Genomic DNA, 57,671 nt, shown 5'->3' on the forward strand with positions numbered 1-57,671 from the left:
GAAGAATAGATGCTTTTTTTATTTTCAGGATACGCAGAGTGGAGCGCTTCCATTGAGCTTGAAGCCATTGTGGTGTACACTGTCCAGAACAGGTGTAAATTGGAACGTCAGGAAGGCTGAACGGTTACAAGGAGGGAAAGAAACAGATGTATGCTCGTTTAAGATCGTTGAATTATCCAGTCAAACTTTATGCTTTTTTAGCACTGGCCGTATGCTCTGTAATCAGTACATTATGGATCATTAACGTGCGACTGCCCTCAGGGGGCCGCCCTTATCTTTTTATATGGTGGAATATGATGCTGGCCTGGATTCCTATGTTGCTGACACTTCTGCTTGATGTCATGTATTGCTCGTGGAGACGGGGGGCAAGGACATTTTTGCTCTGGGTCATAGGGGCTGGATGGCTTTCCTTTTATCCCAATACCCCTTATTTGATCACAGATTTGCTGCATGTATTTGCCAGATATCCATTTTTAGGAGAGCAGCGTTTTTGGGGCAATCCGTACTTTTGGAATCATACATTAGGGATGCTGCTAGTAGCTGTCCTTGGTCTTACCATGGGGTTTGTATCGCTCGAATCCGTACGACAGTTGGTGCGGCGTGCACGGGGCGGGCTAGTCAGCTGGTTGTTTATGCTGGCGGTACTCCTGCTAAGTAGCCTGGGGATTTATATTGGTCGTTTCTTTCGGGGAAACACGTGGGATATTATTTCTGCGCCTTCCCAGTTGTACACGCAAGTATCTTCCATATGGGCGGATTCCTTGCAACGCACGCATTTTGTGGAGTTTAGCGGGATGGTATTCGTAATTTTGCTTGTTAGCTATATATCCACGATGTGCGTGGTCTGGATGGGAAACAGCCGCCAGGACGAATGGCATCGCTGGTAATACGATGGGGCTGAGTGGCTGAATATCATCATAAGATAAAATGTAAATACAAAGGAGGAATAGCTACAATGAACGGACAGAACCGATCCGATATCCGCGCTGGTCTTCAGGTGGATATTGTGCTTAAAAAGGATCAGCCTACGGGTAAGCTGACGCGAGGAACGGTGAAGGATATTTTAACCAATTCCCCGCGTCATCCGCATGGAATCAAAGTGCGTTTGGCAGACGGACAGGTGGGGCGTGTCAAACATATTGTAATAAATGAAGGATAGAGATTTGGACATAGGAGGAGTGATGTATGAATCAGGCAACGGCATGGTCTAAAAATGATCGCTATCCGCTTGTATTACTTGTACTGCTGGTGCTTGCTCTCGTTTGGTCCTTTATTCGCCCGGCTGATTATTTCACATGGATACTGGAAGTTCTTCCGGCGGTTTTGGGAGCCGTACTGTTGACGGCTATTTATCGTCGATTTCGTTTCACTAACCTGGTATACACCCTAATCTGGCTACATGCATTGATCCTCATTGTCGGCGGGCACTATACCTATGCCGAAATGCCGCTGTTCAACTGGATTCGGGATACGTTTGGACTGGAGCGCAATTATTATGATCGACTTGGGCATTTTGCGCAAGGCTTTGTGCCTGCACTCATTGTTAGGGAAGTGCTGCTGCGTAAGACAGCGTTAGGTAGCGGGAGCTGGCTCACTTTTCTAACGGTTAGTGTGTGTCTCGCGATCAGTGCTGTATACGAACTGATTGAGTTTGCCGTAGCCAAGGCGACCGGTACAGCGGCAGAAGCCTTTTTGGGGACACAGGGAGATATATGGGATACTCAATGGGATATGCTCCTTGCGTTCATCGGTGCCCTGACCGCGGTGATTTTGCTAAGCGGGGTACATAACAAGCTGCTCAAACAGCTAAAGGTGTAGCGGTGTTCCTATATAGACACTATTTATAACCACAGTTTTGGTAATCTATTGATTTGAGATTATATTCGCGTCATGGGGCGGCTGTCGAGATGCAGGGTCGCTGCATCCATATAGCTGTCCAGCAGTCGCTCAAAAATACGGTCCCACGTCTGCTCCAAGCTGTATGCTCTACCGGTTCTGGACAGAAATTCGCGAAGTGAAACATCCTCGTACAACCGTTGTACAGCTTTGGCAAAGGCAGTGGTGTCCCCAGCAGGACACAGTAGCCCCGTTTTCCCATCGATTATATTGTCTTTGACCCCGCCTTCATTCGCGCCGATCACGGGTGTGCCGCTGGCCATAGCCTCCAAAACGACGTTGCCGAAGGTTTCTGTAGTGGAGGGAAATAGAAATACATCGGCTGCAGCGTAGAGTTCAGCTAATTCCGGTCCCTTCACAAAACCAAGCCAGTGGACTGCGTGCTCCGGTACTCCAATGTCTGCAGCAGTTTGGAACTTAAACAATGGACCATCTCCTGCAATGACCAGCACGGAGGCTGCGCGGATGTCGTCGGGTAACTGGAGATAGGAATCCAGTAACGTGTCTATCCCCTTTTCCGGTGCAAGTCTGCCCACATACAAAATCACAAATGCGTCCGCACGAACGCCCCATTTTTCCCATATCGCTTCGCGATTCACTGTGGGCTGGAAGCGATCGGTATCAATGCCTCTACCCCAGATTTCGAGCTGTCCCATTCCTTTATTGCGCAACAATTCCATGGTTGACCGAGAGGGAACATATATCCTTTCGCAATGTCTGTGAAACCAAAGCATGTATTTCCATAACGCAGGTTCAAGCCAGCGAAGCTTGTAATATTCAAGGTACTTATCAAAGTGGGTGTGATAGGAGGCGACGAGTGGAATATGGTGTTTGGCAGCGTAGCTTGTTCCGTAGAGGCCTAGGTTAAACGGTGTAGCGACATGAATTAGATGGGGGGAAAAGGCTGATAGGCGCTCGTTGATTTGTTTGGCATTAGGGATTGCAAGTCTGCATTCCCGATACAATAAAAAGGGAATACTTCGAAATCGCTCCACGCCCGGTCCAGAGGACAGATGATGGTCTGCCTCCGGTGCGAAGACAAGCGTAGATACCCCGTGTGTCTCCAAATAGCCAATCCATCGTTCCAGTGTCAGAGCAGCGCCATTGACATCAGGCGTATACGTGTCTGTAAATAATGCAACTCGAAGCATGCCTTCATTCCTCCTCCGCCATTCTCATTTATCCTATGACGTTCCAGGGGAGTCCGCTTGGAGGCTCCGGCTTTTATTGTGTCATGATTTTGTTTGTGGGCTTGCTGGGTTTTGTAAAAGTTAGCCTGCGGACAGGCGTTCTTCTCACATTTTATTAATCGATGGTACGATCAGTTTCTCTTGTGACGTTGATGCATATAGGTTAATTCTGTTGATATGTATCCTAGCAGGAACTATACATTTCATAAATATTCCTGATCTCCGATAGTTTTGGGTAATAATAAAACATGGACTTTGTCTCGAAATTTCATTATAGTAATTCGGTATGAATAAATTTGAAGGGTAAGCAGGAGGGATGGCTTTGGCTTTTGGAGCACGGGTGTTAAAGACGGGAATCGCAGTGACGCTCGCCCTTTTTCTGAGCACGCTTTTGAACACCCATTCGCCTGTGGGGGCAGCGATAGCCGCTATTTTTGCCATGCAACCGTCGATATATAGGTCGTGGCGTTATTTTCTGGATCAACTCCAAACAAGCACATTAGGTGCAGTCATGGCGTTGCTGGGCGGAATGGTATTTTCGAATGAGCCGATTGCGGTCGGACTAGTATGTGTACTGGTACTTATGATATGTCTGAAAATAAACATGGCTGATACGGTTGGATTGACACTTGTGACCGTGGTTTCTGTTATGGAGGCTTCAGGAGACTGGAAATTTGCGGTAACCCGCTTTGCACTGACTTTAATCGGAATTGTGTCTGCTTTTGTCATCAATATTACTGTTTTTCCTCCCAAACCGAAAAGGCAGTTTATCAATCAGATTCAAAATGTATTTAACAGCATGTCGTTGCTGCTGCGAACGGCCATTTCCGATGAGATTAAGGAATCTGTGTTTAGAGAGGAAAAAGGAAATTTAGAGGGAGCTATTAAATCGCTATCGGACAAATATCATTTGTTTGAGGAGGAGCAAAAAAAGCTCAAGCGCACCAAGTTCAGTCAGACGAGACAAATGGTCGTATACAAGCAAATGCTTGAAAGTTTGCACAAAGGATATGAGGTATTGGATGCGGTGGAAAAGCACTACTTCCAGTCTTTACGGCCAAAGGGAACAGATGCGTTTTTTGACGACCATCTGGAGTTGCTGATTCGTTTCCACGAGCACGCTCTGCTGAAATTCGAGAATAAACTGAAACCAAATGAGGAAGAAAGTAAATTGTTCGAGCAGGCCAATGGTGAATTTATGAAGCATGCCATTACACGTTTTGACCATTGTGAGGAGGGAATGTTGCGGCTGTCCATTGTAGCTGCGACGATGTACGATTATGGTCATCAGTTGGAGCGATTGAGCAGACTGGCCGATCATATACATCCTGTAGAAGAGAGTCGATAGGCGATTTTCAAAAAAAGAAAAAGCGACCGTATTCATCAATCAGATGAACGGTCGCTTTTTTATGTAATGAATTCAAGGATGTAGAACAGGCTAATAGAAGGTTGCCAGAAAGCACAAAAAAAGCCCACTGGTTGCGAACAGGGACTGAACTTGCTACAATAGAGGATGCTATGTTTTATAGTAAAACCGTATTGCATAAGTTGTTATTTACACTTCTTGTTACATTATAGCATGCTTCAAAGGATTAGTCAATTTTCCCGGATCAGGGGGATGCAATGAGTATCCCCAGGTTCATAATAGAGCATAGTTTGTACGCAAGGGAGCCCTGCGCGGAGCAGGAGGAAACGGAACAGGAGCGATGTCAGTGACTACTGAGCAGCAATGGAATGAGGAACAACGAAGAGTAGAAGATGTGACCGCAGTAATTGGCGGACGTATTCGGAAGCTGGAGACAGAGGTTGGTTCTGTGCGCGGCGATGTCGTCGATATGCGTAAAGACTTCTGGGATGAGGTAACGATCAATTTCAGTGAAGCGGATGATGTGGGCGAGACATCCACCAGTTTGCGTCAGCAGTCTGAGATTTTATCTGAGCGGGAACGAAGACACAAGCATTCCACTGAGGCGTTAGGCCGTTTGAAAAAGTTGCTTGATTCACCATATTTTGCACGTATTGATTTTGCTGAGGAAGGGCAGACTGCGGAGCGTATTTATCTGGGGATTGCCTCGCTGCTGGATAATCAGGATGAGGAATTTCTGATCTACGACTGGCGTGCGCCTATTTCGAATCTTTATTACGATAACATGCCAGGCCCCGCTTCTTATAAGACTCCGGCAGGGGAGATGGAAGGAGAACTGACGCTCAAACGCCAATTCTCGATCCGTGATGGGCAGATCCGCTTTATGTTCGATACAGGGGTGACCATCGGAGACGAACTTCTTCAAGCCGTATTAAGCCGGAGCTCGGATGCTCAAATGAAAAGTATTGTCGCTACCATTCAAAAGGAGCAGAATCGCATCATCCGTGATGATCGAAGCCGTATGCTTATTGTTCAGGGGGCGGCAGGAAGCGGCAAAACCTCTGCTGCGCTTCAGAGAGTGGCGTATTTGCTATATAAGTACCGGGATCGCTTGCGAGCGGATCAGGTCGTGTTATTTTCGCCAAACCCCATGTTCAACAGTTATGTTTCGACAGTATTGCCTGAATTGGGTGAGGAAAATATGCTTCAGGCCACGTTTCAGGAATATTTGGAACGGCGTTTGGGCCGGGAGTTTCAATTGGAAGATCCGTTTGAGCAGCTTGAATATGTGCTATCAGCGTCATCACAGCCTGGGTATGAAGCTAGAATAGAAGGTATCCGCTTTAAGTCGTCCAAGACGTTTTTACATGTGATTACAGGCTACAAGGCGCACCTGGAAAAGGAGGGAATGCGATTTAAGCCTGTCCGGTTTCAGGGACGTGAGGTGATTTCAGTAGAGCAAATGGCAAGCAAGTTTTATGAATTTGACTCGGCTGTACGCCTGGCCAATCGATTGGAGTTGCTGCGCGATTGGATGCTCAAGGAGCTGGCCCGCTTTGGCAAGGAAGAATGCGCCGCACCTTGGGTGGACCAGCAGATGGATCTGATGGAGCCAGAGGATTATCAGCGTGCATATAATCGCATGCGCCGTAAATCCAAAAATAAAGGCGATACCTTCGACGATTTTACACGTGAAAGAGAAATATTGGCGCGTATGGTGGTCAGTGACCGCTTAAAGCCCCTGCGCAAGTGGATTAAGGCGCTTCGCTTTGTGGACACCACCCGCTTATACAGCGAGCTGTTTATGAATGAGACGCTATTAAGTCAGTTGTCTAATCATGCAGAGCTGCCTGTCCACTGGAGTGAAATTAGTCGGCAAACCCTAAAACGCATTCAGGCTGGAGAATTAGCATATGAGGATGTGACGCCCTTTTTATACTTGCGTGAGCTGATGCTGGGCTTCCGTTCCAATAGCAACATCCGTCATGTGTTTATTGATGAGGCACAGGACTATTCACCCTTCCAGCTTGCCTTCTTCAAACGATTATTTCCACAGGCTAAAATGACGGCACTGGGTGATTTTAATCAGGCCATCTATGCTCATGCTTCGGTGCTTCAGGATGCGGAACCGTTGTATGACCTGTATGGAGCAGAACAGACCGAGATGATCTCCCTGACACGCAGCTATCGCTCAACACAAGAGATTGTAGAGTTTACCCGGGGAATGGTAGCAGGAGGGGAGCATATTGTTCCGTTTAACCGTAAGGGGGAGAAGCCACTTGTAACCGAGGTGAACTCGCGTGACAAGCTGCATCAACTGATTGCAGAGAATGTCACCAAATTGCTGGCAGAAGGCTACGAATCCATCGCGGTGATCTGTAAAAATGCTGGTGAAAGCGCGGCAGCCTACGAAGCACTGGAAGGCCATTTGCCAGTAAAGCCGAAATTAATTAAGAAAACAACCCCTGCTTTTGAAAAGGGGATTCACATTATTCCGGCCTATCTGGCGAAAGGCGTGGAGTTTGATGCGGTTCTCATTTATGACGGATCGGCTCAAGAGTATCAGCGTGAGAGTGAGCGTAAATTGTTTTACACCGCTTGTACGCGAGCAATGCATTTGCTGCATATATATAGCATAGGGGAGATTACGCCCTTCGTGAGTACACAGGAATCAGATACGTATACCCGTAAAGTGGAGGAAAGTGACCGTGTTCTCTAGCGGCGGCTGGCATTATTGAGCGTATTCCAGTAACATAAGCAAATAGCCAAACAGGTTAGAAGCATAAACGGAGGTTACAAACGTAATGGACATGAAGAGAGTATTTCAACGCCCGCCGCTGGCGGACTGTGTACCCGATCTGATAGCTACAGCTAGAGGGGAGCGCAAGGCATCGCTGGTGATCCGCGGAGGAACGCTGGTCAATGTGGTATCGGGCGAATTGTTACCAGGCATGTCTATTGCTGTGCAAGGCTCGCGTATCGCGTACGTCGGTAGAGACGTTAGCCATACGATTGGAGAAGATACCGTAATCATTGAAGCGGAAGACCGTTATATGGCACCCGGTTTACTGGACGGGCATTGCCATATCGAAAGCACGCAGCTCACCGTAACGGAGTTTGCAAAGGCTGTACTGCCGTTGGGAGTGACGGGCGGTTTTTTTGACCCCCATGAAATTTCCAATGTGCTGGGTCTAAAAGGACTTCGTCTGATGCTGGACGAAGCTCGCACGACACCGCTGGCAGCTTACATGCAGGTAGCTTCATGCGTGCCTTCCACAGGCCCGGACCTGGAAACGACCGGCGCCTCTTTCGGTCCGGCGGAAGTCGCAGAGGCTCTAAGCTGGGGACCGGATATGATCGGGCTGGGCGAAGTTATGAATTTCCCTGGCGTCGTCTATGGCGACGATGTGATGATCGGGGAAATTCAGGCTACGCTTCGCACTGGCAAGGTGGCGGATGGCCATTTTACATGGGCCTCCGATGATTGGCGGCTGCCGGTCTATGCAGCCGCGGGAATTACGGGCGATCACGAATGTGTCACGCCCGAGGATGTAGCCGAGCGTATCCGGCTCGGCATGTATGCCAAGATGCGGCAGGGCTCCGCATGGCATGATGTGGCCGAGACGATCCGTGCCAGCACGGAAATGGGGCTTGATACGCGTCGCATGATGCTGGTGACGGATGATCGCAGCGCGGAATCCCTGCTCCATGAAGGGCAGATGGACTTCGTGGTGCGTCATGCGATTGCGCAAGGCGTTAAGCCTGTAACTGCCTTTCAGATGGCAACGCTGAATACGGCAGAGCGCTTCGGCGTAGCACGGGACATTGGCTCGATTATTCCCGGTGCGATTGCCGATATTATCTTGCTTGATGGCCGCTTGGCCGAAGTGAATGTGACGGCTACCATTGCAGCAGGCCAGCTGGTCGCCGAGTATGGACAAATGGTCGCTGATTGGGAGAGCTTCGTTTATCCTGCGGAAGTGATGGACACGGTCCATTTGGGACGAGAGCTCAATACTACAGATTTCCGGATTGCAGCTCCAGTACAGGAAGGAAATATACCTGTACGGGTAATTCGTGTCACAGAAAATCATGTGGATACGAAGGAAGTTCGGATGACTGTTCCGGTGCGTGATGGCGAAATCACATCCGATCCTGCACAGGACTTGTGCAAAATCGCTGTTTTCGAGCGACATCATGCCAGTGGCAGCCATGCGGTGGCACTTGTGACAGGCGTCGGCTTCACCGAGCCGGCCGCAATTGCCATGACTGTAGCGCATGATAGCCACAATCTGCTCGTCATTGGCAATGATGACGAACTCATGACTCAGGCGGCGAAGCAGGCCGTCGCCCTGCGTGGCGGGGTGGTGGTCGTATCCGCCTCGGGTGAGACGCGCTTCCCGCTCCCGATCGCTGGGCTGATGTCCCCAGCTCCGTTTGCAGAGGTGGCTGCGCAGTCCGAAAGCATCAGCCGGGCACTTCAGCAATCCGGCTGCATGCTGAACAACGCGCTGATGACACTGTCGCTGCTCGCACTGGTCGTTATCCCTGAAATTCGCTTGTCGGATCAGGGACTTGTCGTGATCGGAGCCGATGGTATACGCAAGGTATCTCTTTTCGTAGAAGAGGATGCTACGCAAGCCTGATAGAACACGTCGCTGGGGGTTGTCCTGCAGGTCTACCCAGACCTGAGGGATATCCCCTGTTTTTTATATAGTCCGCAAGGTATCTTTATTCCTTAATCAACGTTTTGTGGGGTGGTGAGAAGATGCAATTATATTATCGTTCATTAGAAAAAATGGCTCATCAAGCCTCGATTATAGATCAGGATTGGAGCAGGTTTGTAGAGCAAACCCGAGTGAGGCATGTTCAGCAGGGAACGGTTCTCATTGAAACCGGCGACCTTGTAAAACATGCTTATTTTTGCTCAGAGGGATTATTCCGTTTGTTTTATACATTGGCAGATGGTAGAGAATACAATGTTGGTTTTTCGCCTGAAGATGATTATGTAACCTCTTATGGCGCTATGATCCAAGGTAAACCATCCGCTTTTACGATTGAGGCAATGGAAAATTCAGTAGTTATTGAGATTCCATATCACGTACTGAAGGAACTTATGGATACAAGCCACATGTGGGAAAGGTTCGTGCGCAAGAGTGTAGAAAGATTATACATTCGAAAAGAGGAACGGGAACGAGAATTGTTGTATCTTTCTGCTAGGGAACGTTATGATGCCTTTCTTCTCAAGTACCCCGGATTGGACAAACGGGTTGCACAATATCATATAGCTTCGTACATAGGTGTATCCCCCGTCTCACTGAGTCGTTTGCTGCGCACTAATCCGCATTAACCTATGTTAATGAGCTTTGCAGACAAGCAGCGTACAATAACGATACATCCATTCAAGCGTTACTAAAAAGGAGACAGGCATATGCGTTATATGATGATTGTATTATTGGAATTTTATCCTTCCTGGCTGGCACTGCCCCGGGAAGAACGTCGGAAATATGCGGGGGCATTGCAGACTCGCATTCAGAAATATAGCGAACATGTTCAGGTTCGTTTTTTCGATGCAGAAGCGCTGCCTGGAAAGGACTATACGGATTTCGTCGTATGTGAAACGGAGGATATGAAGCAATATCACTATATGTGGGAAGAAATTCGCGATTCAGAGCCGTATACCAAAGGATACATGAAGATTAAAGATGTTTTGATGGGGATGGAAAATGCATTTCAGTCCTATGAGTCTGAAATGCTACAGATGGACAAATAACCCCCCCGTACTCTCTTACGATATAAAAATAAATGTTCAGCTTGTATAGGCTTTAGACAAGGCGAGTTCCCATGCTATTTTTATTCAGCTGGGGATTCGTCTTTAATCTATTCGAAACAATAATAAGACAAAAATGCATTATACAACAGTATTACTTATAATCGTCAGAAAACCATTATTTGTAGCATTATGAATGATCTTATATATGGATTGACTTGCAGTATCGCTAAACAAGTACCACTCATCCTTGGATACATCATGAACCAAAGTCTCAGGGTATTCTTTTAAAAGTTCAGTTGGAAAAGAACGAATTAAAGAATAAACATCATAACGAGCTAAGCTTTTCCCTTTTGAGTCTAAGAAATCGTATTGGGCATTTTTATAATAAGACCCAAGCGTGTCAATAGTGAAGCTCCAAGAGTAGTCTGAAGGGGCTTCGACCTTTTCACCCTTATTTTTTGCAAACATATTATAAATGGTTTTGTTATATGCATTGCCATGAATTTGCTGAACTACGCCGCCCATAATCATATGGTACTCCTGTTGAAGTGCCTTTACTTGTACACCGTTTATGAACAATGGTTCAGTATCAACATTCACTGTAAAGTTGCTGTAATTGACTTTGCAGCCAAACGCCTCTGCCATAAAACGAAGTGATAACATATATGCGATTATTTTTCGTATATGGTTTTACATCAAGCAGTAACTTTTTACCGTTTTTCTCCGCTGTGCTTTTGTTTATTGCTAATTTTACTTTCACATCACTCCTAGCGAGAATAACCTCGGAATCGGACCATTCGACGCTAGCCCCCAAACTTTCACTAATAACACGTAGAGGCACCATGGCTCGATTATTCTTCATTTCGGGCTTCACATCGGATGTAACCGTCACACCGTCAACTTTGATTTGATTTTGTGCTGCATAAGCAGTGGACGATGAAATACATAAAAAGATAGCAAGAAAAGCCCCAAAGAATGCCTTGTTCATAATAGATTGCTCCTTTTTTGATTAATTTGTTGCACAGTAACTTTCCTCCATATTAAGACGCGACTGGATAAAATTTTGTTGCGCTTTCTTATTCATTAACTTAACGTAACAACGAGTTTATACTATTTAATTAATTTGTATATATTTACCAAACGTAAAATTCTAATCTTCCTGAAGAATTATGTCGATAACATTGAATATTGTTCATAAAATTTACAAAGAAAATCTTTAGGGGGAAAGTTAATGAGAAAACAGCTAAAAGTTGCGATTTCTCTAGTATGTTTAATGATGTTTATAGGTTGTTCGGCTTCACCAGTATCACAGCAGACGACCAAGATTACATTTTTGAATTCCAAATCTGAAATAAAAAACCAATTGGAAGAGGTAGCAAAACAATACAATCAAGAGCACCCGGGAGTATCTTTAGAAATTATAACTGCTCCAGAGGGAACGTCTGCATATCAAAAGCTGATGTCAATGTACGGCTCAGGAAGTCCAGCAACGATGTCGATGCTTGACCCGGGCGATACGCAGACATTCCTGGATAAAGCCGTTGATTTAAGTAAAGAGAAGTGGGTAGCCGATACGATAGAAAATGGACTTGATGGCGTTAAGAAAAACGATGCTGTGCTGGGATTTCCATTTGCAGTGGAAGGCTACGGATTAATTTACAATAAGAAAGTGCTGGACAAGGCGACAGGGGGTTCTTTTGATCCTTCTTCGATAAAAAGTAGAGACAGCCTGAACACATTAATGGCTAAGATTCAGAAGTCGGGAGTAGCACCGGTCATGCTTTCACCAATGGACTGGTCTCTCGGCTCTCATCTTTTAGCTCTGTCTTATTCAGTTCAACCCGGGGGTTTTCCAGAGTTTGTTAAAGGTATGCAGAGCAACTCCATCGATTTGTCCCAAAACAGTGTAATGTCTGGATGGGTACAAACTTTAGACCTGCTCAAGGATAACAGCATCAATAAGCACTCGCCTTTGGACAGTACGTATGACGATGGAGCCAAAGCTTTGGGAGAGGGCAAGGTAGGGCTTTGGTTTATGGGCAACTGGGCTTGGAATGGAATAAAGAGCAATGATACGGCAAATGAGGAATACGGTTTTTTGCCTCTTCCGTTAAACGATAATACGGATGATCCCAACAATTCAAAGATTACAGTTGGTGTGACAAAGTATGTATTCATCGACTCCACAACTACCACGCCTCAGCAGCAAGAGGAAGCCAAGAAATTTTTAAACTGGCTGGTATACGAAAAGTCCGGTCAGGAACTTTTGGTCAACAAGGCCAATGTTATACCGGCCTTCAAGAGTATTAACTTGGTGCCTACCGATCCCTTGAGTAAATCGATCAAGTCATATTTGTCGAGCGGAAAGACGCTGCCGTTTATGGCAACACTTCCACCTGATCATGGGGCCATTACAGGAGCATCTATCCAAAGCTACATTAGTGGAAAGATAGATAAGGCTGAGCTGTTGCGCCAAATACGCATATACTGGAAAGCTCAGCAGGGATGATATGAGACCAGTCACGGGAAGGAAGATAAGGGTGTTTAAACTAACGTTAAAGAAAAAAATAATGAGTGCAGCGCTAATACTGGTTGTCGTACTGTCCCTTTCAAGTGTTATAGGCGTCATTAAGATGTCAGAAATGGGAGAGGCTTCTGATAAAGTAAATAACAGGTCTTTACCTGCGGTTATTCTTCTTCAAGGTATGGATAAGCAGATTACAGAAATCGATAGACTCACTGTTCGATTGATACTCGAAGAGGATGAGGCTATTCGCAGCACTTATCAAGAAGAACTAACCAAAGCTACAGCTTCAATGGATAAGAGTGTAAATAAATATCAAAGTTTAGCCTCTACAGCGGAGGAAAAAGAACTGTTCACCAACTTTTATGGTCAGTGGGCAATGTATCTTCGCCATCTAAAGGTGGTTTCCGCTGCCATGGAAGAAAACGACAAAGTGATGGCCTACATGATCGTTCATGGAAATTCTTCTATTTATAAGGCGGCATTAGATGATGTAAATAAACTGAAGGTGCTTAATGAGCAGTATGCCACTGAGGCAGCTAATCAATCGAGTCAATCTTACCATTCAGGTAGACTTTTGATGATTTCTTTGACTATCATATGTACGATCCTTGGCATTATCGGTTCTTTTTTACTGGCTCAATCGTTCACTAAGCCCATATTAAAGATAGCGGAACAGATTAAGCTGGTAACGAGGGGGAACCTGCAAGTGGAACCCCTTAAGGTCCGTTCCAAAGATGAGGTCGGGGAATTGGCATCCGATTTTAATGAAATGTGCGATTCACTGCGTAACCTTTTAAAGGAAGTTGTGGATAATTCCTTACTGGTTGCTTCTACGGCTGAACAGTTAACGGCCAGTGCAGAACAGACAAGCATTGCTACCGAACAGATAGCTATAAGTGCCACTCAAGTCGCAGAGGGATCTCAGACACAGCTTGCAGATATAGCTGAAACGCTGAATTACACAGTAGACGTTTCTAAAAGTGTAGAGAACATAACCAATCGATTTGTGAATGTAGCTAATCTCACAACCCAAGCACAAGAAAAAGCAAACGGTGGGAAAACCCAAATGTCTTCCACTGTCTCTCAAATAAGAGATGTGCATACCAAGGTAACTCAGTCCGCTGAAGTGGTAAATATTCTAGGGGAAAAATCTGCGGAAATTAGGCAGATCACAGCGATGATCAGTGATATAGCAGCGCGAACCAACTTGCTTTCACTCAATGCGAGTATAGAAGCTGCAAGGGCGGGAGAGCAGGGAAAGGGATTTGCGGTTGTTGCTTATGAAGTACGTAATCTGTCAGCACAAGCAAGTGAAGCAACAGGCAAAATTTCCTCTTTGGTCAACGAAATTGCATTAAGAACAGACGAAGTTGTGATTTCAATGAATGAAGGGGTTCAATCTCTAAATGAAGGCATGATACTTGTCGAGGGTGTCGGTAATGTCTTTTCTGAAATTGTTGGCGCTGTTGAAGAAGTGAGCGGTGAGGTAGACACTGCGGCTGTAGAAGCAAGATCCGTAAATGAAGGAACTGCTTCTATGGTAGAATCGATGAAGAAAATTGCTGAAATCTCCGAACGTGCAGCCGATTCTACTCAAACAGTCGCAAGTGTAGTCGAGGAAACTACCGCTTCCATGCAGGAAGTGTCCGCAGGTGCTAACATGCTTGCCAAGCGGGCGGAAGAGATGAATCAAACGGTGTCTGTATTCAAAATTTAACGTAGTTAGCGGTAGTCTTGGACGAGAAAAACAAGTCCTGGACTACCGCTTGCTGTTACTATTAGATTACGAGTGAACGGCTTCCGCTTGTTTAGCAGCTTTTTTCAGATTTTGTTTACGGCGTTCCTCTAGATACCGTTCTCCATTCTTCTTGTCAGCTGTCAGTGTAAAGCAGGAAATGATGGTGAACAGACCTGCAATGGAACCCAAAATAACATAAGTGATTGGGAAATTCAGAACTTCATACATATGTCCGACAATTGGTGAGAACACAGATACTACCAGTGAGCCCATAAACAAATACAGCAGGTACATGGTAGACGATAACCGTTGGTCAAAGTTGACAGTAATGTACTTGAAGATGGCTACCAAAATAAGCGGTTTTTCCAGGGAGTGAATCATCTTCATTGCAGCCACCCATATGGAACCGAACGGCAACGAAGAACCGATAATACGCAATGACATGATCGCTCCGGCAATAATTAATGCCCATTTGGCAGTCGTTTTGTTGACAAACCATGGGGTAACAAACAGGAACACAAATTCTAGGAATACCTGCACAGCGCTCAAATCGCCAAGGAATTGATTTCCCTCTGCTTTGGAACTGAACTGGGAGACGAAATAGGTAGCGAATTGCTGGTCATATACTTCATAAATTTGGGTCACGCCAACCATGAATAGCATTAGAAACCAGAACTTTGTGGTACGTACGAGATGCAGTACATCAATGAGCTTTAACGATTCTGTTTTCTGCTGTTCCTGTCCGGAAATTTCGACCTTGGTCAGGAAGATGCAGATCATGGCAACAACGGCAGATACGGAGGCAATCCAGAAGGTCAGATTTACATTAATATTGATGACCCGTCCTGCAACAAAGGTAGCAGCTGCCCACCCGAGTGAGCCCCACATACGAACTCGTCCGTATTCAAAGCCGTATTTGCGCGACACTTTATCCATATAGGAATCGACGACACCGTTACCTGCATTAAACACCAGGCCGATAAATAGTGCACCGACAATGGCACCAATGACGAACTGCGTTTGAAGCAATGGACCGTACACATAGATAAAAAAGGGTCCGACCAGTAAAAGGATTGTAAAGAGTATGTACAGCAGATGCTTTCTCAAGCCAAGCTTGTCGGATAAGTATCCAAACAGAGGCTGCATGATCAAGGCGACGATAGAGTTAGCCGCGTATAAAAAACCTGTGTAGGTTTCTGAAATTCCCAGGCTTTGTCCCAGCCAAATGACAAAAAAAGACATGGCGGCAGACCATGTAAACAGATAAGCGAAGTTAAAAACGCTTAAAGACCAGTAGTTGCGTTTTGCCAAATTTCTCATGTTTAAGCACCCCTTCAAATTGTAGCTGACCCATGTGCTGACAACGTCATTAAGCATTGTCTGTACTATTAATTGTAAAGATGTATCCATTGAATCCATAGGGCATTTTCCCAAGATTTCCTGTGCTTATTGCAATCAATCGCTGAAGGGTTGTATAGAGGTTTTATTATCTTGTAAGAAATAAGTCCTACGTGTAAAATTCTTTATAGGTCATTGAGCTTATTTAGTAGAAGGAGAAACATGGCAAGAAGCAGAATTGTTCTAAGGTCTGACTGACATGGTCATACTGTTAGGACAATAAATTGCTAAAGCAAGGGGATGAAGGGGTTCTTTCGCAAGTACAAAGTTACTTGAAACCGTGAATGTATATAGAGTATTGTGTAATGATGAGTTATCGAAGCCCACATCTTGAATAATGTTCTTACACCGAGCGGGGAGGGTTAGCGAATGGCTATCCCTACTTGGTGCTGCTATGCCTTATTCACATGTGCTATACAAAATAAAAAGAAAATGAATGATAACAAAATGTTGTGATTTCATGGTTGGAGGATTTGTTATGTCAAAAAGTGTTACTTCGTCCTTTATTATTATTATAGGATCGATGCTATTTGCCTTATTTTTTGGTGCAGGGAATCTAATCTTCCCCCCCATGCTTGGTCAAATGGCCGGCAAGAATGTATGGATAGCCAATGCGGGTTTCTTGGTTACCGGAGTGGGCTTACCGTTACTAGCCATCACTGCCTTTGTTTTTTCAGGAAAAAGCAATTTACAAGCTTTAGCAAGTCGTGTACATCCTTTATTCGGGATTGTCTTTACCACGGTTCTTTATTTAGCCATTGGCCCTTTATATGCAATTCCAAGAACCGGTAGCGTGTCGTTTGAAATTGGAGTAAGACCTTTTTTTTCTAACGGTGCAGATCATCCTGTCGCACTTGTGGTATTTACAATTCTTTTTTTTGGAGTTGCCTGCTTGTTATCACTGAACCCTACAAAAATTATTGATGTCATCGGAAAGTTTTTAACACCTATTAAATTGACATTCATTGGAATCCTTGTGGCTGTAGCACTTATTCACCCCATAGGAGCATTCCAAGCACCTGCTGAAGGGTATACTTCGCACGTCTTTTTCAAAGGCTTTCAAGAAGGTTATTTAACATTGGATGCTCTGGTAGCCTTTATTTTTGGCATTATCATCGTAAATGCAATTAAGGAAAGAGGAGTTACTACCAAAAAAGAGCTGATGATTATTTGTGCCAAATCGATAACCATTGCGGTTACCCTCTTAGCATTTATCTATACGTCTCTTGCCTACATGGGAGCTTCAAGTGTTGAAAAACTGGGTGTTTTAGAAAATGGGGCTGAGGTGTTAGCCAAAGTTTCATCCTATTATTTTGGATCTTATGGTTCCATTTTATTAGGCTTAATGATTACAGTAGCGTGTTTAACGACAAGCGTAGGGCTTATTACGTCCTGTTCTTCCTTTTTTCATACATTATTTCCAAAGATCTCTTATAAAAGAATTGCTCTCATGCTATCTATCTTTAGTATGATTGTAGCGAATATAGGTTTAACACAGCTCATTAAGGTTTCAACACCAGTATTAATCGCAATATATCCTATTGCTATTTCTCTAATATTTTTAACCTTTTTACATCCTGTATTTAAAGGAAAGTCAGAAGTATATCAAGGCAGCTTAATATTAACCTTCATTATTAGTCTGTTTGACGGCTTGAATGCCGCTGGAATTAAAGTCAAAGGAATTAATGACTTTTTCACTGAAATCCTCCCATTATATGATGTGGGGTTAGGCTGGTTAGTTCCCTCGATTGTAGGCGGAATCGCGGGCTATATAGTTTACTATATTAAGCGAAGAAAAATCGTCCTCATACTTATGAAGCCCAAAAAATAAAAAAATCAAAATCATGCATTTTAGTCTGTTATAGAAGGGACAGCAAGCGCCTGATCTGCTTCGTGCTGCTTGCGGTATAGTGAAGGAGTCAGGCCGTTCCATTTTTTAAAGGTTGCAATAAAATAGCTTAGATTTTCAAATCCCACCTCCAGTGCAATATCAACTACTTTGCGGTCACTTTGCTCCAGCAACCTGCAAGCCTTCTGAATCCGCTGATAATTGATATATTCAACCGGGCTCTTCTGCACCATCTGCTTGAAGAAACGACAGAAATGTCCCTCACTCATCCCAACCTCATCTGAGATCTCTCGCAAACGAATGGGCTCATGTGCATGACTGTTGATGTACGCCAGTGCTTTTTTGATCCGTTCGACCTTGTTGCGTTGACTCGCCATAATTACGTCTTCTCCGTTAGCCGGAGTCATATGCGGGAACAGGCAGGCGATTATGCTATAAAGTTGTGCTTTGGTGAACAGCTCACGGGCAGGCGCATTCTGTTCATGACTAACGATAATACGTTTCAACGCAGTCAATAGCTCCTGCTCCCAAGGCTGCACACCGCGAATATGAGGGGGAGGGACGAGCTTTTTATTGATAAACGGTTCAATAAACTGCGTCTGAACTGTGTCTTGTGTGCGGCTGTGTAGCATGTCGGGGTGAAACACCACCGCGGAGAACACACAGCGAGGGCTTTTTTGTAAATAACCGGCATGCAGCTCGCCGCTGTTTACAAAAAGGGCTTCGCCCTCGCTAACCTCTGTATAGACCATATCCGTCTGAAATACAGCGCTCCCCTGTTCCACGACGATGAACTCCATTTCTTCATGCCAATGGGACTCCAATATACTATTTCCGTTCAACTGCTCTACGCTCGGATATACGCTGACCGGATACATAGGATTTCCGTGAATACGGTTTTCTCGTAACATTTCCCTCTGCATTTCAATGATTCCCTTCCGCAAATTGATTTATATAAAAAACATCAAAATATTGATACTAAACGTCAAAATAAAAGAAGTAAACCCTTCCATAAATCAATATTATTATATTAAGGATTTCGAAAAAATCCAATAAGCGATTTGAAATCAAGGAATATAAAAGTTGAGATGGAGGAAGAGACAGATGAAATTTACTGATGGCTATTGGTTGGTTCGTAAGGGCTATGAAATACAAAATCCTGCTGACATCCGTGATATTGTGACGGACGATGCTTCCATGACGGTATATGCAGCAACCCACCGGATCGAGCACAAAGGGGATACGCTGAATGGAGCGTTACTGAAAGCGACCTACAGCTCTCCTATGCCGAATGTTATTCGCGTGCGTCTGAACCATCACAAAGGACGGGTGCATCATGGACCGGATTTTGAAATTCACACCTTGCCAACAGAAGTAGACATTACAGTGGGTGAGGACGTAGCGGTGCTGAAAAGCGGCGATCTGAGTGTGCGAGTCGGTCGTGGAAAGAGCTGGGACGTAGGCTTTTATGTCCAGGATCGTAAAGTCACAGGTAGTGGACATCGGGGACCCGGCTATATTACAGACCCGCAAAACCAGCCTTTTTTTCGGGAGCAGCTGGAGCTGGGCATGGGGGAGTACGTATACGGTCTTGGTGAACGGTTCACTCCGTTTGTGAAAAATGGTCAGGTGGTTGATATCTGGAATGAAGATGGCGGAACTAGCAGTGAACAGGCATACAAAAACATTCCATTTTATTTATCCAACAAAGGGTACGGTGTATTCGTCAATCATCCAGAAAAGGTATCCTATGAGATTGCCTCGGAAAATGTTTCAAAGGTACAGTTTAGCGTTGCCGGCGAATCGCTAGAGTATTTTATTATTGGTGGAGCTAATCCTAAAGAGGTGCTGGACAATTACACCAAGCTGACAGGTAAGCCCGCATTGCCACCAGCCTGGACCTTTGGTTTGTGGCTGACCACTTCGTTCACAACGGATTATGATGAAGCGACCGTAAACCATTTTGTGGACGGAATGGCTGAGCGGGATCTGCCGCTCTCGGTATTCCATTTTGACTGCTTCTGGATGAAGGAATACCAATGGTGTGATTTCCAGTGGGATCAAGATATGTTCCCAGATCCGGAAGGCATGCTGCAAAGATTGAAGGCTAAGGGTCTCAAAATTTGCGCATGGATTAATCCGTATATTGCAGAAAAATCCATTTTGTTTGATGAAGGCATGGAAAATGGCTACCTGGTCAAAACAGCCGATGGCAGCGTATGGCAATGGGACATGTGGCAGGCAGGAATGGGATTGGTTGACTTCACGAATCCAGCTGCTGTCGCATGGTACCAGGATAAGCTGAAGGTGCTGATTGATCAAGGCGTGGATTGCTTCAAAACCGACTTTGGTGAGCGTATTCCAACAGATGTAGTTTATTATGATGGCTCTAATCCAATGAAAATGCATAACTACTATACGCATTTGTACAACAAAGCTGTGTTTGAGGTGCTGGAGGAAAAGCTGGGTAAAAATGAAGCTGCATTATTTGCACGTTCTGCTACAGCCGGGGGACAACAGTTCCCAGTACACTGGGGCGGAGACTGCTCGTCCACATATGAGTCGATGGCAGAATCCTTGCGGGGCGGATTGTCGCTTGGCTTGAGTGGTTTTGGCTTTTGGAGCCATGATATTAGCGGCTTTGAACTTACGGCTGCGCCGGACTTATACAAACGATGGGTACAATTTGGCCTGTTATCCTCTCATAGCCGTCTACACGGAAATGTGTCGTACCGTGTTCCTTGGCTGTTTGACGAAGAGTCTGTCGACGTAGTGCGCAGCTTTACCAAGCTCAAATGCTCGCTGATGCCACACCTGTATGCTTCTGCTGTGGAATCTTCGGTGAAGGGACTGCCGATGATGCGGGCTATGGTACTGGAGTTCCCACAGGACCCTACCTGTGCAACGCTGGATCTACAATACATGCTGGGGGATTCCATATTAGTAGCCCCGATCTTTAATAAAGAAGGCAATGTACAGTATTATGTACCAGAGGGTCAATGGACGAATTTGCTAACCAATGAAACTGTATCTGGCGGTCGCTGGGTTAACGAGCAACATGATTTTACAACCTTGCCTGTGCTCGTGAAGCCAAACACATTGCTGGCCATCGGTCATGAGGATCGTCGTCCGGATTATGATTATGCAGATCAAGTGGCGCTGCACTTGTTTGAGCTAGGTGAAGGGCAACAGGCTCGCACGGTTATCGTGAATACGTCAGGCGATGAAGAGCTCACGGTTACTGCCAGCCGCAAGGATTCAGTCATCACAGTGAAGGCTGAAGGTGCTGCTAAACCGTGGTCGTTAGTATTACGCGGTATCCACGAGGCTGTTCAAGTGGAAGAAGGCAGTAGTCTGGCGGGAGAACAGGGAGTAATTATTACACCAGCCTCCAGCGGACAGCAAGTGCTCACTATTCACTTGGGATAGGTCAGGAGTTCATCCGTGGATGGATAGTTTAATAATGTAGCGATTATATTGCGAATAAAAAGGGCTTGCCTGATACAAACCAGGCAGGCTCTTTTTGATGTTGCATCTGATAGAAAATGTTTTCAACCTTGCTTAATGCTATTCCCTATGCATTCTCTTGAAGTAGTAGTGGTACAAGGTGCTGCCGGAAAATATCCACAGGATTCCGTTTCTTCTTAAACTTATCAGCCGTGAGGACAACTACCAAGTCATAAGACGGGACGACAATAATATATTGCCCACCAAAACCGAGTGCGTAATAATAGTCCGTTGCCGTTCCTGCCTCTCTCTCATCTGAGAAGGAAGAAGCCCACCAGTGACAGCCATAATATGCTTTTTGTGGTTTGGAGGCTGGAAGGAATGGACGAGTCGAATATCGGACAGTCTCTGTCTGGATAATCTGCCGTCCTTCCCAGCTTCCTTTATTCAGATAAAGTCGCCCGAATTTGAGCATGTCCAGCGGCCTGAGATGCAGACCAAAGCCTCCGGTATGAGTGCCTTGTGGATCGGTTTCCCAATGATAGCTATGGATACCAAGTGGTTGGAATAATTGCTCCTCGGCAAATTCAGCGACTGTTTGTCCAGAGGCAGAACGCAGCAAGGTCGCCAACAGTTGAGAACAGCCAGAGCTGTACTCCATTCGTGTACCTGGTATATCCGATAATGGCTGTGAAAGCACAAACTGCACCCAATCGGATGTTTTGCTCATGGTAGGGAAAGAATTTTGTCCTCCAAATTCTGTCCAGTTAAAGCCAGCAGACATTGTCAGCAGGTGTTCAATCGTAATATCACGCTTTCGAGGGTCACTGTCTTTGGCCAGTTGTGGGAAAAATTCGAGGATCGGCGTCTTCGGGTTGGGTATCCGTCGTTGATCCATAGCAATACTAACTAATGCGGAAAGCACGCTTTTAGTACAGGAATTTATTTTATAAAGTTCGTTGGCAAATTGAGGCTCACGGTAATAATCCATGATCATATGACCCTGCTGCTCAATAAGACAGCTACGGGTTTCCAACTCATCAAGCACGTGAATAAGTGGTTTAAGCTCCAGACTTTTCATGTAGATCCTCCTTGAGGCTTATAGCATACCATGACTTAGTATATCATTTTTGACCATCCGAATCTGACAAATACAAACGGATAATAGTTCTTATCTTTTCCCCTAATTTGAATTTTTTTGTTTTTTGATATTAAAAAACATATATATGTTCACTAAACAGACACAAAATTATATAAAAATCTATACACTTTTTCGCTTTCATTTAAAATAACAGGCCAATAAAACGATATATAGTAAGTTGAACATTATATTTAAAACAACTGGGGGACCACTTCATGAACTTAACAATTAAGGCCAAAATGATTCTCAGCGCGATACTGATCCCAAGTGTGATTGCTGCCATGCTGCTGACCAATTACATTTTAAGTGTACATAGTGAGAACGAGTACAAAGATATTATGAATCGTGAAGAGACGATTTCGTATAACTCCAAGTCTCTGCAATTTTTGTTAAATGGGATATCGAATGATGAGCGAGGATATTTGTTGACTCGTGATGAACAGTATGGGAACGAGATTGGAAACAAGCAGAGTGAAATTGCAAAGTTGCTACAAGAGACAGAAGCTTTGCTCAATACAGGCAATGAGGATACAAAGAAAAAGATGACTGAGCTCAAAACAGGAGTTAATTCCTATATGAATCAAGTTCATAGTCTACTGACTACAGCGGGGTATAAGAGTACAAAAGATGATGCTTTTCCGCCATTTTCTGAATTGCTTGATGATTTTGAAAACGAACGGGTTTTGCGCAAGCAACTGGATACCAAGGTAGTAGCATTCGTCAAAGCGCAAGAAGAAATGGTAACGGTGAAAATACAGCAGGCGCATCAAACGATGACGAATACAACTCTGATTACGAGCGTTGTAGGGCTTTTAGTTATTATTTACAGTATTGCTCAATCCATCATTCTGATTCGTTCTATTCGTCCATTACACCATATGAATGAACAGTTGTTGCAAATGTCTCAAGGTGGGGGAGATTTGCGTAGTAGACTGGATATTACGTCTAAAGACGAAATCGGTATGATTGCGAGTTCCTACAACAAGCTCATTGAAGGGTTCCGTACCATTATAGTGGATGCTCAGGATACGGCTCGTACATTAACTGTAACCGCAGAGCGTGTTAACGTCAGTACTGAGGAAATGAATCAGGCCAATCGTCACACTTCCGGTGTAATGGAAGAGCTTGCGACGGGTATGGAGCATCAGGTCGATGATATTACACAAACTACAGATACCATGAAAGAACTTGCCTACGAGTTGGAACAGATTGCTGCCACAAGCGAGCAGGTATATGAATTGTCTGATACGGCTGCTAAAGATGCAGAAGCAGGGGAACAATCGATAGGTCAGGCTATGCGCCAGATGGAAAAGGTAAGCGAAAGTGTAGACAGCTCTGCACGTGCTGTGCGTTCACTTAGTGAACAGGCGGAGCAGATTGGCATGATTGGATCTGTGATTACCGGATTTGCCAAACAGACTGGAATGCTGGCGCTTAACGCGTCCATTGAAGCGGCAAGAGCCGGAGAACAGGGTAAAGGATTTGCTGTTGTGGCCTCTGAGGTAAGAAGGTTGTCCGAGCAGGTATCCGTTTCAGCAGCAGAGATCACACAGTTTGTGCAAAATATTCAGGAGCATGTTGGGCATGTCGCTTCAACCATGCAGTCTGGAACGGTTGAAGTGCAATCTGGGGTAAAGGTCATGCAATCCGCTGAAACTGCATTTCGTCAGATTGGAAGTTCCATTCAACAGGTCAGCGAGCAGATTCACAGTGTAAACCGGTCTGTAGAACAAATGTCCGATGGATCAGAGCGGATGGTGAAGGCGGCGGAACGCATACGTGAAGTAGCAGAGCAGACGGCAGGAGGAACTCAAAGCGTCAGTGCTGCGGCTGAGGAGCAACTGGCCTCCATGGAGGAGATTGCTTCATCCATTCACACCTTGGCGGATATGTCGCAATTGCTGAATGCAAGGGTCGGTGGTTTTAAAGTATAGCCGTATAAATTCCCACCAATGTAAACACAATAACACCTGTTGAGTAAATCTGAACAGCTGTGTTATTACTTTTGCAAAGGTGGTAACGGGATGCAACAAAATAAAGGGAATCTGGTTGCATTAGGTTCCATCCCGCTGATGATGACGCTGGGTAACTCCATGCTGATTCCTGTTTTACCGGAAATCGGACGTAAGCTGCATGTAAGCTCTTTTCGGGTTAGCATGTTGATTACAGTGTATGCGGTGGTGGCCATTTTACTGATACCGATTGCGGGCTATCTATCCGACCGATTCGGCCGAAAAGCGGTAATTGTTCCCTGTCTGATCCTGACTGTGATCGGCGGGGGGATTTCTGCGGCAGGAGCCTGGCTGCTTCATGACTTGGCAGCATACTGGACCATTATTGCAGGTCGTCTACTTCAAGGTGCGGGAGCAGCAGGGGCGTTTCCTATCGTCATTCCGCTTGTGGGCGATCTGTATGAGAATGAGGATGAAGCCAGTAAAAACCTGGGGGTAGTCGAGACCTACAACACATTCGGTAAAGTATTAAGCCCGATCCTCGGTGCTGCATTGGGAGCTGTACTGTGGTTTTTGCCATTGGCAGTGATTCCGGGCCTCTGTCTGATTTCGCTTATTTTGGTAATTTGGCTGATCCATGTCCCCAAGCGTAAGAACCAACCGATTATGTTTCGAGAATTTGTGGGGAATGTGAAGCAGGTGCTTACTGAAAAAGGACGCTGGCTCTATGCTATTTTTGCTATGGGCGGTATTTGTATGTTTGTCATTTTTGGCGTCTTATTTTACCTGTCCGACATATTGGAAAGCCGTTACAAACTTCAGGGAGTCTGGAAGGGCTTTGTGCTGGCCATACCGCTTATTTCCCTCTGCCTCTGCTCTTACTTGGGTGGAAAGATTATTGGGAAGCACAAAAAGCGTATGAAGTGGATCGGCTTTGGCGGTTTGGCTATATTGACGATCAGCTTTGCTATTCTCGGATTTTTCCAACACATTTATATCGTAATCGGCTTGTTTACGTTAGGGGGCGGCGGAATTGGGCTTGCACTCCCTTGTTTGGATGCCCTGATTACCAAGGGAATAGAAAAAGAGGAACGCGGAACCATCACCTCCTTGTATAGTAGCATGCGCTTTGTCGGTGTCTCGCTAGGGCCTCCGGTTGTATCCTTGCTGATTGGTAGCAGTGGACATGGATTGCTCTTTGGCGTCATGGCTGCAGTGGGGGGGATTGCAGCTCTGCTGATGCTGTTTGCGGTCAAGCCAGAGCAGGATGAACCCGCAGGAGACAAATCCAGTGATCGTAAGCAAAAGAGTGAGGGAATAACATACGCATCACGAGAAAAGCCTCTTTCCTCTAAGCTAAGACACAAAACTCCTGCGAAATATAAATGATTTGCAATTAAAAAAGCACCTGCTATCCATGATTAAAGCCATGGAAACAGGTGCTTTTGCTATTTGAGCAAGTATGGATGGATACTCATTTTAGAGAATGGTCTTATCCCTCCAGAGGGACATTTGTTTTAGGCTTGCGGCTTGCGATAATCTGAATGATATAGATCAGTAAGAACAGAACAATAAACAGTGACGAAAGACGGTACATCCACGCATAATCACTTGCTCTGGCGATTACGCCAAGTATAAGCGCTCCAGCTGCGACTCCAAAATCGAGAGAGTTGAGAAACATACCGTTTGCCATACCCCTCTGTTTAGGTGATACGACCTGAATCATCCAGGTTTGCAAGGTTGGCTGCATTACGCCAAAACCGATACCGTAGCAAAGAGCAGACAGGTACATAAAGACATCGCTGTGTGCGTAGGAAAGCAGGATCAGACCGCCGATGAGAAACAGGGAACCGGGGATGAGTAGTGCCTTCGCCCCTTTTTTATCATATATACGGCCCGAGAAGGGACGTACGATCAATACAGATACCGCATTAAACAGGAAAAAGTAAGCCGGATGGGCAAGATTAGCTTCATCCCCATAAAGCGCCATAAAACCGAGCAACCCGCCATATGTGATAGACATCAACATGTTCAACAAGGCGGGGATCCATAATTTACGGTTAAATGCCGGTTTGCGCCCTTCTTCCAGAGGGACCATAGGTGGTTCGATGTGCCCTTTAGGCAGTGTGCGAATGAGCCAGTAAGCCAGAGGGAAAATGACAACAATAACAGCGGATGTCGAATAAGCAAGCAGGTTAAAACTTCCATATTGCAGCATCGAAATGCCGATGGTTGGTCCAATTGACATCGCTAAACTAGTGGACAGACTAAAAAATCCCATTCCTTCACCGAGACGTTTAGGAGGGATGACGTCAGTGACCATGGTTGGAAAGGCGGTGCTGCTCATCCCAAAGCCAATCCCGAACAACATGCGCATGAGCAGAAGTACCGCAATCGTCGGTGAAACACTGTATCCCAACGTTCCTGCTAATGCAAGCAGCAGTCCAACGAAGATCAGGGCGCTACGATGTCCTTTTTCCAGCATGCGTGCCGAAAAAAGCCTTGCTACAATTGCGCTTAGTGCAAACAAAGTCGTAACGAGGCTGACCTGAACGGGAGAAGCATGGAATGCATTTTTTACATAGGAAGGAATGGAAGATACAATCATCTGTAGTTCCAGAAACAAAAATAAGTTGGAAACCGTAAGAACGATAAATTCCTTGGTCCAAAGAGGTTGCTTGCCTTGTTGCATATTAATCGTTCTCTCCTTGTTTTTCTGATTCAGTCATGTTGGTATGAATTTGTAAAAGCGTTTGGCGGAATTGCTTCAGATCTGCAGAGGAAATTCCTTTTACAAAATCGTGGTTGGCATCTCGTTCGACGGGGAGAGTCTCCTTCACAAGCTGTCGGCCTGCTTCAGTCAAATGAAGCAAATAAGCCCGGCGATCCTGTGGGCTGTTCACACGCTGCACCCAGCCCTTCTTGTCCAACAAATCAATAATACGAGTCGTGGTGGGCTGGTCCTTTACAGCCTTAGCTGCAATTTCTTTCTGATTTAAACCCTCGGCCTGATAGATTTGGTACAAAACCGACCATTGTTCCGGGGAAATATCATGAGGTTTAAGCCGATGCGAGAGCTGTTGACTCATTTTGCGATGGGTGATCCCAAGCAACATCCCAATAGAGCAATCGGGAGGTAAATTGTTCATATGACACTCCTTTCTAATTTTCCGTATAGGATACTTCGAAATTAATTAGTTGTTATAACAATTATATGGACGACAAGTTATTTTGTCAAAAGAAGTTGTGCAGTGTTTTGTAAACATACGCTCCTTTTCCACTTTACTTTTACTTGTCTAAGCGGGAAAAAGAGCAAAAAAACAGCCCGCAAAAAACGGGCTGTTCGGGTTTTAACATATAGTTTGCCATGACTGGCGAATTAAGCTTTAGGTACGGTTTCCCAATCCTTAAGAAAGCGTTCGATACCACTGTCTGTCAGTGGGTGTTTCCACAGCGAAGGAAGCAGGGAACCTGGAATGGTCGCGATATGTGCCCCAGACAGAGCAGCATCTTCTACATGCTTAATGTTGCGGATGGAGGCGGCGATGATTTCGGATTTCAGACCATGAATGTCCAAAATTTGTCTCAGATCACGAATCAGCTTCATACCGTCTACAGCAATATCATCCAGACGTCCTACGAACGGGCTGATAAAAGTAGCACCAGCTTTGGCGGCCATCAAACCTTGAGCTGCGGAGAAAATCAGTGTTACATTCGTTTTGATTCCGTTCTTGGTCAGCTCGTTACAAGCGTACAAACCATCCTCGGTCATAGGAAGCTTGATCACCACGTTAGGTGCCCACTTTGCGATGTCATAAGCTTCTGTGAGCATATCTTCAGCCTTAAGACCAATCACCTCGGCGCTTACGGGACCTTCAACGATACTGCAAATCTCCTGAATGACTTCCTTGAACACTCGGCCTTCCTTAGCGATCAGGGAAGGGTTCGTTGTTACACCATCAACTAGACCCAAACGTTCAATACGTTTGATTTCCTCAATGTTACCAGTATCCAAGAAAAATTTCATTTGATTTTCCTCCTCAGGTTTATATAGTACATAATACATATCATATGGTGTACATTAGCTTATTTAAATGTAGCATATTGCACACGTTAAACTTATAATTAGTATGTATTACATTTTTAATTGTGACACATTTTAAATTTGAAAACAAGCGGTCTTTGATTAAAATTTGATGAATTGTCGAAACATGCTGAAATTAACCGAGTTGTGATCAGCTATAATGTATACTACCCCATTTTATAAGGAGGTAATCATTATTCAACTGTCAGAAAGACAGCGGGAAATTGTAGATATTGTCCAGCGTCTGGCGCCTGTTACAGGGGATAAAATTGCTGAAGAACTGGGGCTATCGCGGCCGACTTTGCGTTCTGACCTTGCTTTGCTCGTTATGCTAGGGCTAGTAGATGCCAAACCGAAGGTAGGCTATTTGCCAGGGCGTTATCCAAAATATGATAGCCATATTGGCGGTATGCTCAAAAAGCTGACTGTGGCAGATATCCTTAGTGATCCGATTTTGATTTCAGGTGATGCTACCGCCTATGATGCGGTGTTGATGCTGTTTCAGCAAAATACAGGCACGCTGATGGTCACAGGGGAGGAGCAGGAGCTCATCGGAATTGTTACCCGTAAGGATCTGCTGAAGGTTATGCTGGGACATACCGATCTTCACACTGTGCCGGTGACCATGGCCATGACTCGCCGGGCCCAAATGACGACGCTTGCTCCAGGGGATTCTTTACTGGAAGCAATTTCGAAACTGATTCGACATCAGGTGAATTGTCTTCCTGTTTTGGACGAGCAATGTACCTCCGCGGTTCCAATTAAGGGGTTAATCGGACGGGTTACGAAAACAGATATCATGAATGCCATTCTGAGCTTGACGGAAGAAAAGACGTAAAACATGAATAAGGGGGCCTTATATGTACTGGTTGGCCATGCTGACGATGCTGATTGACCATGTCGGACTCGTGTTTTTTCCGACAGATCCGGCTTGGAGAATTGCCGGCAGGCTTGCTTTTCCCATCTACGCGTACGCGCTCTATCTGGGATATACCCGTACCCGAAATATCCGGAGCTACATGCTTCGACTGCTTGGGCTGGCCCTGATCTCCCAGGTGCCCTATATGCTGGCATTTGATGTGTACAGACCCAATGTGATCTGGACGCTACTGGTGTCGTTGCTTGCGCTGGCTGCTGCATCTCGCATGAAGCATTGGGTGTCTGTGTCGGCTCTGTACGGCCTCACAGCTCTGTTCATGGAGCTCAGCCAGATGGATTACGGAGCCTATGGTCTGCTGCTTGTTCTCATTTATCAATACACCCGTTCATATATGATAATTGCTGCTCATTTTGTTTTGAATGTTGTGTATGATATGGTACACCATGCGAATATCCAGCACTTTAGTCTGTTGTCGAGCATTCTAATCGTATGCTTTGCCACAGGGGAAAGTGGATTTGATGGTCGGGTGCCGCGTTGGTTGTGGCGCAGCTTTTATCCGGTACATTTGGCTGTTATTGCACTAATTCGCATCTGGCCCTGAACTCGAATTCATACAACAAAGGAACCTTTACAATCCTGACATAAAATGATTGTAAAGGTTCCTTTTATTTTTAAATCAACAATGGTATTCAAGATGCCTCATTGGGACCTTGGGCAAAAGGAAGTGGGCGAGTGGGAGCCCCTTCTTTCATATATTGCACCAATACTTCCGGAATATTGTGTATTCCTCCTGCATTGACGCGGTAGCCGTTTGTTTGACCTGGCGAGTTAATTCCACGTTTCACCGTGAACGTAACGTCAATTCCCAAGGAGCGGCAGATTTCCAGCGTCTCCTTGGTATATCCACCATAAGGGAAGGCCAGTACATTCTGATCATTGTGTAAATGTTTGAACAGCTTCTTATCAGCCATGTCCAAATCGGAATAAACCCGTTGTTTGAACTCTTCCTCGGTTTCCATTCGCCCCAGCTTTTTCGAATACACCGGACCCATCAAAAGCGGCTTTTGTTTGGTGCGCTTTGTATTTGAGTATCCATACGCATGCTGGTCATTGGTATGATTGTAAAAATCAATGCCCTCTGCATGCATCTGATGAATTTGATCCCATGTCAGCTTTGGTATACCAATATGTTTAGGGTTGCTGATTGTAGATGTAATGAGAAAATTGGTGGCTGGAACATGATATTTCTTCAACACGGGGAAAGTGTCCGTGTAAAAGGATTCATAACCATCGTCGAATGTCATAAGAACCGCATTATCCGGAACTTTGGCTTTATGTAAAATGAAATCAGTATACTCTTTCATTGTGATCCATTGGAAGCCATTTGCTTTCATTTCGTCCAATTGTCTCGTTAAATTACTAAGCTTGAGAGCACCGGGATCAGGTGGAGTCTTGGTTACCTCATGATACATCAGGACAATTACTTTGTTTTGGTAATATACCTTATCTGGCGTAGGCGTGAGTGAGAATAAATGGCGTACCAGTCGATCTGCATTAGCAGTGCGTGTACGATGAGTTCCTTTGACTATAGGTGTGTGATATATGTTACGTGCTTCATATACCAAAATCCCTAGCATAGCTATCAAGCTTATAATTAGCAATGTTCTTTTTAAAAAAGTGTGTTTCATTGAATGACATCCCCCGCATGCAAAAAATTCTGAAAGTATAGAGGTTTATACTAAATATGAAACTAGCAAAATCTAGTCTATCATACCGAAAACACGCGGGGGAAATATCACAACTTTGTTACCTCTGTGTTGCTTGTGCAGATACCGAAGATGAGGCCGGGAAGTAACCGATCTCGACTGCATGCTGGATCATATTGCGAATAAACTCCAGATTGGTCACCGGACACTGTACGCCAGCTTGTTCCAGCAGAGCTGTAGTTACAGAGCAGCCGTATCGGTAAGCCGAATCTTTGGCTCCATCGCCTTCGAGTTGTCCCATAGCAAGGTGAAGTGCATCTTCCTGAATGCCAGAAGACGGGTTCAGCAGCCAAGCGCTATAATCGTCAAAAGGCAGGGTTTCTACTGCGTAACCGAGCTGGTTTACCATTGCGATCAGTTCATCATATGGCAATGGGTTCGGATTACAAATATGGAAAATACGGTTCGCACTTTTTTGCTTGACAGACAGTTCTACGATCGCACGGCTGGCGTAATCAATCGGTGTGAAATCTGTATGCCAATCGGCTTGTGGCGCTTTGCCCAGCAGCAGCATTGCCTTCATCATACGATAATAAGCGTTGCTGTCGATATTACGCTGGAAGCGACCGTTGGCCGAGTGGGCTGTCAAATTTCCTGCGCGATAGATCGAGACAGGCGTACCTGCTTGAGCTGCCTTGAACAATAGCTTCTCTGCCGCGAGCTTGCTGTTCGTGTACAGGTTGTCCACGTTCAGCTCATCTGGGAAGGCAGAGAGCTCCAATGCTGATTCCCATTTTCCTTCGTTTGCAAGATCCTCCGGTATTCCCATAGTGGAGACATGATGGAAGGAGACTCCAGGTTTGGCTTGGGCGATTCTCAGCAGTTCCAATGTTCCTGTCACATTCGTGCGATCGAAGGCTGCCGAATCACCAAAATGACGCACGTCAGCAGCGCTGTGAATGATGCCGTCGATTTGGTGCTCCAGCATATGACGATCGACAGAAGAGAGACCCAGATCAGCTTGCTCTAGATCCCCATAGACAGCCTTCACCCGTCCTTCCATCAAGCTGGAGACATCTTGACCAAAATATCCTGTCAATACGGATTCAATACGCTCCATGCCGGATGGACCGCTCTGAGAAGGGCGCACCATCGCGTATACTTTGGCTTCTGTCCGTTGAAGCAGGTCATACAAAATGTGTGAACCCAGATATCCTGTGGCTCCAGTCAACAAAACCACGCGCAAGTCGCGGATTTCAGCTAAATCTGAAGCACCAGGCAACTCAATAGGATGTTCATTTAAATCTGTTTTTTCTTGAGAAATCGCGCGTGTCTTGCGCTGCGGCGCTTGTTCTGCACCCAATTGCTCTACGTATTCAGCGAGCTCACGAACGGTCTTGTAACGGAAAAAGTCCCCTATACGGAGCGCGCCATAACGCGGCTTCAGAATAGCCAGCACATGAATGACACGGAGCGAATCGCCTCCGATCAGGAAGAAATCATCAGTTGCGCCAATGTTATGTTTACCAAGCACTTGTGTCCATGCTTCGGCAATGAGTGTTTCAGTTCCTTCGCGGAGAGGTTCCCCGCCGGATGTAAGATCAGACACTTCAGGAAGTGGGCGCAGAGCCAACTTTTTACGATCGATCTTGCCAGTTGGAGAAATAGGCATGGCTTCCAGATGAACGACATGAGTCGGTACAAAATAGGAAGGCAGCTTATCTCCAATATAAGACTGAATAACGTCCTGTGGAATGGACTGTCCGTCCGAAGTAGTGAAATAGCCAACTAACATGTTCTGATCTGTATGATCCTTAACAGCGACAACAGCTACGTCCTGAACGTCTGGATGTTTGGAGAAATGGTCTTCAATTTCTCCTATTTCAATCCGGTTTCCCCGAATTTTAAGCTGCGAATCCTTCCGGCTTACGTATTCAATCGTACCGTCTGGCAGCAGCTTGGCAATATCACCTGAGCGGTACATTTTTTCACCTGGGACAAAAGGATTGTCCACGAATGATTGGGCTGTACGCTCTGGCTGATGGAGATAGCCATGGGCCAACGCAGGCGTAGCAATGCATACTTCGCCTGGAATATTGACAGGGCAGAGCTTGTTATCGTCGTTAACGATATACACTTTGTAATTGTAAATCGGCTTGCCGATCGGGATATTAACGACATGCTCAGGTACGGCACCACGGACCCGATGAGTCGTGGTCGCTACGGTGCATTCAGTTGGTCCGTATACATTTACGATATCTGTATCTGTACCAAATTTGCTTTGGAACGCTCGAACTTGTGAGCCATATAGCGCTTCGCCTGCCACAGTAACAATTCGAACATTTGCGAGCTTGCGATAGCCTTCGTCTGACAGGTACGTAGATAGCTGATTAAAGAATACGGTTGGCAAAATGGTAATAATCGTCGTGCCCGTACGTTCGATGGCTTCAGCGAATTCTTCCACAGATACGCGCTCTTCGGAAGACAGTAGGTACAATTTTGCACCGTAAAACAAGGCACCAATTGTATCCCACACCGAAGCATCGAAGCTATAGGTGGCGAATTGAGTCAATACATCCTGAGGTGTAATGTCACAATCGCGTTGCACGACAGCTCCTAGGTTAACGACACCGCGGTGAGCGATCAGGGCACCTTTCGGTTTGCCTGTAGAACCGGAAGTATAGATGACATAAGCCAGATCATCAGGACTTACATCAACGTTTGGGTTGCTTGCTGCATAACCTGCCAGTGCTCCATCAATAGCTAATATTTCTTTTACCGTTTCAATGGACCCGCATAGCTCCGCCGCTTGTTGGGTGAGTGCAGAAGTTGTTAAGACAAAAGGAGAACGCGTGTCCTCGACAATGTAGCTGCTCCGATCTGCGGGATGAGCGGGATCAACAGGAACGTACACGCCCCCAGCTTTCAGGATGCCGAGTAGGGAAATAACAGTCTCCAAGCTTCGTTCCATGAAGATGGTCACGAATTCACCTTTGGTGAGACCTTTGGATAACAAGACACGTGCGACTTGATTAGCACGCTCATTCAATTCACGGTACGTATACTCCCCAGTATGGGAGGCGATAGCTGGACGATCCGGGTATTGGGAAGCCGCTTCTTCAAACATTCCGTGAATCGTCTGATGCTCAGGATATTTCACGACAGTATTATTTAAAGCTGCATGAGCAGCGCGATCCGCGTCCGATAATATGTCAATAGAATTCACAAGCGCATGGCTGTTGTTGAGCGCGCCACGTAGAAGGGTTACAAAGTATTCTGCATATCGGACAACCGTTGTTTCCAGCAAAAGTGACTGATCATATCGTATTTGTATTTGATAAGTGCCGTTGCTCTCATTGACAGCCCAGTCCATAATACGGGATTCTACGTCGCTGTCTGTAGGTAGTGTAGTCGAAAATGAACTATCGGCTTGCGGCTCTGCCAGGAATGCATTAGGCTCAAGAAGCATCCCTTGAAATAAACTTGCCAGTTCATGAAAAGTCGTTTCCTTTTCGACTGTCAATGATGCTGTAAGCAGACCGGACTGAGGCACAAAAGTAGAAAAAGAAACCTCTTCCTCTGCGGATAAGCGATATAACCATGCAGTATATGCTGATAAGAGCACTGCTTGTTTGTTTTCGGCAGCTGTTTGCTGACTCAGTTGTTCCGAGATGGACGCTTCTAACTCTACTTGATAAGTAGAGGATGTATGCTTGCGCTGTATACGTGCAAAATCCAAGGGAACTAGGAATGGGGATGGAGTTGTCTGTGTGCTGTTTTGTAGTAATGATGCCATTACGCTAACCTCCTGAATGTTTGGGTATCTAAATGATATGGAAATTTAGTAAATGCCTCCGATCCCTTCAAATGGATGAACAGGAGGGAGGCATTACTGAAAGACTTACTTATGAAATAAGTACGAAATCGATAAATGGTTATTATGATTTGGTACGGTTTGTGTCTGCAATTTTGAAATAAGAAGTAATTTCTTGAAGCTCTTCAGACATGGTCGTCAACTTATGGGAGGACTCAATGATAGAATCCAAAGAAGCTTTTTGATCCTCTACCGTTTGCGCAATGTGAACACTGTTATTGGCTGTTTTGGTTACGGTGGAGGAAAGATCGTCTGCTGTCGCGGTCATTTCCTGTGTCCCGGCAGATATTTGCTCCGTAGCACTGGATACTTCTTGAATTTGCCATGCTAGATTTTTAGTTGCCTGAAGAATATCATTGAACAACTCGCCTGCTTGTCCGGCAACGACGATACCATTTTGCACTTCAACGTTCCCTTGCTCCATTGAATTCACAGCTTGTCCGATTTCACTTTGAATTTCTTCAATTAGAGACGTAATTTGTTTAGTTGCCTCCGCAGATTGTTCTGCGAGCTTGCGGACTTCATTGGCCACAACAGCAAAGCCTTTACCTTCTTCGCCGACACGTGCAGCTTCAATAGAAGCGTTTAGGGCAAGCAGGTTCGTTTGACTAGAAATACCTGAAATGGTGCTAATGATATTGCCAATTTCCTGTGACCGGCTGTCCAGCAACTTGATGATACGGGAAGTATTCGTTACTGAATCGGTAATCAAATGCATTTGGGATGCTACCTTATTCACAATCTCGTTACCTTCATTAGAACGCTTCTCTACCGAATTGGCTTCTTCCGCCACATTGGAAGAACTGGTGGCAATATTTTGGATGACCGTTGCCATTTCAGCCATAGCTCGTGCACTATCGCCTGTCGCTTTTTCCTGTGAGCGGATATTATCTGTAATTTCACCGATGTTTTGGTTGATAATATTAGAATTAATTCCGTTTTGCTCACAGATTGCGAGTAATTCCTTTGCAGATTCATTGACTTCATCAGTTGTCTGCTTCACTTTGGTCATAATGCTGTTAATATGGCTTACCATATCGTTAAAATTCTGATTCACGAGCCCCAAATCATCCTGGCCAGCCTGAATTTGCACATCCAGATTCCCTCTGCTAACTTCACTGATACCGTACATCAGTTGCTTAATCGGGGACAGTGTGCGTTTCACTACCCAATATTGAAGCGCCAGGCAGATAAGTAGGAAAATTACCAAAATAGTAGCGCCACTAATGAGCAGCTTGGTCAATCCGGCAGGTACTGCACCAGCATCAGCATCGACAGCAAAATAAGCAAAGATCTTGCCACTAGGATCTTTGATCGGAGTCATCAAAGTCGTCCATGTACCAAAAGAGTCATCGTAGAAGCTGGTGAATGTAGGTTTGCCGGAGTCCAGCATGCTAGCTACACCTACAGCCACGACATTGGGTTGCTCGTACATCGCGCCGACACCCATCTTATCTTTTTCAAATGATTCTCTCAGATCTGTTGGCATGGCAACAATGGATGTCTGATTGCCATTCTCCAGCTCTGTTCCGAAAATATAAGCATGAGAGATATTCGGGTTCGTCGCCATGATGTTATCAAGATAGGTACGGAGCTTGGTTTGAATGGGTCCATCATAATTTTTTTCTTGAACCGCTTGGGATACTTCATCGGAATTAATGCCTTGCGCCCACTTCAATGTGATTTTTTCCACTTGCCCATGCAATTGGTCAATCAAAATCGTACGTTGGATCAAATAGCTAGACACAATAAGGACTAGCCCGATCAATACGATATTGAAGAAGGATAATAATAAGTTTTTGGTGAAGAATGATAAGCTACTCCACTTTTTCAAAATGTTCCACTCCCTGGTAGTATTTTTTGTATATGGTATTGAACCGTTTATCGAATGAGATAATCAAGTCCCCCTTACAAACTTAATAAATAGAGATAATTGACCATTGATTTTCTTGCAATAGGTCTTAAGTCTTTTGCGGACAAGTAATATATCCCTATATATATGTCGTACGAAAAGCTCTTGAAATGAATACCAAACACAATAAAAAATTAATTTTTAATAGGTAAACGCTGTGTGTATTTCAGTATTTACCAATTTATACTTTCGCTTGGAATTCGAATTCATTTCAGGCCATAAGCAACTATTCAACAGAAACCATCATACTTTATAATAGAGTCAATTGCACTTATCAATTTGGGACATTTTTCATATTTTAAGCCGCAAATGCTTGATTTATCGCGGTTTTTGTGAATTGTTTGCGAAATGAGTCCATGTATCTATGCACAGAGAAGAGGAATGAGAAGAGTGTCCAAGCTCACGATTTTGAAAGTTGAGAGTGATCATACAGATCTGCATAATTTGATTCATAGGCTGGATGAAGACTTGCTGGAAAGATATCCTGCCGACCAAATTTACTTGGTTGATTTTTCCAAACCAAAAGTTAAAAGTATGGTTTTCGCTGTTGTGTATGTGGATGAAAAACCGGTTGCTTGCGGAGGGCTTAGGCCTATAGATGCGGAAGAGATGGAGCTTAAAAGATTTTATGTCGATTCCTCTTATCGCAGGCAAGGAATTGCAGTGAGCTTATTATCTTTTTTGGAAGAGGAAGCTAGGAAGCGGGGAGTTGTAAGGATTAAACTAGAGACTGGAGCGGCTCAACCTGAAGCGATTGCCTTTTATACTAACCAGGGATATGAACCTATTGAACGTTTTGGGGAGTATGAACATGATGAAAATAGTCTTTGTTATGGTAAAAAGCTGTCTCTGTCTTTATAAAGCGTTCTCATATAAAATAGAGGTTGATCAATACTAGCCTATATAGCGGGAGAGATGATAATGAATTTGAAGCAAAAAGCGGCTGAGAAAGCAGTTGAGGCAATTGAGGACGGTATGAAAGTAGGACTTGGTACAGGCTCAACAGCCTATTGGGCTATCCAAAAAATTGGAGAGCGTGTGGCACAAGGATTACATATACAGGCTGTAGCTACTTCCCAAGCCTCGGAGGATCAGGCCAGGGAGCTGGGAATTCCCATTATTCCGTTTGATCAGATTGGACGACTTGATGTTACCATTGACGGTGCGGATGAGGTGAATGAGCAGCTGGTATTGGTGAAAGGTGGAGGCGGGGCTCTGCTGAGAGAAAAAATTGTGGAAAGCAATAGCGACCGATTAATCATTATTGTGGATGAGTCCAAGGATGTAAAGGTGCTGGGCGCATTTCCTTTACCGGTCGAGGTGGTACCTTTTGCCAGTGAATGGACGATGGAGGCACTGCGGCAGACAGGCTGTAAAGCGGAATGGCGTATGAAAGACGGCGAGCGCTTCCTTACGGATAACGGTAATTATATTGCCGATTGTCGCTACGGTACGATCGAGAACCCGCAGGAGCTGGAAATTCGCTTGAATCAGATTCCAGGTGTAGTTGATAACGGGCTGTTCATTAATATGGCGGACCAAGTCATTATCGCACGAGCTAACGGACAGATCGATATCCGTAATAAGTAATGCCTGGTACCCGTCTGTTTTATAATATGGCATTTGTGTTATTGCTACTATATACAGGCCTTCTATTATATTGGATGTTTTTCGGTTTTGGTCGTACATTACAGCCAGGACCTCCGTATTCATATAATATAGTTCCATTTGACACAATCAGCCAGTACTTGCGGGCCATGCAGTCGTCCCCTTTTCGGGTATGGGGTGTTAATTTGCTTGGGAATATTGGTGTGTTCATTCCCTTCGGTATTCTTTTGCCGATCATTTGGGTATCTATGCGAAGGGTAGGCAGGCTGCTGTTAGTGGTGGTGGCCGCATTGGTCATTCTCGAAGTAACCCAAATGCTGCTGGGCGCAGGTACGATGGATGTGGATGACATCATACTGAATGTACTGGGAGTATTATGCGGACGTGTTGCCTACGTATTTTTACGTAAGAAATTAAGAATTGAATCATAATCGCCCTGCTCTCGATATCAGTATTTAATGACTGGTCGAGGGCAGGCTTTTTTACATAATGAACGGCAACTTTCGCATAATAGATGGTAATTCCTTCAATACAGACCGTAAAAGCAGGAAGGGAAGCGCTTAAACTTGACAAAAGTACGCAATTAAGATATCTTTGAATAAAGATATGAGTAACGGAGGCTGTTAATATGTCTGTAAAACCAGATGATCAGGACTTAGCGCTTAATTTGTTCGTTGTTCTGGCTCGTGCCTATAATTCGGTCACGTCTCGCACGAATCGGGACATTCATAGTCATGGATTAAATACAACTGAATTTGGTGTGCTTGACCTTTTGTATTATCGCGGACCGCAGCCTTTGCAGAAGATTGGAGAAAAGGTACTGATCTCCAGCGGGAATATTACGTATGTGGTGGATAAACTCCAGAAAAAAAACCTGCTTACCCGCCGTGCGTCACAAGATGATCGGCGTGTAATTTATGCGGAATTGACTGATGATGGTCGCCACTTTTTTGAGCAAATATTCCCGCAGCATCATCGTGTTATTATGGAGACTGTGGATGGCTTGTCCATGGAAGAGAAGGAGCAGGCTATTCATCTGCTAAAAAAGCTTGGACTAACAGCTGAGGGACAGAAGAGTAATGGATCGTAAATGCTGCATATTCTCTTTAAAATCAGCTTTGAGATAAAATACCGACTTTGCGGTATTTTATTTTTTTGTCTAATTTTGGGCAGTAGGCACGCAAATCAGGTATAATTGTCTAATAGTCTCGATCTGAGTCATCCCTAGAACCTGTTTCATATACAAATACCTTGTCGGGGAAGGAGCTGTACATGAGTATACAGCAATATACCGCGGGTGAGTCTCTATTGATGCAAGCAGGAGATTTGGCTGAACTAGTTACCAACAAACAATACGAATTACAGCCAGATCTTTGGGAGCGCTTTGGGGACAACGGTAAAGTAAAAACAAAACAGGACTCCATATATAGTTTGAACTATTTAGCTGAAAGTGTAATCGTGAACAGCCCTATTTTATTTACGTACTATGTTTCCTGGTTAAAGAGACTTCTAGAAGGTTTCGGCATAACCCAAGAAGACTTGATTATCAATTTCCAATTAATTCGGGAGACGTTGGTAGAGCACTTCTATCATTCGGATAAAGCAGTGGTGCTGGAGCATCTGGAATTAGGGATACAGCAAATCGGGATGAAGGAGGAATACGCCTCTTTTATTACAGATACCAATCCCTATGCTGCTGATGTGACTCAATATTTGGAATATTTACTCTCAGGTAATCGCAGACAGGCTTTGGATTGGATCGTTCATTTGCTTGATGAAGGTATGTCTATTCAACATACTTATAAATATATTTTTCAAATTTCGCAATATGAAATAGGTCGTCTGTGGCATGAAGGCAAAATCACCGTTGGTCAAGAACATTTTTGTACTGCCGCGACTCAGTTTATTATTTCCAGCCTGTATCCCAGATGGATAGGTACTGGAAATAAGGGACGCAGCCTCGTAGCAGCATGTGTAGGCAGTGAACAGCACGAAATAGGCCTGCGTATGCTGGCTGATATATTCGAGATGGATGGATGGGATACGTACTATTTAGGTGCTAATGTACCTGATCGGAGTCTGCTTCAGGCCATTGTGAGTTACAACGCAGATGTGGTGGCTATCTCAGCTACCATGGCTTACCATGTCCATCTGGTGAAAAAGTTGATTACTGTGATCCGTCAAAATACAATTACGAGTCATGTGAAAATTATGGTTGGTGGCTTGCCCTTTAATCTCGATTCACGCTTATGGCATGAAGTGGGGGCAGATGGATATGCACCAGGCGCGGAGGAAGCGCTCGAGGTAGCGGAGGACATACTTTCGCTTAAGAGATAATGTTAGTGTTGGCAACCCGTAAGTCATTTTGTAAAGGGGGCCTTTTAATATGAAGGAACCGACAGCAGAAATGGCTGTCCTGCGGAGAACGGTCGAACAATTAACGGACGAGGTTATAAAAAGTAAAGCTGAGGAAGAAAAGCTGCTAAATGAATTTTCAGCGATGAACAACGAGTTGGTCAATCTGCAGCGTCAGCTTGCCAAAAGCAATGCTGAATTAAAGCGAACAAAGGAAGAAGCGATACGAGCTAATGACCTAAAGAGTACCTTTCTCGCTGTGGTTAGTCATGAATTCAGAACGCCGATGAACGGAATTTTAGGGATGATCGAAATGTTAGCTTCCTCTAAACTGTCTCCAGATCAACGGCAGGCCATCGCTGTGATACGTGAGTCGGCCTCTCTGCTGTTAAACATGATTAACAATCTGCTTGATATATCCAAAGTAGAAGCAGGGCAGATGGAGCTGGAAATCGGAAATGTCAGAGTCCAAGCGATTATGAGCCATGTCTCGCAGTTGTTGGAGCCGCAAATCTATCAGATGGGCAACCGTCTGAGTGTAGAGACAGATCCTGATGTGACAGAGCACCTTGAAGGAGATTCGGCAAGGATTATGCAGATTTTGCTTAATCTGTTGAACAATGCGAATAAGTTTACGCGCGAAGGGAACCTTGTTGTTCGAACCAAATTAATTAAGGAAACAAAAGATTCCCAGCGTGTTCGTTTTGAAGTGCAGGATTCAGGCATCGGCATTTCACCAGAGGATCAGAACAAGCTGTTCCAGCCTTATGTGCAAGCCGGTGAGGGCAGTGCTCCCCAATATGGAGGAACAGGCCTGGGGCTGTGGATCTGCAGCTCATTTGTGAAACTTATGCAGGGAGAGATTGGGGTCGTCAGCGAAGAAGGCAAGGGCTCCACGTTTTGGTTTGAAATTCCCTTCAGAAAGGCATCAGGACAGGCAGATGAAACAGAGAAGTATGAAAATGGTGATTTGATGGCACGTAGCGAGTTGCTTCGTGAGCATAGTCATTTTCAAGCTATTTTGGTAGCTGAGGATAATCGGGTGAATCGTCAAGTGGTGCAATTACAGCTTAACCATCTTGGATTCCAGCATATTGACTTTGTTGAGGATGGGCAAGCCGCAGTAAGAGCAGCCTCTGGGCGAGCCTACGCCTGCATTCTAATGGATCATCATATGCCTCTGCTAAATGGTCATGATGCAACGAAAGCAATCCGCCAGTGGGAAGCAGAAAACCAACAGCCGCCTGTGCCAATCATTTCTTTGACCGGAAATGTGTCTGAGGAAGACCAGGCTCGAGGGCGGGAGCTTGGGGTGAACGATTACTTGATGAAGCCCGTGAAGATTGAAAATCTCTCGGAAAAGCTGGCCAAATGGCTACCCATACCGGAATCCGAGCCTATTTTGGATGAGGATGTTATTCGTGAAATCGTGCTGCTGGACGAGGATGGTAGCACGGGATTACTTGAGTCATTGGTTGAAATGTATACTAGTGATACACCTGCCAAGATCGACAAGTTAAAAGAACTGGTTGCCGCAGGTGAAGCCACAAAAGTAGTAGAGGCTGCTCATGAGCTAAAATCAGGCAGTGTGAGTTTGGGTGTGGGGCGTTTGTCTAAGTTACTGTCTGATATTGAACAGCTTGCACGGGAGAACCGACTTGAAGATGCGCAAGTGAAGTTGTCTGCGCTCCAGTCTGTCTATCAGGCAACGTGTGTAGAACTGGAACGCTATATTCACCAGTGCTAGACTAAATCCCCCTTGTCAGACATGAACCTAGAAGGAGGATCTAAGTTATATATGAAAGAGCAGCTTCGTTCCATACACCCGCTGGCCTGGACAATTATAACGGGTACGATTTTTGGTCGAATGGCGACTTCTATGAGTATCCCGTTTTTGTCTATTTATTTGACCACCCGTCTGGGGGTGTCCCCGTTTCATACAGGGGTAATTGTATCGGTCAGCTCGCTGGTCGGCATTTTTGCCAGCTTTTACGGTGGATATATTTCAGATCGAATCGGACGGCGTAAGGTGATGCTAATATCGATCGCGAGCTGGGCACTTGTATTCGTCGCTTTTGCGTTGGCAGAAGCGGCCTGGGCTTTTTTTGTCATTAATGCTCTGAATGGGCTGTGCAGATCCTTATTTGAGCCAACTTCGCGGGCGCTATTATCAGATGTAACCCCCAAGGAGAAAAGATTGCTCGTCTACAATATGAGATATGCGGCAATTAATGTTGGTGTGGTGGCAGGACCGCTGCTTGGTTTGATGTTGGGCTCGGCATCCACAGGTACGCCGTTCTTGGTAGCTGCTGGTGTGTATGCTCTGTACGGGGTGCTGCTGTTGATCCAGTTTACTCGGTATGCATCAGATTTGCATGTAGGCACTGCGGCGGGAGAGGCTCCGCTGCGAATGGGCGAGGCGTTCCGAACAGCCAGTCGGGACCCCATATTTATGCCAATTCTGCTAGGAACCGTATTCTGTGTGATGGGCTACGCCCATTCCAATTCGACGATGCCTCAATTTTTATCATTGTCCTTTGAGGAAGGTACTCGGTGGTTTACATACATGTTAACAGTCAACGCGGTTTGCGTATTGGCTTTTCAGTATCCACTGGTGCGGTTAGCAAGCCGCTTTTCTCCAGTGAATTCATTAATAGCAGGAAATTTATGTATTGCGGTCAGCTTGCTGCTGTGCGGTATGCTACATTCAGGCTGGACGTTTATACTGGATATGGTGCTGTTTACAATAGGTGAAGTGTTATTGTTCACGATGCTGGACGTACTAATTGATCAAATTGCTGATGCTCAATATAAAGGGACCTACTTTGGTACGATCGGCTTTAATAATTTGGGTAGTGTACTGGCTCCCTTATTTGGTGGCTGGTTGCTGGATATCTATGGTCGAACGGCGCCACTTGCTGTGTTTGTTCCGGTTGCGCTGTCTGTTGTAATCGGTATTCCATTCCTGCTGGTCGCACGCCGTCGTTTGGCACAGCGCACAGCCCGGTTCGCGGCTCAAGCAGGAGAGTCTGTGCAGCAATTGTCCTCATAAAAAAGGGAGCTGAGTACAGGATGAAGTCGGAAGAAGATGTGCTACGAATTATACAGTATATGAATGATCCACAGGTGCTGGAAGACTTACGCTATGTGCGGGAGCTGAAGCTTCCGCAAGGTTGTATAGCTGCGGGCTATGTACGCAACCGTGTGTGGGACAAGCTTCATGGCTACACAACGGCTACGCCTCTAAACGATATCGACGTTATTTATTTTGACCCTAAAAATACACTAGAGGAGCGAGACGAGTTTCTGGAGCAGTCCTTAAATCGTAAACAGGCGGGACGCAATTGGTCTGTCAAAAATCAAGCTCGGATGCATATCCGCAACGGGGAAGCTCCGTATTCCTCGATAGAGGATGCGATGAGCCGCTGGCCAGAGACGGCCACAGCTGTAGCCATTCGATTGAATGCCAAGGATCAAATGGAGGTCATTTGTCCGCATGGGCTGGAAGATTTGCTGGATATGCGAGTACGCCAAAGCCCCTTGTTCCGTCACACTACGGCTTTTCGTCAACGTGTTTTTGAGAAACAATGGCTAGATAATTGGCCGCTGCTTATTGTGGAGAATTAGAGTGTAACCTCATTTCAGAATATAAGGAGAGACGACTAACAATGTTTAAAAATATAAAACCAGATTTAGACCGTGAGGAGGTACTGGAGTTACTTACTTACGCGGTGCTAGATCATCCTGAACGTGGGGAGGCCGCTTTACGTGCCTATCAAGCCTCGGATGAATGGAAGTTGTTCGGTGTCGAAGATGAAGGACTTATTGTAGGTGTTGTCGGTTTTGAGGAGCAGGAGGATGGAACGATCGTGCTCCATCATCTGGCTGTATTGCCTGAAAATCGTCATAGAGGGTATGGTAGAGGGATGTTGCTTACGCTTATTAAAGAGCGTAGCCCCAAGCGACTTACAGTGGACACAGATGCGGAGGGGGCAGATTTCTTCCGCAACGTGGGGTTTGCTGTATATGGATCAGAGGATTTGCCAGATGGTGGGCAATTTCATTGTGTATATGAAATAGACGAAGAATAAGCGAATCTCCGGGTCCCGCTTCCTTTTTTTCTACATAATATATGTTATGTCGGAGGGAGGTGGGGTTCATTGGCGTATCACTACACAGCGATTGGAGATTCTTTAACGACAGGTGCAGGGACGTTGCTAGGTGGCGGCTTTGTACCTGTCTATCGGCAAATGGCAGAAAGAAATCTCCGTACACCAGTCAGTTACGAGAATCTGGGAATCAACGGACTGACATCGCAAGAGCTGCTGTCCATGGTTCGCAACAATCCGCTTTTTCGGTCAGCAATCAGCCGGGCTGAACTCATAACGGTGACGATCGGCGGCAATGATCTACGTCCATATATCAGTACACTTGCTGGAGGCCCAGGCTCTTCAGGTTCTTCCATTCCACAAGCACTGAATCATACCAAAGAACATGTACGCCAAATTGTACATGCCCTGTATCAAATAAAAGCCGGTCAGCGTGAGGCATTTATCATTCGAATGGTGGGATTGTATAATCCTTTTCCAGGGATAAGAGAGGCGGGAGTATATGTACGCCAATTCAACTCGTTTCTCTATACATTGGGTGGACCCAATTACCGGGTAGCGAACATTTATCCCGCGTTTGAAGGCAATGAACGGGCATTGCTTTCGCTGGACCGAATACATCCGAACAGCCGTGGTTATCGTGTGATTGCGGAAGAGCTAAATCGGCTTGGCTATGCGCCGTTACGATGAGCAAGAGAGGATGCTCCAGATCGGAAAAGTATAATAAAGAAAGAGGTTCATTATGGCAGATTAACTGTTCATCCTGAACCTCTTTGTTGTGTTTCAGCGTGCGATTTAGCTGATTATTTTACGGAATAAGCTGCGTGCAGCCCACTTGCGCTCACTTCGTTTGCGGTATTTGGGCAGAGAACGATAGACAGCAATAGACTGGTTAAATGCAGCGATCGACTCATCCTTGCGTCCCAGCATACGGTACATCAGGCCTGTCAGATAATAGCCCTCGCTGGAAGAAGACTGAATCTCCTGAAATTGCTGTAGATAGTGTAGTGATTTATTTACATCCCGTTCCTTGAAAGCTGCGGCTAAATGCAAATAGGGTTCTCCGTATTGCACTCGCGGGTTAATGTCCAGTGCCTTGAGTAAATGCCGTTCTCCATCCTCCAGTTGGGTTGTGTGTACCTCAGCCGTACCCCGTGCATTCCAATAGTCTGCTGAATCTTCATATCGGGATTGAATGTCCACTAGGAGCTCCAAGGCCTGTGAGTATTTCTTGCTTTCGATCCAAATTCGAGCCAAATCAAACTTGGCAGCCACATCGTTGGTGTTTAATGCAATCTGTTGACGCAATCGCGCTGCATTGCGTCTTCTTTTCCACGGTTTGCTGATGCTGGGCAATACACCGACAAAGCTACGATCCAATATATAGATCACAATTAGGAGTACGAGCATTGCTAAAAACGGGTTGCCGAGCAAACTCCATAGTAGAGAGAAAATCAAAAACTTCCCAATCATTCTGCTCCAATCCTCCTGTATATGTATCTATCCATACTTTCCACATTATAGCATAGGGTTACTTTAAGGGACATTGGCCTGATGAGATTTCGAAGAATGATAGCTTTCTATGTTGGTGGGGAATGGTAGAGTACACATCGTTTTAGATTGATGCTTGTGAAAATGTCGTATGTACAATGACTCCTCCTTGTATGGAGGAGCATGAGAAATATCAGCATTACATTGAGTGACTGAAGACTGCTTGGGAATATGCAGATGAGTTGGTTGCATTGGCCCATCCTATTTTTTTATTCCCGCCAAAAGGTTGAACAGTCTGCCTTATCCAAAATATTAAACTCGACTATTTTCTCAAGTAATGAAAAATCAACTGCACTATCCCACGGGATACGTATCAACTGCTTGGTGTGATCATAGCCACTCTGCACAATTAAATCAGAAAAATGATTAATCCCTGCCCTTTCAGGGGCAACAGCCAAATGATGTTTGGCTACGCTAAAGCCAATAATAAATGTACCGTGATCGGTAAACATAGGCTGTTTCCACGCAATTTTTGGCATTAAATTTGGAAACTTCTTGGTTACCCAAGCTAAAACCTCTTCCGTTCGGGCTTGATGTTGCGGGTTATCAATATGCGCTAAATATTCTGAAAAAGCTTCCATGTAAGTTCCCTCCTAAAATCAAAATTGTATCATTCAGAGGAATTCTTCAAACCTATTTCCAACTATATTATCGCAGCAACATGTCTCTCAAGATGTAAAAAATACCTGTTATGTCCTGTTATATTCCTCAGCAAGAATAGAGTACAAATATGAATCATGAAACTCGCCTTTGTAGTACCAGTGTTCTCGCATTATACCTTCACGTTGCATGCCGATCTGTTGCATAACCTTCTCAGAAGCTTTATTTTCTGGACGACATGTTGCATAAATACGATGGACACCCAGTGTGCTAAATCCAAATCCTAGCAGGCCTCGTGCCGCTTCTGTTGCATACCCCTTGCCTTGATAATCTGGGTTTAAAATATAACCCATTTCTGCATTAGTATCTTTGACATGAATACCAACGCCGCCGATCAGAATTCCAGTATTTTTCAGACATATGGCTAGTTCGTAGTCTTGTCGTGGCTTTTTCTGCTGTGAGGCCAGAACTTGTTCTATATATGCCTTGGTATCTTCTTCTGTATTGGGTCCCCATGCTGTGTGCCTAGTAACTTGAGGCAATGACGTGTAGGTATGTATACTTCTCCAATCGGATCTGCAAATATCACGAATGATGAGCCGATCTGTCTCAAATTGCATAACGATTCCTCCTTTCTATAATTAGCATACATATTCGTGTGTTCTGCACAATCTATTAAACCTATTTAAGCAGACCTGATGGGAAAGATTCAAGACCTTTTGCCGCCTGAACGCAAACCGCAAGGGAGCGTCCGGCAAAAGGCAATCTAATGGTTGTTGTATTGGAACAGCCTGTGGTGATGGGTTATCCGGCTTGTCCTAAAACATTCTGCGGGCTGTTACGAAACGCTTCTTCCATTTATCGTCAAACGTCTCAAAATGAACGCCTTGATCTTTGGAAAAGGTATGCAGCAATTTGTTGTCCCCTGCATAGATCGCTACATGGCCGATCGCCAGCCCACGCGCACTGAAGAACAGCAGGTCGCCTTTGCGCAGCTCGTTCAGCCCGACTTCCCGGCCTTCTTTAGCCTGATCGTAAGAGACACGGGGAAGGTCAATAGAGAGCGTATGCCGGAATACTTCCCCCACAAAAGAAGAACAATCAAAGGTCGATGTTTGTCCGGTTGCTGCGCCGAATTCATAAGGGGTACCGAGGAATTTCTCACCATAAGCGATCAGTTCATCTCCTTGGCGTTTCGCCAAAGACGGGCTGGAATAGTCGCTGTATTTGGGTTTTGCCGATATGAATCCGGTCAGTTTGTCTTTAGTACGCACTTCAAGCCAGAGGGCATTGACCTCGCGGATGACATGAACCTTTTCGTCGGCTGAAATAAGCCGCAGCGAAGGGGAGGCTGCTGATGAATCCGGTTTGCTGCGCAGGTTAACCCCAGAAAGAACTGTTGTGGAAAAATCTTCTTTGGAGGCAATTCGGATCGTCCGGGTTAGGGCATCCCACTTCACTGTGCTTCCAAGTGCTTCGCTCACAAAGCGCAGTGGAATCATTGTGTTGCCCTCAACAATCTGTCCTGGAACGTTCAGCGATAGCGTTTTGCCATTGAGAGTGGCGGTGACTTCTCCGATGCGGTAGGTCAGTGCTATGTCGTTTTTGGTTGCTGTAACGGTTTTGCTGGATTCGTTCCAGGTAAGCACAGCTCCCTGAGACTCAAACAACTGACGCATAGGGAAGAGTGTTGTCCCGTCTTTCAGTAGAGGTTGCGCAGTAAGCTGAAGCGGCTGATCATCCACATACACGCTTGTTACTGGAGTCAGCGACGCTGATTTGGCGTAAGTTGGGGTTGCTTGGAGCAGTAATACCGCCAGCAGAGCTAGCCATGCTTTCTTGTTGATTGTCATGCTGTCATCACCTCGTTGTTAATGTGTTCATCTAAGTTGTACGAGGCTGCCTCCGATTAGTTGTGTACCAAATATTGGACTGATCCAAAAAACAAAATAAACAAAAATAAAACAAAGTAATATCTGTGTTTTTATATTGACATCAAAATTAAATAAAGATAAGATTACAAATGTGAAATGTTTCACTTTAGAGTAGTTTGTATTTAGCGAGGAATCAAAAGTGAATCCTTAGGAGGCAGATGTTTATGAGCGCACATGTATTTTTTGTACCATCTATCAATCTGATGGGAAAAGGCTGTTTGCATGAAGTTGGACCCTATATAAAAGAACTACATTTAAACAAAGCACTAGTCGTGACAGATAAGTCTTTGATGAAGAGTGGGATTGCAGGCAAGGTCACATCCTTGCTGAATGATATTGGCTTGGACTATATAGTATATGATGAGGTCAAGCCCAATCCGACCTGTAAAAATGTGCATGATGGCGTTCAATTTTTACAAGAAAACGGCTGTGACTTCTTAATTTCTATTGGCGGAGGATCTCCACAGGATACGGCCAAGGGAATTGGCATTATTGCTACCAACGGAGGACATATAACCGAGTATGAGGGCGTTCATAAATCCAAGCATAAATCGCTGCCTATTGTGGCTATCAATACAACGGCAGGAACATCAGCTGAAATTACAATTAATTATGTCATTACGGACGAAGAGCGCAAAGTCAAAATGGTTATGGTTGACAAGAATAGCGTCGCTACGATTTCAGTCAACGACCCAGAACTGATGGTAGACAAACCCGCCGCATTAACCGCAGCTACTGGACTAGATGCTTTGACCCATGCCATTGAAGCTTTGGTTACTCCGGGTTCCTATCCTGTTACAAATGCGACCGCGTTGGCAGCAGTAGAACTTATTTTTAACAATTTGGCCCGTACAGTGAGCGACGGTCATGATATAGAAGCACGTGAACAGATGGTTTTCGCTATTTTCTTGGGAGGACTTGCATTTAATAATGCCGGATTGGGTTACGTTCATGCTATGGCTCATCAGCTTGGTGGGGTATACGATTTACCTCATGGGGTTTGCAATGCTATGCTGCTGCCGATTGTGGAAGAGGAGAATGCCAAGCATGTACCAGAAAAGTTTCGTGCCATCGCTAGGGTAATCGGTTTTGAAGATAAAGGGAAAACGGATAAAGAATGTGCGGACTATGTAATTCAAAGAATCAAAGACCTGTCGAAGGAAGTGGGGATTCCTGCCAAACTTTCTGAACTGGGTGTACATGAGGTAGATTTGGATCTGCTTGCCGAGAACTCCATGAAGGATGCTTGCGCTCCAGGCAATCCGTTCATACCTAACAAAGAACAAGTAATCGAAATGTTTAAGAAAATACTATAAATTTTACTGATATTATTTTGTTATATTCTTTAAGGGCTGCCCCAGGAACTAATCAAGAACACCGGGAACGGCCCTTTCATACGTTAAAATAAGATCGAGCTGACTAAATACTTGATATATATAGATGTCTATGTAATAATGCTTGTATGTTAAAAAATAATGCTGCTGCACTTGTTGGAACCATTAGAGACTCGATCAATAAATTAATTGTATCTGAGCTTGAATCCTATGGAGTTGAAGGAATTGTACCTACCCATGGGGGGATACTAATGTTCTTGTACCAAACGGATGGGCTTTCCATTAAGGAATTGACGCAAAAAATTGCCCGTCAGCAGCCCACAGTCACTGTTTTGATCGACAAGCTAGTAAAGTTGGGATATGTAGAAAGAAAAAAAGAAAGGGAGGATAGCCGGGTTACTCTGATCTATCTTACCGAGAAGGGAAAAGAGCTGGAACCTATATTTGAGACAATCTCCAATAAATTAAAAGAAACCATCTATGGGGGTCTCAAAGACGAGGAACAAAAACAACTGGAATATCTGCTGGAGCATGTAAAAGACAGGTTTTAAATTTTTTTAAGTAAATGTATAGATATCTATACAAATGCCAAAATAACAATAAAACATCTGGAGGTCATAAAAATGAAACATCTTATTATCTATGCTCACTCTAACGCGGAAAGCTTTAATCACGCGATATTGGAAACGGTTGTAACTACCTTGAAGGAAAAAGGCGACGAAGTTGTTGTACGCGATCTATATGCTCTTGATTTTCAACCGGTACTAAAACCTGAGGATACTGCTGCGATGAGAGCTGGGCAAACGCCAACTGACATCAAAGTAGAGCAGGAGCATATCTCACAGTCCGATACGATTACTTTTATTTCGCCTATTTGGTGGACAGGTCTTCCTGCGATTCTGAAAGGGTACGTTGATCGTGTATTCGCGTACGGCTTTGCATATACGGCTGGTGCAGAGGGGATTAATAAGCTGCTTACAGGTAAAAAAGGGTTTATCGTGAACACACATGGTACGCCCAACGCGATCTACGATGAAATCGGTATGACCGCAGGATTGAAGCTTACATCAGATACAGGAATTTTTGATTTCGTGGGAATTGAATCGGTCGGTCACTTGCTGCTAGGAAGTATCGGCTACCTTGATGAGGAAGGCTATAAGGGATTGCTGAAACAAGTACAAGACACGGTTAAAGCGGTGCTGTAAAGTTAGTTCATATTCGTGCAGAAGCGTAGAACATGCTTGAAATGAAAAGGTTAACCAGCATTTATGGTTGGCCTTTTCTTATAAATACTAATATTTTTTTCCAATATAGTCCAAACAATGTTTTGGTCCTGCTTGTTATTATGGGGATATACAAAACTAGCCTTTGTACGATTTATTTTGTCATAACACACTAGCAACATATTGTTTATTGTCATTTTGGATAGATCCGTTGATTTCACCGACATCTCCGTCCATAGATCTTTGGTGAAATATACCGTAAAAGCGATAAGGATCACATACATATAATGAAGCCTATTTTAATGTAAACACTGTAATATGCTATTTAATGGTAACGAGTCAATGAATGAGATGAAAGATTTTTTGTTTTCGGCTAAGAAATCTCTGAGCAAATAGAAACTCAGCAAGCATAAAATTCACAAATAATTCATTGTTATTCTCGTTGGCAATTCATTATAGTACATAGTATCCCTATTTAGTTCAACGTCGAGATAATGAAATTAATCCTTCCTTTTTCAGTAAACACCTATATGTATCCAGTTCAAAAATGACGATAGCGCTTACGGGTTTAGGGAAAAGGCGATGTGCATTAGAAATGCCGATACGGTTAATTGAGCTTTCTTGCAATATGATGATGTGAGATGAATGCGGATTCTAATGAAAAATAACATAATGTGAGGGTGTACTGGGTGAGATATAAAATCATAGCAGATAGTTGCTGCGACTTAACGACAGAGCTTAAAGAAGAGATGCAAGTAACTACGATTCCATTAAACATGACATTGGGTGAAAAATGCTTCATAGATGATGACACATTGGACTTGCCTCAGTTTATGGAAGAAATGAAAGCCTGTACAACCAAGATTGGTTCCGCTTCACCGTCACCTATGCTGTATAAGGAAGCCTTTCAAGGTGCGCATACTTCTTTTGCCATTACCTTATCCAGCAACCTGTCCAGCTCGTATTCCAGTGCATTAGTAGCAAAGGATATGGCAGAAGAAGAGGGCGCGGATGTTCATGTATTCGATTCGAAAAGCGCATCGGCTGGACAGCTCTTGTTAGCTCTAAAACTACGCAAGCTGATCGACGAAGGATATCATAAAAGTGAAATTATCTCTTCCTTGGAGAATTTTATCAGCAAGATGAAAACCTATTTTGTTTTGGAGAATCTAGATAATTTAGTCAAGAACGGACGAATGAATAAAATCACTGGAAAGATACTCTCATTCTTGCATATCAGGCCCATTTTAGGTTCGGACGGTGACGGCAACATCGCATTATTCACTCAAGCCCGTGGTCAAAATCAAATCATTGAAAAGTTGGCAGATACCATTGAAAAAAGTGGGCGTAGTACCGAAGGGGAAAGCATCGTTATTACTCATTGCAATAATCCCGGACTGGCACAAAAGTTAATGAATACCTTAAAGAACCGCTATCAATTTAAAGATATTCATATTGTGTCCACCAGGGGGATTAGTTCAATGTATGCGAATGACAAAGGGATCATAATAGCCTTTTAAGAGTATTCAGGGTTTATCCTTATGCGATGGATAAACCCTTTTTTAGTATACTGGGGCTTAGCAGAGGGCTAAGCCTATCCCAGTTTTCTAATGAGGACAGAGGCGTTTATGCTGGTTTGAATTCCCCCGGCCTTGGTCTGTAGGGTAACAGCAGCAGTAGAGCTATGGTTACGCAGAGTTAGGACATCACCGCATGCCAGGGCGAGGATAGCTTGCCCTGTGTTCTGCTGTGTCCCGGCTCCTGAGCCGTACACGGTTCCCTCAGCCAGTGCGCCGTTAATAAAGATGGCGAATTGATTAGGCTCTACACCTGATACGGAGAAGTGAACTTCATACTTCCCTGCATCAGCTATAGCAATCTGTGTAGTCCCTGGAAGGTGAGCGATCCCGGGCGTAAGTATGCCGTTCGTATCCAAAATGACCTCGCCTTCAATTGGAACGACTTGGGGTCTCACATTATAAATATACCCGAATTGTGCTAAATCACCTGTGGCTCTGGAATCCCCTTCAGCATCCTGATTAATATTCACATGTACGACTTGCTTTCTGACAATAATGTCTTTACCAAGCGATTTCCGTTTCGAGCGTCCTCTTTTTTTAGGGGGCCCTTCCTCAAACTTTTTTTCTAGCTTATCAAACCAGGCACGAACAAAAACATCTTTTTTACGGCCTTTTTTTCCTTTCAATTCAGGACGACCCAATACAAACACCTCCATATGGTTTGTTGTATAGTACTCCATTCATCTAGAGGAGGCATGGATATCTGTCCTGTGTTTCATAGTAAACAATCTATTTTGATTAAAAACAGGCTCCTGTACAAGGTACATTCGTCTAGTATGCAAGAAGCACCTTCAAATGTATCCTTGATTATCATCAAAGGATACATTTGAAGGTGCCGGTAGTAGGCTTACATCATGATGAAACGGCTTGAAGCCGCTTTTTGCGCACATATCGGGCGTACAGAATGCCGCCAAGCAGGCATAGGATACAAGCAAATCCCGCCAGTAACCATGCTGAAGCGACGGCTCCTCCACGATCCATACTGTTTCCAAGCCATAAGGGCAGCAGCGCCCCACCGACTCCGCCTGCACCGATAAGTAGGCTGGTGGTCGATTCTTCTGTACCTGGCATCATTTTGCTGGCAAACACAAGAGCGATAGAAAAGATGCCGGACATACCGAGTCCCAGCAGTACTATAAGGACAAAGGCACCAGCAGTGCCTTGAATCAACGGGAACACACACAGCAGCAGGGCCGCTGCAAGTGAGCTTAGAGCGACAAAGACACCGTAGCCGTATCGATCGGCAATGTAGCCTGTAAATAACCGCCCGAAGGCCATTGCCAGCCAAAAGCAGGTAACACTGAGAGCTGCTTCGGCTTGCGTGAGACCGAGTCGCTCGATGAACATGGAGGGCAGAAAATTAGCCAGGCTCATCTCTGTTCCTACGTAGATAAAGAAAAAAACAATAAATAATGCAAGGAGCTTCCAATTGCCTATAGGGCTGCTTTTAGAAGCCTTCTCCATAGGTGAATTTAGTGAATTAGTAGAATTATGGTTGTCACTTCGGTGTTCCTGTTCGTCCAATAAAGCATCCAGTGTGCCAAAGGACCCGCGCAGCCAAGCTATAGTGGCTACGGCTGCAAACAAGGAGATGATGGGAAATGCCAGTCGCCACCAACCTAGAGCAATGAACTGGCTGGCGATAGCCGGCATTGCCAAGGCGCCTATTCCGAAAAAGACTTCCAGACGGCTCATAGCCGCGCCCGTTCCTTGGGTAATACCCCCAATAACAATAGTACCTATGACTGTCTCTACCATGCCGAAGCCAAATCCGGCTACTGCCCCGACTACATATAGCCAGCCCCAAGGCGGGAGTATAGAATACAGCACTTCAGCCGCACACAGCAAAAGTAGGGCAAATACCAGACTTCGGCGTTTACCGAAATTCCGCGCAAGCCACGGTGATAGTAGAACTCCAGCCAGAAAGCCGGAAAATTGAGCGAAAATCAGGCTTCCGCCATCCGTGTAGCTTCTACCATAATGCTCTAGCAAGACGGGGAGTAGAGAGCCTACAACCACATGTGCCAAACCAATTAAAAAATAAGACAAGCTGCCGATCCATAGCAGTCGTTTCATGATTAACTCCTTTGATACTAAATGACCTTTGTGCAGTAAAATAAACTGTATAAGTCAGATTTGATTGATTAGGATAGCTCCAGCACTTGGAAGCTGTATCCTTCCATAGTAATATCCCCCTCCAGGAATTTGCCGCTGATCAGCTCTTTTCCTTTTTGGTCATCCAGATGATATTGCTGCGTCTGGGCATTATGATTCAGAACGAATAGATATGACTTTCCATCTTTGGACCGTACCGTCGCTTCTATGCCCGCAGGAGCACGCAACAGGGACGCAATCCCTTTTTGCTCACAAATGTAATTCAGCAGTCCATCAAGAAAAGACTCCTCAGGGTCAGAAGCGACGTACCACGCCTCACCTTGACCAAAACGATTGCGTGTCAGCACAGGCATGCCCTGATAGAAATCATCGCCGTATTCTGCCAGCACCTCGGCTCCTTCGCTATGCAGCAAGTCGCAGAGCAACCCACATTTATATTCACCTTCCAACACGCCCACTTTTTCTTTCAATATAATGCGATTGTGTGATCCCGGTAGAAGCGCATCAATTTCCTCCACCCAGATTCCGAGCAGATTACGCAGCTTACCAGGATATCCGCCGGTTGTGACCAGATCGTTTTCATTTACAATGCCACTGAAAAAGGTCGTAAGGAAGGTGCCGCCACGCTCTGTGAATTGTTCCAGCTTCTCGGATGTACCCGGCTTGACCATGTAGAGTACAGGCGCGATAATGAGATCATATTTTTGGAAATCTGTATCCACAGAAATCAGGTCTACCTGTACATTGCGCCGGAAGAGAGTAGCATAATACTTATGCACCTGATCTACGTAATTTAAGGCGACAGAAGGACCGCTTGATTTTTCCAATGCCCACCAATTATCCCAATCGAATAAAATAGCTACTTTGGCATCAACAGTCGCGTCAAGCAGTGTGTTGCCTAAAGCGCCAAGCTCACTGCCTAGCTGTGCCACCTCGCGAAATACACGTGTGTTCTCGTGCCCGGCATGCTCAATTACGGCCCCGTGGAATTTCTCACAAGCACCGATCGAGCGGCGAAGCTGGAAAAACATGACCGTGTCCGCGCCATGGGCTACAGCCTGATAACTCCATAACCGCATAACACCAGGGCGTTTAAGCGAATTATACGCCTGCCAATTCTGCTGGCTAGGTGTCTGCTCCATCAGCATAAAGGGCTGCCCATCCTTCAAGCCGCGCATCAGATCATGCGCCATCGCTGTATAGCTTATCGGAGTATTAGCACCGGGGTAGCTGTCCCAAGATACAATATCCATGTGCTTAGCCCATTTAAAATAATCCAGTTGCTTAAAAAAGCCCATCAGATTCGTTGTTACCACAGCATCGGGAATATGTTTTTTAATCGCGTTATATTCCAGCAGATAGCAATCCAGAATACTGTCTGAATTGAAGCGCGCATAATCAAGTGATATGCCCTGGAAGGTGGAGTGATTTTCTCCCCAATGTTCGCTCAGATTATTGGGAGGGACAATTTCATCCCAGTCGTAGAAGGTATGACCCCAGAAGGAAGTATTCCACACTCTGTTTAGCTCTTCCAATGATCCGTATTTTTGTTTAAGCCATACCCGGAACGCTGCAGCGCAGTTGTCACAATAGCAATCCCCGCCATACTCATTGGATACGTGCCACACGAGGATCGCGGGATGGTCTTTGTATCGCTCAGCAAGTCGGTCGGCCATCTGCTCTGCGTATTTTCGATAGGTTGGACTGTTCGGACAAGAGTTATGGCGTCCACCGAATTTTCGCTTACGCCCGTCAGCATCGACCCGAAGAATGTCTGGATAACGGGTAGCCATCCAAGCAGGATGCGCTGCCGTACTAGTAGCTAGACAAACGAAGATATCGCTTTCATAAAGATTATCAATTAGCTGATCCAGCCACTCAAAATGATATGTGATTTCGTCAGACTGAATTTTAGCCCATGAGAAAACGTTAAGCGTGGCGATATCAATACCAGCCTGCTTGAACATCCGTAAATCCTCCTGATGCGTGGCCTCATCCCATTGCTCAGGGTTGTAATCTCCACCGTAAAATACTTTAGGAAGTTTGTTGCTTATCATGCCCATCACCTCTGTATATAAGAATAATCCTATCTTATAATACAAATAAATGCTTTTAAATATAATAAAATGAACATGTATATAACAATATGGATCTACATGAGAAATAAATACCGCATACGCCGGAGGTGCTTTTATGATTTTGACTCCCCATCATTTGCGATTTTTTCTGACTACTCGTGAGCATTCTTTACCCCTTTTTATTGAAAGTATCGGATTTAATAGCAGACAGGAGGACGTATCCCGTCCAGAGGGCTATCCGTGCTTTCACTGGATTCAGACGGTGTCCGGTGAGGGGATGTTTACATATAAAGGGGGGACTTTTCGTTTGGGTGAACAGTCCGGGGTTCTGCTGCTGCCTGGTGAAGCCCATGCATACAGACGGGCGACCAAGGTGTGGCGAACGTTATACATCACATTTGATGGACCGATCGCCGCAGCTGTATTGACTGCACTCGGATTGAAGCATACG

The 57,671-nt window shown here is 45.0% G+C and carries 48 protein-coding genes and 1 pseudogene (1 of these 49 running past the window's edge); 31 read left to right on the forward strand and 18 right to left on the reverse strand.

The window, feature by feature from the left end; translation table 11 throughout:
* Positions 1-146: 146 nt before the first annotated feature.
* The 3 genes from ABEW32_RS21060 to ABEW32_RS21070 all read left to right on the forward strand — a co-directional run bounded on the left by ABEW32_RS21060 (position 147) and on the right by ABEW32_RS21070 (position 1,818).
* Positions 147-887, forward strand: coding sequence for a DUF1361 domain-containing protein (locus ABEW32_RS21060; RefSeq protein ID WP_430191452.1), 741 nt, complete (start codon positions 147-149; stop codon positions 885-887).
* A gap of 68 nt (positions 888-955) precedes the next feature.
* Entirely contained in the window at positions 956-1,159 is a 204-nt protein-coding gene (locus ABEW32_RS21065) for a YwbE family protein (RefSeq protein ID WP_430191454.1), read from the forward strand.
* A gap of 26 nt (positions 1,160-1,185) precedes the next feature.
* A complete protein-coding gene (locus ABEW32_RS21070; RefSeq protein WP_430191456.1) occupies positions 1,186-1,818 on the forward strand; it encodes a DUF2238 domain-containing protein in 633 nt (210 codons plus the stop codon).
* 59 nt (positions 1,819-1,877) lie between these two features.
* Here the strand turns inward: ABEW32_RS21070 and ABEW32_RS21075 are convergent, their stop codons facing one another.
* Complete coding sequence (locus tag ABEW32_RS21075; protein WP_430191458.1) at positions 1,878-3,047, reverse strand: glycosyltransferase family 4 protein; 1,170 nt, start codon at positions 3,045-3,047, stop codon at positions 1,878-1,880.
* 355 nt (positions 3,048-3,402) lie between these two features.
* Here ABEW32_RS21075 and ABEW32_RS21080 point away from each other — a divergent pair, with 355 nt between their 5' ends.
* The 5 genes from ABEW32_RS21080 to ABEW32_RS21100 all read left to right on the forward strand — a co-directional run bounded on the left by ABEW32_RS21080 (position 3,403) and on the right by ABEW32_RS21100 (position 10,225).
* Positions 3,403-4,434, forward strand: coding sequence for an FUSC family protein (locus ABEW32_RS21080; protein WP_430191460.1), 1,032 nt, complete (start codon positions 3,403-3,405; stop codon positions 4,432-4,434).
* Positions 4,435-4,792: 358 nt separating this feature from the next.
* A complete protein-coding gene (gene helD / locus ABEW32_RS21085) occupies positions 4,793-7,171 on the forward strand; it encodes an RNA polymerase recycling motor HelD (protein WP_430191462.1) in 2,379 nt (792 codons plus the stop codon).
* Between the two features lie 85 nt (positions 7,172-7,256).
* The gene (locus tag ABEW32_RS21090) at positions 7,257-9,098 is read left to right on the forward strand and encodes an adenine deaminase (protein WP_430191464.1); all 1,842 of its coding nucleotides are present in this window, start codon (positions 7,257-7,259) and stop codon (positions 9,096-9,098) included.
* Positions 9,099-9,220: 122 nt separating this feature from the next.
* A complete protein-coding gene (locus ABEW32_RS21095) occupies positions 9,221-9,802 on the forward strand; it encodes a Crp/Fnr family transcriptional regulator (protein ID WP_430191466.1) in 582 nt (193 codons plus the stop codon).
* Positions 9,803-9,883: 81 nt separating this feature from the next.
* Positions 9,884-10,225, forward strand: a complete 342-nt coding sequence (locus tag ABEW32_RS21100) for a darcynin family protein (protein ID WP_430191468.1) — start codon at positions 9,884-9,886, stop codon at positions 10,223-10,225.
* 138 nt (positions 10,226-10,363) lie between these two features.
* Here ABEW32_RS21100 and ABEW32_RS21105 read toward each other — a convergent pair.
* A pseudogene (locus ABEW32_RS21105) lies at positions 10,364-11,213 on the reverse strand (copper amine oxidase N-terminal domain-containing protein).
* A gap of 243 nt (positions 11,214-11,456) precedes the next feature.
* Between ABEW32_RS21105 and ABEW32_RS21110 the strand changes: the two are divergent.
* On the forward strand, positions 11,457-12,734 hold the full coding sequence (locus tag ABEW32_RS21110) for an ABC transporter substrate-binding protein (RefSeq protein ID WP_430191470.1): 1,278 nt from the start codon (positions 11,457-11,459) through the stop codon (positions 12,732-12,734).
* Between the two features lies 1 nt (position 12,735).
* Entirely contained in the window at positions 12,736-14,469 is a 1,734-nt protein-coding gene (locus tag ABEW32_RS21115; protein WP_430191472.1) for a methyl-accepting chemotaxis protein, read from the forward strand.
* A 66-nt stretch (positions 14,470-14,535) separates the two neighbouring features.
* Here the strand turns inward: ABEW32_RS21115 and ABEW32_RS21120 are convergent, their stop codons facing one another.
* Positions 14,536-15,810 (reverse strand): oligosaccharide MFS transporter, encoded by a 1,275-nt coding sequence (locus ABEW32_RS21120; protein ID WP_430191473.1) that lies wholly within the window; start codon positions 15,808-15,810, stop codon positions 14,536-14,538.
* Positions 15,811-16,366: 556 nt separating this feature from the next.
* Between ABEW32_RS21120 and brnQ the strand changes: the two genes are divergently transcribed.
* The gene (gene brnQ, locus ABEW32_RS21125; RefSeq protein ID WP_430191475.1) at positions 16,367-17,719 is read left to right on the forward strand and encodes a branched-chain amino acid transport system II carrier protein; all 1,353 of its coding nucleotides are present in this window, start codon (positions 16,367-16,369) and stop codon (positions 17,717-17,719) included.
* Between the two features lie 20 nt (positions 17,720-17,739).
* On the opposite strand, the gene ABEW32_RS21130 is transcribed toward brnQ, so the two are convergent.
* Positions 17,740-18,660: an AraC family transcriptional regulator gene (locus ABEW32_RS21130; RefSeq protein WP_430191477.1), complete on the reverse strand. Its 921-nt coding sequence runs from the start codon at positions 18,658-18,660 to the stop codon at positions 17,740-17,742.
* 181 nt (positions 18,661-18,841) lie between these two features.
* On the opposite strand from ABEW32_RS21130, the gene yicI reads away from it, so the two are divergent.
* The gene (gene yicI, locus ABEW32_RS21135) at positions 18,842-21,166 is read left to right on the forward strand and encodes an alpha-xylosidase (protein ID WP_430191479.1); all 2,325 of its coding nucleotides are present in this window, start codon (positions 18,842-18,844) and stop codon (positions 21,164-21,166) included.
* A gap of 145 nt (positions 21,167-21,311) precedes the next feature.
* Here yicI and ABEW32_RS21140 read toward each other — a convergent pair whose 3' ends face one another.
* Positions 21,312-22,265, reverse strand: coding sequence for a serine hydrolase domain-containing protein (locus tag ABEW32_RS21140; protein WP_430191481.1), 954 nt, complete (start codon positions 22,263-22,265; stop codon positions 21,312-21,314).
* A 275-nt stretch (positions 22,266-22,540) separates the two neighbouring features.
* Between ABEW32_RS21140 and ABEW32_RS21145 the strand changes: the two genes are divergently transcribed.
* Together ABEW32_RS21145 and ABEW32_RS21150 are read left to right on the forward strand one after the other, a co-directional pair.
* Entirely contained in the window at positions 22,541-24,259 is a 1,719-nt protein-coding gene (locus ABEW32_RS21145; protein ID WP_430191483.1) for a methyl-accepting chemotaxis protein, read from the forward strand.
* A 90-nt stretch (positions 24,260-24,349) separates the two neighbouring features.
* Complete coding sequence (locus ABEW32_RS21150) at positions 24,350-25,666, forward strand: MFS transporter (RefSeq protein WP_430191485.1); 1,317 nt, start codon at positions 24,350-24,352, stop codon at positions 25,664-25,666.
* A gap of 103 nt (positions 25,667-25,769) precedes the next feature.
* Here the strand turns inward: ABEW32_RS21150 and ABEW32_RS21155 are convergent, their stop codons facing one another.
* From ABEW32_RS21155 to fsa, 3 genes are all read right to left on the reverse strand, one after another.
* Positions 25,770-26,969, reverse strand: a complete 1,200-nt coding sequence (locus ABEW32_RS21155; RefSeq protein WP_430191487.1) for an MFS transporter — start codon at positions 26,967-26,969, stop codon at positions 25,770-25,772.
* A 1-nt stretch (position 26,970) separates the two neighbouring features.
* Positions 26,971-27,426 (reverse strand): MarR family winged helix-turn-helix transcriptional regulator, encoded by a 456-nt coding sequence (locus tag ABEW32_RS21160; RefSeq protein ID WP_430191489.1) that lies wholly within the window; start codon positions 27,424-27,426, stop codon positions 26,971-26,973.
* A 230-nt stretch (positions 27,427-27,656) separates the two neighbouring features.
* Positions 27,657-28,304 (reverse strand): fructose-6-phosphate aldolase, encoded by a 648-nt coding sequence (gene fsa, locus ABEW32_RS21165; protein ID WP_040101606.1) that lies wholly within the window; start codon positions 28,302-28,304, stop codon positions 27,657-27,659.
* Between the two features lie 217 nt (positions 28,305-28,521).
* Between fsa and ABEW32_RS21170 the strand changes: the two genes are divergently transcribed.
* Both ABEW32_RS21170 and ABEW32_RS21175 read left to right on the forward strand, forming a co-directional pair.
* Positions 28,522-29,199, forward strand: a complete 678-nt coding sequence (locus ABEW32_RS21170) for a CBS domain-containing protein (protein ID WP_430191491.1) — start codon at positions 28,522-28,524, stop codon at positions 29,197-29,199.
* A 22-nt stretch (positions 29,200-29,221) separates the two neighbouring features.
* Complete coding sequence (locus ABEW32_RS21175; protein WP_430191493.1) at positions 29,222-29,842, forward strand: TraX family protein; 621 nt, start codon at positions 29,222-29,224, stop codon at positions 29,840-29,842.
* 88 nt (positions 29,843-29,930) lie between these two features.
* Here ABEW32_RS21175 and ABEW32_RS21180 read toward each other — a convergent pair whose 3' ends face one another.
* The 3 genes from ABEW32_RS21180 to ABEW32_RS21190 form a co-directional block, all read right to left on the reverse strand.
* Positions 29,931-30,929, reverse strand: a complete 999-nt coding sequence (locus tag ABEW32_RS21180; RefSeq protein ID WP_430191495.1) for a polysaccharide deacetylase family protein — start codon at positions 30,927-30,929, stop codon at positions 29,931-29,933.
* 118 nt (positions 30,930-31,047) lie between these two features.
* Positions 31,048-34,743: a non-ribosomal peptide synthetase family protein gene (locus ABEW32_RS21185; protein WP_430191497.1), complete on the reverse strand. Its 3,696-nt coding sequence runs from the start codon at positions 34,741-34,743 to the stop codon at positions 31,048-31,050.
* Positions 34,744-34,885: 142 nt separating this feature from the next.
* Positions 34,886-36,655 (reverse strand): methyl-accepting chemotaxis protein, encoded by a 1,770-nt coding sequence (locus tag ABEW32_RS21190; RefSeq protein WP_430191499.1) that lies wholly within the window; start codon positions 36,653-36,655, stop codon positions 34,886-34,888.
* Positions 36,656-37,123: 468 nt separating this feature from the next.
* Here ABEW32_RS21190 and ABEW32_RS21195 point away from each other — a divergent pair, with 468 nt between their 5' ends.
* From ABEW32_RS21195 to ABEW32_RS21240, 10 genes are all read left to right on the forward strand, one after another.
* Positions 37,124-37,594 (forward strand): GNAT family N-acetyltransferase, encoded by a 471-nt coding sequence (locus ABEW32_RS21195; RefSeq protein ID WP_430191501.1) that lies wholly within the window; start codon positions 37,124-37,126, stop codon positions 37,592-37,594.
* Between the two features lie 60 nt (positions 37,595-37,654).
* Positions 37,655-38,323 carry a ribose-5-phosphate isomerase RpiA gene (rpiA, locus tag ABEW32_RS21200; protein ID WP_430191503.1) on the forward strand — a complete coding sequence of 223 codons (669 nt, stop codon included), beginning with the start codon at positions 37,655-37,657 and terminating at the stop codon, positions 38,321-38,323.
* Complete coding sequence (locus ABEW32_RS21205) at positions 38,323-38,772, forward strand: VanZ family protein (RefSeq protein WP_430191505.1); 450 nt, start codon at positions 38,323-38,325, stop codon at positions 38,770-38,772. Before rpiA ends, ABEW32_RS21205 begins: the two co-directional genes overlap by 1 nt.
* A 197-nt stretch (positions 38,773-38,969) precedes the next feature.
* Entirely contained in the window at positions 38,970-39,431 is a 462-nt protein-coding gene (locus tag ABEW32_RS21210) for a MarR family winged helix-turn-helix transcriptional regulator (protein WP_430191507.1), read from the forward strand.
* A 182-nt stretch (positions 39,432-39,613) separates the two neighbouring features.
* Positions 39,614-40,678, forward strand: a complete 1,065-nt coding sequence (locus ABEW32_RS21215; protein WP_430191509.1) for a cobalamin B12-binding domain-containing protein — start codon at positions 39,614-39,616, stop codon at positions 40,676-40,678.
* A gap of 49 nt (positions 40,679-40,727) precedes the next feature.
* Positions 40,728-42,443, forward strand: coding sequence for an ATP-binding protein (locus ABEW32_RS21220; protein WP_430191511.1), 1,716 nt, complete (start codon positions 40,728-40,730; stop codon positions 42,441-42,443).
* 51 nt (positions 42,444-42,494) lie between these two features.
* A complete protein-coding gene (locus tag ABEW32_RS21225) occupies positions 42,495-43,748 on the forward strand; it encodes an MDR family MFS transporter (protein ID WP_430191513.1) in 1,254 nt (417 codons plus the stop codon).
* 20 nt (positions 43,749-43,768) lie between these two features.
* Positions 43,769-44,323 carry a nucleotidyltransferase family protein gene (locus ABEW32_RS21230; protein ID WP_016819242.1) on the forward strand — a complete coding sequence of 185 codons (555 nt, stop codon included), beginning with the start codon at positions 43,769-43,771 and terminating at the stop codon, positions 44,321-44,323.
* Between the two features lie 41 nt (positions 44,324-44,364).
* Positions 44,365-44,787 (forward strand): GNAT family N-acetyltransferase, encoded by a 423-nt coding sequence (locus ABEW32_RS21235; RefSeq protein WP_430191516.1) that lies wholly within the window; start codon positions 44,365-44,367, stop codon positions 44,785-44,787.
* Positions 44,788-44,856: 69 nt separating this feature from the next.
* On the forward strand, positions 44,857-45,495 hold the full coding sequence (locus ABEW32_RS21240; RefSeq protein ID WP_430191518.1) for a GDSL-type esterase/lipase family protein: 639 nt from the start codon (positions 44,857-44,859) through the stop codon (positions 45,493-45,495).
* Positions 45,496-45,600: 105 nt separating this feature from the next.
* Here the strand turns inward: ABEW32_RS21240 and ABEW32_RS21245 are convergent, their stop codons facing one another.
* From ABEW32_RS21245 to ABEW32_RS21260, 4 genes are all read right to left on the reverse strand, one after another.
* Positions 45,601-46,278 (reverse strand): tetratricopeptide repeat protein, encoded by a 678-nt coding sequence (locus tag ABEW32_RS21245; protein WP_430191520.1) that lies wholly within the window; start codon positions 46,276-46,278, stop codon positions 45,601-45,603.
* A gap of 287 nt (positions 46,279-46,565) precedes the next feature.
* Entirely contained in the window at positions 46,566-46,937 is a 372-nt protein-coding gene (locus ABEW32_RS21250) for an iron chaperone (protein WP_430191522.1), read from the reverse strand.
* A 108-nt stretch (positions 46,938-47,045) separates the two neighbouring features.
* Positions 47,046-47,576 (reverse strand): GNAT family N-acetyltransferase, encoded by a 531-nt coding sequence (locus ABEW32_RS21255; protein WP_430191524.1) that lies wholly within the window; start codon positions 47,574-47,576, stop codon positions 47,046-47,048.
* Between the two features lie 198 nt (positions 47,577-47,774).
* The gene (locus tag ABEW32_RS21260; RefSeq protein WP_430191526.1) at positions 47,775-48,809 is read right to left on the reverse strand and encodes a C40 family peptidase; all 1,035 of its coding nucleotides are present in this window, start codon (positions 48,807-48,809) and stop codon (positions 47,775-47,777) included.
* Positions 48,810-49,054: 245 nt separating this feature from the next.
* Between ABEW32_RS21260 and ABEW32_RS21265 the strand changes: the two genes are divergently transcribed.
* The 4 genes from ABEW32_RS21265 to ABEW32_RS21280 all read left to right on the forward strand — a co-directional run bounded on the left by ABEW32_RS21265 (position 49,055) and on the right by ABEW32_RS21280 (position 52,967).
* Positions 49,055-50,206: an iron-containing alcohol dehydrogenase gene (locus ABEW32_RS21265; RefSeq protein ID WP_430191528.1), complete on the forward strand. Its 1,152-nt coding sequence runs from the start codon at positions 49,055-49,057 to the stop codon at positions 50,204-50,206.
* Between the two features lie 146 nt (positions 50,207-50,352).
* Positions 50,353-50,775, forward strand: a complete 423-nt coding sequence (locus ABEW32_RS21270) for a MarR family winged helix-turn-helix transcriptional regulator (RefSeq protein WP_430191530.1) — start codon at positions 50,353-50,355, stop codon at positions 50,773-50,775.
* A 72-nt stretch (positions 50,776-50,847) separates the two neighbouring features.
* A complete protein-coding gene (locus ABEW32_RS21275; protein ID WP_430191532.1) occupies positions 50,848-51,429 on the forward strand; it encodes an NAD(P)H-dependent oxidoreductase in 582 nt (193 codons plus the stop codon).
* A 707-nt stretch (positions 51,430-52,136) separates the two neighbouring features.
* Positions 52,137-52,967 carry a DegV family protein gene (locus ABEW32_RS21280; protein ID WP_430191534.1) on the forward strand — a complete coding sequence of 277 codons (831 nt, stop codon included), beginning with the start codon at positions 52,137-52,139 and terminating at the stop codon, positions 52,965-52,967.
* A gap of 74 nt (positions 52,968-53,041) precedes the next feature.
* On the opposite strand, the gene ABEW32_RS21285 is transcribed toward ABEW32_RS21280, so the two are convergent.
* The 3 genes from ABEW32_RS21285 to ABEW32_RS21295 all read right to left on the reverse strand — a co-directional run bounded on the left by ABEW32_RS21285 (position 53,042) and on the right by ABEW32_RS21295 (position 57,199).
* Positions 53,042-53,668 (reverse strand): BclA C-terminal domain-containing protein, encoded by a 627-nt coding sequence (locus tag ABEW32_RS21285; protein WP_430192016.1) that lies wholly within the window; start codon positions 53,666-53,668, stop codon positions 53,042-53,044.
* Positions 53,669-53,879: 211 nt separating this feature from the next.
* Positions 53,880-55,103 (reverse strand): MFS transporter, encoded by a 1,224-nt coding sequence (locus ABEW32_RS21290; RefSeq protein WP_430191536.1) that lies wholly within the window; start codon positions 55,101-55,103, stop codon positions 53,880-53,882.
* Positions 55,104-55,171: 68 nt separating this feature from the next.
* On the reverse strand, positions 55,172-57,199 hold the full coding sequence (locus ABEW32_RS21295) for a beta-galactosidase (protein WP_430191538.1): 2,028 nt from the start codon (positions 57,197-57,199) through the stop codon (positions 55,172-55,174).
* A 136-nt stretch (positions 57,200-57,335) separates the two neighbouring features.
* Between ABEW32_RS21295 and ABEW32_RS21300 the strand changes: the two genes are divergently transcribed.
* A protein-coding gene (locus ABEW32_RS21300; protein WP_430191540.1) for an AraC family ligand binding domain-containing protein crosses the window boundary here: on the forward strand, positions 57,336-57,671 show its beginning. The gene runs 501 nt beyond the window's last position; the window shows 336 of its 837 coding nt (coding positions 1-336); the start codon lies at positions 57,336-57,338; its stop codon lies beyond the right edge, outside the window.

Origin of the sequence: Paenibacillus jamilae, assembly GCF_050482105.1 — a bacterium.
GTDB lineage: Bacteria > Bacillota > Bacilli > Paenibacillales > Paenibacillaceae > Paenibacillus > Paenibacillus jamilae_B.

Excerpts from the sequence above, each read along its gene's own strand:
- ABEW32_RS21130 (WP_430191477.1), bottom strand. The coding sequence starts at position 18,660 with ATGCAGAGGGAAATGTTACGAGAAAACCGTATTCACGGAAATCCTATG.
- ABEW32_RS21295 (WP_430191538.1), bottom strand. The coding sequence starts at position 57,199 with ATGATAAGCAACAAACTTCCTAAAGTATTTTACGGTGGAGATTACAAC.
- ABEW32_RS21230 (WP_016819242.1), top strand. The coding sequence starts at position 43,769 with ATGAAGTCGGAAGAAGATGTGCTACGAATTATACAGTATATGAATGAT.
- ABEW32_RS21180 (WP_430191495.1), bottom strand. The coding sequence starts at position 30,929 with ATGAAACACACTTTTTTAAAAAGAACATTGCTAATTATAAGCTTGATA.
- ABEW32_RS21265 (WP_430191528.1), top strand. The coding sequence starts at position 49,055 with ATGAGCGCACATGTATTTTTTGTACCATCTATCAATCTGATGGGAAAA.
- rpiA (WP_430191503.1), top strand. The coding sequence starts at position 37,655 with ATGAATTTGAAGCAAAAAGCGGCTGAGAAAGCAGTTGAGGCAATTGAG.
- ABEW32_RS21145 (WP_430191483.1), top strand. The coding sequence starts at position 22,541 with ATGAACTTAACAATTAAGGCCAAAATGATTCTCAGCGCGATACTGATC.
- ABEW32_RS21155 (WP_430191487.1), bottom strand. The coding sequence starts at position 26,969 with ATGCAACAAGGCAAGCAACCTCTTTGGACCAAGGAATTTATCGTTCTT.
- ABEW32_RS21170 (WP_430191491.1), top strand. The coding sequence starts at position 28,522 with ATGTATACTACCCCATTTTATAAGGAGGTAATCATTATTCAACTGTCA.
- ABEW32_RS21225 (WP_430191513.1), top strand. The coding sequence starts at position 42,495 with ATGAAAGAGCAGCTTCGTTCCATACACCCGCTGGCCTGGACAATTATA.
- ABEW32_RS21250 (WP_430191522.1), bottom strand. The coding sequence starts at position 46,937 with ATGGAAGCTTTTTCAGAATATTTAGCGCATATTGATAACCCGCAACAT.
- fsa (WP_040101606.1), bottom strand. The coding sequence starts at position 28,304 with ATGAAATTTTTCTTGGATACTGGTAACATTGAGGAAATCAAACGTATT.
- ABEW32_RS21275 (WP_430191532.1), top strand. The coding sequence starts at position 50,848 with ATGAAACATCTTATTATCTATGCTCACTCTAACGCGGAAAGCTTTAAT.
- ABEW32_RS21160 (WP_430191489.1), bottom strand. The coding sequence starts at position 27,426 with ATGAACAATTTACCTCCCGATTGCTCTATTGGGATGTTGCTTGGGATC.
- ABEW32_RS21255 (WP_430191524.1), bottom strand. The coding sequence starts at position 47,576 with ATGCAATTTGAGACAGATCGGCTCATCATTCGTGATATTTGCAGATCC.
- ABEW32_RS21235 (WP_430191516.1), top strand. The coding sequence starts at position 44,365 with ATGTTTAAAAATATAAAACCAGATTTAGACCGTGAGGAGGTACTGGAG.
- ABEW32_RS21210 (WP_430191507.1), top strand. The coding sequence starts at position 38,970 with ATGTCTGTAAAACCAGATGATCAGGACTTAGCGCTTAATTTGTTCGTT.
- yicI (WP_430191479.1), top strand. The coding sequence starts at position 18,842 with ATGAAATTTACTGATGGCTATTGGTTGGTTCGTAAGGGCTATGAAATA.
- ABEW32_RS21185 (WP_430191497.1), bottom strand. The coding sequence starts at position 34,743 with ATGGCATCATTACTACAAAACAGCACACAGACAACTCCATCCCCATTC.
- brnQ (WP_430191475.1), top strand. The coding sequence starts at position 16,367 with ATGTCAAAAAGTGTTACTTCGTCCTTTATTATTATTATAGGATCGATG.
- ABEW32_RS21120 (WP_430191473.1), bottom strand. The coding sequence starts at position 15,810 with ATGAGAAATTTGGCAAAACGCAACTACTGGTCTTTAAGCGTTTTTAAC.
- ABEW32_RS21270 (WP_430191530.1), top strand. The coding sequence starts at position 50,353 with ATGTTAAAAAATAATGCTGCTGCACTTGTTGGAACCATTAGAGACTCG.
- ABEW32_RS21065 (WP_430191454.1), top strand. The coding sequence starts at position 956 with ATGAACGGACAGAACCGATCCGATATCCGCGCTGGTCTTCAGGTGGAT.
- ABEW32_RS21205 (WP_430191505.1), top strand. The coding sequence starts at position 38,323 with ATGCCTGGTACCCGTCTGTTTTATAATATGGCATTTGTGTTATTGCTA.
- ABEW32_RS21245 (WP_430191520.1), bottom strand. The coding sequence starts at position 46,278 with ATGATTGGGAAGTTTTTGATTTTCTCTCTACTATGGAGTTTGCTCGGC.
- ABEW32_RS21215 (WP_430191509.1), top strand. The coding sequence starts at position 39,614 with ATGAGTATACAGCAATATACCGCGGGTGAGTCTCTATTGATGCAAGCA.
- ABEW32_RS21070 (WP_430191456.1), top strand. The coding sequence starts at position 1,186 with ATGAATCAGGCAACGGCATGGTCTAAAAATGATCGCTATCCGCTTGTA.
- ABEW32_RS21260 (WP_430191526.1), bottom strand. The coding sequence starts at position 48,809 with ATGACAATCAACAAGAAAGCATGGCTAGCTCTGCTGGCGGTATTACTG.
- ABEW32_RS21110 (WP_430191470.1), top strand. The coding sequence starts at position 11,457 with ATGAGAAAACAGCTAAAAGTTGCGATTTCTCTAGTATGTTTAATGATG.
- ABEW32_RS21090 (WP_430191464.1), top strand. The coding sequence starts at position 7,257 with ATGGACATGAAGAGAGTATTTCAACGCCCGCCGCTGGCGGACTGTGTA.
- ABEW32_RS21095 (WP_430191466.1), top strand. The coding sequence starts at position 9,221 with ATGCAATTATATTATCGTTCATTAGAAAAAATGGCTCATCAAGCCTCG.
- ABEW32_RS21100 (WP_430191468.1), top strand. The coding sequence starts at position 9,884 with ATGCGTTATATGATGATTGTATTATTGGAATTTTATCCTTCCTGGCTG.
- ABEW32_RS21060 (WP_430191452.1), top strand. The coding sequence starts at position 147 with ATGTATGCTCGTTTAAGATCGTTGAATTATCCAGTCAAACTTTATGCT.
- ABEW32_RS21220 (WP_430191511.1), top strand. The coding sequence starts at position 40,728 with ATGAAGGAACCGACAGCAGAAATGGCTGTCCTGCGGAGAACGGTCGAA.
- ABEW32_RS21175 (WP_430191493.1), top strand. The coding sequence starts at position 29,222 with ATGTACTGGTTGGCCATGCTGACGATGCTGATTGACCATGTCGGACTC.
- ABEW32_RS21080 (WP_430191460.1), top strand. The coding sequence starts at position 3,403 with ATGGCTTTGGCTTTTGGAGCACGGGTGTTAAAGACGGGAATCGCAGTG.
- ABEW32_RS21140 (WP_430191481.1), bottom strand. The coding sequence starts at position 22,265 with ATGAAAAGTCTGGAGCTTAAACCACTTATTCACGTGCTTGATGAGTTG.
- ABEW32_RS21150 (WP_430191485.1), top strand. The coding sequence starts at position 24,350 with ATGCAACAAAATAAAGGGAATCTGGTTGCATTAGGTTCCATCCCGCTG.
- helD (WP_430191462.1), top strand. The coding sequence starts at position 4,793 with ATGTCAGTGACTACTGAGCAGCAATGGAATGAGGAACAACGAAGAGTA.
- ABEW32_RS21075 (WP_430191458.1), bottom strand. The coding sequence starts at position 3,047 with ATGCTTCGAGTTGCATTATTTACAGACACGTATACGCCTGATGTCAAT.
- ABEW32_RS21290 (WP_430191536.1), bottom strand. The coding sequence starts at position 55,103 with ATGAAACGACTGCTATGGATCGGCAGCTTGTCTTATTTTTTAATTGGT.
- ABEW32_RS21115 (WP_430191472.1), top strand. The coding sequence starts at position 12,736 with ATGAGACCAGTCACGGGAAGGAAGATAAGGGTGTTTAAACTAACGTTA.